Consider the following 56905-nt stretch of genomic DNA (forward strand, 5'->3'; position numbering starts at 1 on the left):
AGGTGCGGGGCGTTGGTCATGGACTCCTGGCCGCCGGCCACCACGATGTCGAACTCGCCGGCCCGGATCAGCTGGTCGGCCAGCGCGATGGCGTCCAGGCCGGAGAGGCAGACCTTGTTGACGGTCAGGGCCGGGACGTTCATCGGAATGCCGCCCTTGATGGCGGCCTGGCGGGCCGGGATCTGGCCGGCGCCGGCCTGCAGCACCTGGCCCATGATCACGTACTGCACCTGGTCGCCGGTGATGCCCGCCCGCTCCAGCGCGGACTTGATCGCGAAACCGCCGAGCTCCGCGCCGGAGAAGCCCTTGAGGGAGCCGAGGAGTCGGCCCATCGGGGTGCGGGCACCCGCGACGATCACTGAGGTAGTCATGGGACGAGCTCCTTCGCGCGTCATGGCCAGGAGAGGGTGTGGGGATGCGGCTCAATGTACTGACGTGTAACCCGGCCGTCACCGGCGCGAGGGTGTGATCAGCGGCACTGGCACTGTCCAGTCAACACCGTGTCAGGCCGTGCCGAGTGAATTGTGAGCAGGCTCGCACGTCACGCGGTGGCCAAGGCCTGCCGCGATGCGCTGCACTGGTGCCCCGCCCAGTTCGACCACGCCCCGGAGGCCGTCATGCTGACCCGTATCGACCACATCGGAATCGCCTGCTTCGACCTGGACCGGACGGTGGAGTTCTACCGGTCCACGTACGGGTTCGAGGTGTTCCACTCCGAGGTCAACGAGGAGCAGGGCGTCCGCGAGGCGATGCTGAAGATCAACGACACCGGGGACGGCGGCGCCTCCTACCTCCAGCTGCTGGAGCCCACCCGCGAGGACTCCACGGTCGCGAAGTGGCTCGCGAAGAACGGCGAGGGCGTGCACCACATCGCGTTCGGCACCGCGGACGTGGACGGCGACGCGGCGGAGATCCGCGGCAAGGGCGTCCGGGTGCTCTACGACGAGCCGCGGATCGGCTCGATGGGGTCGCGGATCACCTTCCTGCACCCCAAGGACTGCGGCGGCGTGCTGACCGAGCTGGTGACCTCGGCCGCCACCGGGGAGCACGGCGAGCACTGAGGTCGGCCCCGCCCGGGCCGGTCCGACCGGCCGGTAACTTGGGAAAAGACGGGTGCGCCCATTCCCCCGGGGGCTTCGCACACTACAATGCCCAGGTGCGCTAAGGCTCCGGGGAGGACCGGTCCGGTGGGCACGGCCGAGCGCGAGTGGGGCTGATCATCTGACGGCTCGTCTCGCTGCAGGGGAGCCCACTACGCGGGCACGGCTGAACGGTCGCAATTCGGATCTGTCACCATTCTCCAAAGGCAAGAATTCGCTCAGGAGTCCACCCGGACGGCGGAGCGCGGACCGACCGCGCACCACCGCGGGCGGCTCCGACCGTGGCACGACCACGGATGCAAGGACCAGCCGCTCCGGCCCGGATTTCCGGGACCAGCGGAACGGCCGGGTCGAGGACGCGACCAGGAGATGGATGGGACCGCGGAGTGCGGGGCTACGACCGCTACGAGGTTGAGGATCACCTCTCCCAGTTCGAGGCCGAGTTGGAGCGGGCTCGCAAGGAGCGGGACAAGACCATCGAGCATGCCGAGGACCTCGCCTACCAGGTGGAGGTGCTCAGGGCCAAGCTGCACGAGGCCCGCCGGCAGCTCGCTCAGCCGCGCGCCTTCGACTCCGTCACCGGCCAGGCCGAGCAGGTGCTGCGCAACGCGGAACTGCAGGCCGAGGCGCTGCGCGCGGACGCCGAGCGCCAGTTCCGCGAGTCGCAGGCCGCCACCCAGCGGCTGATGGCCGAGGCCGCCGAGCGCACCGCCCGGCTGGAGGCCGAGCTCTCCGCACGCCGCCGCCAGCTGGAGGACGAGCTCACCGAGCTCCGCCGCTCCGCCGAGCGGCACGTCAACGAGAACGTCAACTGGGCCGAGCAGGCCAGGGCCGGCACCGAGCAGGAGGCCCAGCGCCTCCTCCAGGAGGCCCGCGCCGAGTCCGACCGGATGGTCGCCGCCGCCCGGGCCGAAGCCGCCGCCCTCGCCGACCAGGCCCGCGCCCAGACCGCCGCCGACGTCGACGCCGCCCGCGGCGAGGCCCGCGCCGCCGCCGAGGCCGCCCTCCAGCGCGCCCAGACCGACGCCGAACGCCTGCTGCGGGCCGCCTCCGAACAGGCCCAGCAGGCCAGTGTCGCCGCCGAGGAACTGCGCGGCAGCGCCGCCAACGAGGCCCAACAGCAGCTGGCCGGTGCCCAGGCCGCCGCCGAACGGCAGCTCACCGCCGCCCAGGCCGAGATCACCGCCCTCAAGCAGCAGGTCCAGGCCGACCAGGAACGCGCCGCCGCCGCCATGGCCCAGGCGCAGGCAGAGATAGAGCGGCTGCGCGCCGAGGTCGAGGCGGAGGCCGAACGGGCCCGCCAGGAGGCCACCGAGCTGCGCATCCACGCCGAGGCCGCCGCCCAGCGTCTGCAGGCCGAGGCCGAGGCCGCCGCCGAGCAGAAGGTCGCCGCCGGCGACGCGGCCAGCGAGCAGCGCTCGCTCACCGCCCGGGCCGAGATCGCCCGCATGGTCGCCGCCGCCACCCGCGAGGCCGACCTGATCAAGTCCGCCGCCGCCACCGCCAAGGCCGAGGCGGAGGCCGCCAAGGCCGCCGCCGCCGAGGAGAGCGAACGCCTGCGGGGCTCCGCCGAGAGCGTCGCCACCCAGCTGCGCAACGAGGCCGAGACCGCCATCGCCGGCCTGCGGGCCGAGGCCGAACGGGAGATCGCGGCGCTGCGCGCCGAGGCCGAGGCCGCCGCCGAGACCCTGCGCCGCGAAGCCGAGGAGGCCGGCCGCGCCGAGGGCTCCAAGGACGCCGCCATCCACCTCGCCAAGGCCGCCAAGCAGGCCGAGGACGTCCGGCTGCGGACCGCCCGGGAGGCCGAGACCGCCCGCGAGAAGGCCGCCGCCGAGGCCGAACGGCTGCTCGCCGAGGCCGCCGCCGAGGCCCAGCAGCTGCGCGAGCAGGCCGCGGCCGCCGTCGAGCAGGCCCAGAACGCCGCCCTCGACGACGCCGCCTCCATCCGCGAGCAGATGGAGCGGATGCACGAGGAGGCCACCCGTCTGCGGGCCGAGGCCGAGGAGCTGCGCACCGAGGCCGTGGCCGAGGCGGAGCGGGTCCGCACCGAGTCCCGCCGCCAGGGCGTGGTGCAGATCGAGGAGTCGGCGAAGACCGCCGAGGAGCTGCTCACCACGGCCAAGAGCGACGCCGACGAGCTGCGGGCCGGCGCCCGCTCCGAGATCGAGCGCCGGCAGGAGCAGGCCGCCGAACAGGCCGCCGAGACCCAGGCCCGCGCGGAGCAGACCCTCACCCGGGCCCGCGCCGAGGCCGAGAAGCTCGCCGCCACCGCCGCCCAGCAGCACCAGGAGGCGCTGGCCGCTGCCAAGGCCGCCGCCGCCGAGAACCGTGCCGCCGCCGAGCGGGAGACGGCCGAACTGCGGCGCGACGCAGCCGAGTTCGACCAGCGGACCCGTACCGAGGCGCTGGCCGCCGCGGAGGCGCTGCACGCCCAGGCCCAGGCCTTCGACGCCGAACTGCGCGCCGAGGCCGCGACCGCCGCCGAGGACATCCGGGAAGAGGCCCGCAACTGGGCCGACAGCCACCGCATCGAGGCGGAGAACTGGGCCCGCCGCGAGCGCGGCGAGGCCGAGACCGCCGCCGCCGCCCTGCGCGAGGAGAGCCTGCGCGAACGCGAGGACGCCTCCGCCGCGCTGCTGCGCGAGCAGACCGAGACCACCGAGCTGCTGGCCGCCGCCAAGGTCACCCGGGAGAGCGCCGAGGCCGAGGCGGCCGAGCTGACCGAACGCACCGCCGCCGAGACCGCCGAACTGCGGGCCGCCGCCGAGCGCGAGAGCGCCGACCTGCGCGAGCAGGCCGCCCGGGCGGTGGAGACCGCCGCCGCCACCGCCGCCGAGCAGCTGGCCGAGGCCGAGACCGAGGCGCGCACCGTACGGGCCGAGGCCGCCACCGCCGCCGAGCAGCTGCGCACCGAGGGCGCCCAGGAGCTGGCCCGGGCCGAGGAGCACGCCGCCGAGCTGCGCCGGGAGGCCGAGGAGCAGCGCGCGCTGGCCGCCGCCGAGGCCGAGGAGCTGACCGGCACCGCCACCCGGCGCGCGCAGGACCTGGTCACCGAGGCCGAGGACGAGGCCGCCCGGATCCGCCAGTCGGTGGCCGGTCTGCACGAGTCCGCCTCCCAGCAGATCGCCGAGCTGCGGGCCACCGCCGAGCGCGAGAGCACGGAACTGCGCGAGCTGGCCGAGCGCGAGAGCGCCGAACTGCGCGCCACCGCCGAACGCGAGAGCACGGAGCTGCGCGCCGAGGCCGCCGCCGCCGTCGACCGGGATCGGGCCGAGGCCGAGGCGTACGACGCCGAGCTCCGCGCCCGCGCCGACGCCGAGCGGCAGTCCGCGCTGGACTTCGCGGAGCAGCAGCGCGCCGACGCCGAGGGCCGGGCCCGGGAGACCCTGGCCGAGGCCGAGCAGCGGGCGGCCGCCGCGATCGCCGAGGCGGAGGAGTTCGCCGCGGCGCTGCGTGCGGAGGCCGAGGAGTACGCGCTGGCCACCCGCACCCTCGCGGAGGACTTCGACGCCGCCACCCGCACCCGGGCCGACGAGTACGACACCACCACCCGGGAGGCCGCCGAGCAGTTCGACAAGGCCACCCGGGAGCAGGCCAAGACGGTGCTGGAGCGGGCCTTCGCCGACGCCGAACAGCTCGGCGAGGACGCCCAGACCACCGCGCTGGCGACCACCGCCGCGGCCGAGGAACAGGCCGACGCGATGGTGGCGGCCGCCCGCAAGGAGGCCGAGCGGCTGGTCGCGGCCGGCGAGGCGGCCGGTCAGGCCGAGGTGGAGAAGGCCCGGGCGGACGCCGACGCGCTGCTCTCCGAGGCCCGCCGGGACTCCACCGCGATCCGCGAGCGCGCCGAGGAGCTGCGCGAGCGCACCGACACCGAGATCGAGGCGCTGCACGAGCGGGCCCGCAAGGAGAACGCGCAGGCCATGAAGTCGGCCGGCGAGCGGGTGGACGCCCTGGTCACGGCGGCCCAGGAGCAGCTGACCGAGGCCGAGGAGCAGGCGGTGGCCGCCGTCGCCGAGGCCGAGGAGCGGGCGGCGGCGCTGGTCGAGGCCGCCGAGGAGCGGGCCGCGGAGCTGACCTCCGAGGCCTCGGCCGAGGCCGGCAAGGTCAGGATCGCGGCCGTGCGCAAGGCCGAGGGCCTGCTGAAGGAGGCCGAGCTCAAGCTCTCCGACTCCACCTCGCGGGCCGAAGCGCTGATCGTCAAGGCCGAGGCGAAGCTGAAGTCCGCCGAGGAGGACGCGGAGCAGCAGATCGAGGCGGCCGCCACCGAGGCCGAGAAGCGGCTGCGCCGGGTCGACGAGACCGCGGACGAGCAGTTGCGGCTCGCCCAGGAGGAGGCCGAGCGGGTCCTCACCGAGGCGAAGGCCGAGGCGGGGCGCGTGACCGACGAGGGCCAGCGGGAGTTGGACGAACTGGTCCGGCGGCGCAAGGACATCAACACCGAGATCTCTCGGGTCCAGGACGTGCTGTCGGCGCTGGAGGCGTTCGAGGCTCCGTCACCGGTCGCGCAGACCAACGGGGGAAGCGGGAAGGGCGGTGGCGGCGGTCGTGGGACCGGCCCCGGCGCCCGTGAGGGGGCGTCGAAGGCCGGCGCCGGAGTGGGCGCGCCCCGTTCGGGTGGCAATCGCTCCGGAGGGGCGCCACCCGATTGAGCGGACATTGTCCGCGAAGCATCGGCATTTCGCCGATGACACTCCGGTAACGTGTCAGGATTCCCTCAACCACCTCAGCGGTTCGACGACAGGAAGCCCAGAAATCCCATGAGCGACAGTCACTCCCCGCACGGCTTCGACCTGGTACGCCGTGGGTACGAGCGCGCCCAGGTCGACGAGCGGATCGCCAAGCTGGTAGCCGACCGCGACAGCGCGCTGGCCCGGATCGGTGCGCTGGAGAAGCGCATCGAGGAACTCCACCTGGAGACCCAGAGCGCGCAGGCCCAGGTGGCCGAGGCGGAGCCCTCGTACGCCGGGCTGGGTGCCCGGGTGGAGAAGATCCTCCGGCTCGCCGAGGAGGAGGCCAAGGACCTGCGCGAGGAGGCGCACCGCGCCGCCGAGCAGCACCGCGAGCTGGCCGAGGCGGCCGCCCAGCAGGTCCGTACCGAGGCGGAGAACTACGCCAAGGACCGCAAGGCCAAGGCCGAGGACGAGGGCCTGCGGATCGTCGACAAGGCCAAGAGCGACAGCGCCCAGCTGCGCGCCGAGGCCAACAAGGACGCCCAGAACAAGCGCGAGGAGGCGGACGCCCTCTTCGAGGAGACCCGCACCAAGGCCGCCCAGGCCGCGCTGGAGTTCGAGACCAACCTGGCCAAGCGCCGCGAGCAGTCCGAGCGCGACCTGGCCGCCCGCCAGGCCAAGGCCGAGAAGCGCCTGGCCGAGATCGAGCACCGCGCCGAGCAGCTCCGCCTGGAGGCGGAGAAGCTGCGCACCGACGCCGAGCGCCGGGCCCGCCAGACGGTGGAGACCGCGCAGCGCCAGGCCGAGGACATCGTCGCCGACGCCAACGCCAAGGCCGACCGGGTCCGCAGCGAGTCCGAGCGCGAGCTGGCGGCGCTCACCAACCGCCGCGACTCGATCAACGCCCAGCTGACCAACGTGCGCGAGATGCTCGCCACGCTGACCGGCGCGGCCGTGGCCGCCGCCTCCCTGCCGACCGACGACGCCCACGGCGTGCCGGCCCAGCAGTCCCGCTGAACACCGCCGGTGGGCCCGTACCGATCCCGGTACGGGCCCATCGTGCTGCCGGCCCGCGGGCCGGCGCCCGCCGGCTCAGCCGCGGATCCGCCGCAGCAGTGCGCGGACGGCGGCGGCGAAGGTCTCCGGGGCCTCCAGCGAGCTGAGGTGGCCGACGGCCGGGATGACGGTGAGCTCGGCGTCGGCCATCGCCTCGGCCAGCATCCGCGCCTCGGCGAGCGGGGTGACCGAGTCGGCCTCGCCGACGATCACGGCGGCCGGCACGCTCAGCCCGGCCAGCACCTCCAGCGAGTCGCCGCGGGCGGCCATCGCCCGCTGGGCCCACGCGACGGCCCGCGGCGAGGCCTCGGCGATCATCCCCCGGACGTCTTCGACCAGGTCGGGGCCGGCCGCGGGGCCGAGCAGGTTCTCGGCCATCCGCTCGTCCACCAGCAGCCGTACGCTGTCCCTGGCCAGCACGGCGGCGGCGATCCGCTCGCGGTTGGTGCGGGCGGGTTCGGCGTCGGGGCCGGCCTTGGTGTCGGCGAGCAGCAGCCCGCACAGCCGGTCGGGGTGGCGCCGGGCGAAGGCCATCGCCACGTACCCGCCCATCGACAGGCCGCCGACCACCGCCCGGTCGACCCCGGCCGTGTCCAGCAGGCGGGCCACGTCGTCGGCGACGGCGTCCAGCGAGGGTTCGTCGTCACCGAGCGGAGCCGAGCCGAAACCCCGCTGATCCGGCGCGAAGACCCTGGCCAGCTCCCCCGCCGGGCCGGCGAGCCGCTCCACCTGGGCGGACCACATCCGGGCCGAGAAGGGGAAGGCGTGCAGCAGGACGAGCGGGGTACCGGTGCCGGTGCCGGGCGGGTGACCGGTCGGCGTCGTGGGGATGGTCATGGTGCCACCGTATTGCGGGCCACCGGCCCACCGCAGCCAGCGCGCCTGATGAACGTCCCTGCCATAATCTGACGGAGAGTGAGGGAGCGACATGATCGAACTGCATCAGCTGACGAAACGTTACGGCGGCAAACTGGCCGTGGACGGGCTCAGCTTCCAGGTGCCCCGGGGCGTGGTGACCGGCTTCCTCGGCCCCAACGGCGCCGGCAAGTCCACCACCATGCGCATGATCCTCGACCTGGACCGCCCGACCAGCGGCCGGGTCACCATCGACGGCAAGCGGTACGGGCAGCTGGCCGACCCGCTGCGGAAGATCGGCGCACTGCTGGAGGCCAAGGCCGTCCACCCCGGGCGCACCGCCTACGACCACCTGCTCTGGCTCGCCCAGAGCAACCGGATCCCGCGCTCCCGGGTGGACGAGGTCCTGGCCCTGGTCGGCCTGACCTCGGTGGCCAGGAAGCGCGCGAAGGGCTTCTCGCTCGGCATGGGCCAGCGCCTGGGCATCGCGTCCGCGCTGCTCGGCGACCCCGAGATCCTGATGTTCGACGAGCCGGTCAACGGGCTCGACCCCGAGGGCATCCTGTGGATCCGCAACCTGATGAAGGGCCTGGCCTCCGAAGGCCGGACGATCTTCGTCTCCTCGCACCTGATGAGCGAGATGGCGCTGACCGCCGACCACCTGGTGGTGATCGGCAAGGGCCGGCTGCTGGCCGACCTGTCGATGGCCGAGTTCATCAAGCAGAACTCCCGCTCCGCGGCCCGGATCCGCACCCCGCACGCCGAGCAGCTGCTGGACGCCCTGCACGGCGCCGGGCTCCGGGCCGAGGCCAAGGAGGACGGCTCGTACGAGATCGAGGACGGCGACCTGGTCTTCCTCGGCGACCTGGCCGCCCGGCACGGCATCACCCTGCACGAGCTCAGCCCGCAGCAGGCCTCGCTGGAGGAGGCCTTCATGCAGATGACGGCGGACTCCGTGGAGTACCACGCGGGACCGGACGCCGCGCCGGCCTGGGGCGCCGGCTGGTACCAGGGCCCGCACCCCACTCCGCTCGCCGGAAAGGAGAACTGAGATGGCGTCCTTCCCCGCGATCCTGCAGTCCGAGTGGACCAAGATCCGCAGCGTCCGGTCCACGATCTGGACCCTGGCCCTGACCTTCGTGGTCACGCTGGGTCTGGGCGCGCTGCTGTCCCTGCTCACCAAGAACAACTTCCAGGAGTTCGCCGGCGACGGGCCGTTCGACGCCACCAGCACCTCGCTGTCCGGCATCGGGCTCGGCGAGCTGGCCATCATCGTCTTCGGCGTGCTGGCGATCGGCAACGAGTACAGCAGCGGGCTGATCCGGGTCTCGCTGGCGGCGGTCCCGCAGCGCGGCACCCTGCTGACCGGCAAGGCCGTGGTGCTCGGACTGCTGGCGCTGGCCGTCTCGCTGGTGACGGTCTTCGTCACCTTCTTCGTCGGCCAGGCGCTGCTCGGCGAGCACTCCACCGACCTGGGCGAGCCGCACGTACTGCGCGCCGTGTTCGGCGCGGCGGCCTACCTGACCATGCTCTGCCTGTTCTCGGCCGGCGTCACCGCGATGCTGCACAACCAGACCCTGGCCCTGGGCATCCTGGTCCCGTTCTTCTTCCTGCTCTCGCCCATCCTGTCGGCGGTGCCGAAGGTCAAGACCGTGGCGCACTACTTCCCCGACTACGCGGGCCGGCGGATGCTGCTGGTCTACGGCGAGAGCGGGCAGCCGTACGGGGCCGGCGCGGGCTTCCTGATCTGCCTGGCGTGGACGCTCGCGGCACTGGCCGGCGGCGCGCTGGTGCTCAAGAAGCGGGACGCCTAGGGCTTGTCCACGGACCGGGCCCGGCCGCCCCGGAACCGACAGCGGACCTCAGTACCTGGGAGCGCCGCGGCCCCGCTGGATGTTGGAGCCGCGGCGCTCCCGTGCGCCCCAGCAGGCCCGGTGCCAGTGCCGGCGGTCGTCCACGCCCGCGCCGTACTCGGGCCAGGCCACCACGTGCCCCACGCCCGGCGGGATCTCCTGGTCGCAGCCGGGGCAGCGGTAGAAGCGGCCCGCCGTGCCGGCCACGGTCTGCACCACCCACTCCTCGCCGCGGTAGCTCTCGGTACGGCGCAGCGAGCCGCCCGGCGGGGCCGCCGGCGCGGCCTCGCGGTCGGCGGAGCTGTTGGTCCGGTTACGGCGGGGTGACACGTCGACTACCTCTCGGCCGGGCGGGGTTGGGCTTCCCAGGGTAGAGGTCCGCGCGGGCCCGCCGCGGCCGGCGGCGGTGGACGGCGGCCGGCGGCGGTGGACGGCGGTCACGGGCGCCCGCGGGCGGCGGGCAGCGGTCGGCGACGGGCGGCGGGCAGCGGTCGGCAGCGGGTGGTCGGGACCAATATCACGCCAAGGACCGAGGTCCGGGCGTTTCCCCCGAGATCCATCCTTTCTTCGGCGAAATTGGTCGATCAGCGTGCCATTGGCACATGACATGGGTTACTCACGAGGGGACAAGGCGGGGCTCGCAGAGCTGCGCGCTCCCGAGGAGGCCTCCGATGACCAAGACCACCCCGCGGCCCGAGATCCACTCGCCGGCCACCGGACCGGTGCCCGCACCCGCGCTCGGACAGCCGTCCGGTACCGACGCCATCCGGGTCGGCGCCTTCCTGCTCTCGGCGCAGTTCCCCGGCCAGGGCCACGCGGAGGCGCTGGAGCGCACGCTGAGCGCCACCACCGCCGCCGAGCGCTCCGGCCTGGACAGCGTCTGGCTGGCCGAGCACCACTTCGTCCCGTACGGCGTCTGCCCCGACGCGGCCACGCTGGCCGCCCTGCTGCTCGGCCGGACCCGCCGGATCGGCGTCGGCACGGCCGTCAGCGTGCTCTCCACCAGCCACCCCGTCCGGCTCGGCGAGCAGGCCGCGCTGCTGCACCTCACCTCGGGCGGCCGGTTCACCCTCGGGGTGGGCCGCGGCGGGCCCTGGATCGACCTGACGGTCTTCGGCACCGGGCCGGACGCGTACGAGCAGGGCTTCCCGGAGCGGCTGGACCTCCTGCTGCGCTGGCTGCGCGAGGGCCGGGTGGGCGCCGCAGGCCCGCAGTTCTCCTTCCCGGAGGTCGCCGTGGTGCCCCGGGCCACCGAGCCGGTGCTGCCGACCGACGCCGGCGGCCGCGAGGGCCTGGCCGGGTGGCTGGGGCTGGACGGCGACCCGGAGGCCGCCCTGCGCGCCTTCCCCCGGCAGCGCCACGACCAGGGCCCGCACCGCAGGGCGGCGGCGTCCACCGACCCCCGGCCGGCGCCCGGGCCTGGCGGGCCGCCGGTGGTGGTGGCCTGCACCTCCCCCGGCGGGGTGCGCACGGCGGCCGAGCGCGGGCTGCCGATGCTGCTCGGCATGCACTCCGGGGACGAGGACAAGGCCCAGATGCTGGCCGCCTACCGGACGGCCTGGCGGGCCGCCGGGCGCGGTGAGGAGCAGTTGGCCCGGATCGAGCGCGAGCACGTCGCGGCCGGGGTCGTCCAGGTCGGCGACCGCACCGCCGGCGCCCGCGACGAACTGCTGCGCGCAATGCCCGGTTTCTTCGCCCACGGCCTCGGCGCCCACCGCACGGTGGACGACCGGGCGCGGACCATGCGCGACCCGCGCTCGTACACCGAACTGCTCTGCGACCTCCACCCGGTGGGCACGCCCCGGCAGTGCGCCGACCGGCTGCTGGCCACCGCCGAGCGGACGGGCATCCGCCGGTTCGCGCTGCTCACCGAGGGCTCCGGCGACCGGGCCGCGACCCTGCACAACATCGCCCGGCTGGGCGCGGAGGTCCTGCCCCAGCTCGGATGAGGCGCCGCCGCCGTGACGAGCCGCTCGGGCGGGGCGCCGCCGGGGTGAGGACGGACACACCTCGGTGGGCCGCCCCCGCGGGGCGGCCCACCGACGGAAGACGGTTCAGCAGTCGCGCAGCTCGGCGGACTGATTGAGCAGCTGGGCCCGGACGGAGGTGAAGCGCCGGTGGCGCTCCGCCGAGGCCTCGGAGGGCGCGAAGACCGCCACCCGGTGGCAGTTCTGGAACGCCAACTGAACGCCGAAGTGCCGCTGCAGGGCACCTCGGATCGCGTCGCTGGCCATGGCGCGCAGGAGCTGGCCGCGGGCCTGCTCACTCGGCGGCGGGACCTGGTTGTCGGCGAAGTCGGTGCCGTCGACCTTGAGCTGGGCGACCAGCGAGCTGATCAGCTCCCAGGCGTACGGCAGGGAGGCTCGGACGCAGTCGACGAACTCCCTCTCGTCGACCTCGCCTCTCTCGGCCTTCGCAAGCAGGGCCGGTGAGACGTCGAGCGACATGGGTTCTCCTCTCGCGGTCCACCCCGGCGCGGCTGCCCGGGTGGTCGTGCGGCTGTGCGGATGGTGCCGTGCCGTGCTCACACGGGTGGTACGGGTGGCGGATGCCGCCCGGCCCGACCTGGTCTCCGGTCGGGCTGACAGGGACTCAGTGGGCGTCAGCGGGACCGCTGGAGGTCCGTGGGACCGCACACCGAGGAAAGGGGACGACACCCGGGTCGGCCGGAGCCCGGGCACACGCCGACACCGTGGCGACACCGCCGGGTGGGGCGACGGCCACTCACTCCAGCCTGGCAGGCGACGCTCAGCCCGGCTGGAGAATCCGCCGATTCACCGCCCGAGCGGAGCCCTGTGGCGCAGATTGGCCGGATCCCGTCGGAGCGTTCATCCCAGTTCTCCATCCCCGTTGAACGCCCCCCGACGGCCGGACATCACGGTGCCGTACCCTTCGCGGTCCGGCCCGACCGGCCTTCGGAGTGCCGTCACTCCATGGTTCGCCGCCTCCGCCGATTCTTCACCCGGCTGTCGCGGAATCGCATCAACTGGCCCCGGTGGGCTAGCGTGGTCGACCGTGCGTCTCGTAATTGCCCGCTGCTCCGTCGACTATGCCGGACGGCTCTCAGCCCATCTCCCGTCCGCCACCCGCCTGATCCTGGTGAAGGCCGACGGGAGCGTCAGCATCCATGCCGACGACCGCGCCTACAAGCCGCTCAACTGGATGTCCCCACCGTGCACCCTGAAGGCGGCGGACGGCCTCTGGACGGTCACCAACAAGGCCGGTGAGAAGCTCATCATCACCCTGGAAGAGGTGATGCACGACTCCTCCCACGAGCTCGGTGTCGACCCCGGCCTGGTCAAGGACGGCGTCGAGGCCCACCTCCAGGAGCTGCTCGCCGACCGGATGGAGGTGCTCGGGGCGGGCTGGCAGCTGATCCGCCGCGAGTACCCGACCGCCATCGGGCCGGTCGACATCCTCTGCCGCGACTCCGACGGCGCCACCGTCGCCATCGAGATCAAGCGCCGCGGCGAGATCGACGGCGTCGAGCAGCTCACCCGCTACCTGGAGCTGCTCAACCGCGATCCGCTGCTCGCCCCGGTCAAGGGCGTGTTCGCCGCGCAGGAGATCAAGCCGCAGGCCCGGGTGCTGGCCACCGACCGCGGCATCGGCTGCGTGGTGCTGGACTACGACGAGCTGCGCGGCATCGACGACGACAAGCTCAAGCTGTTCTGAGCCCTACGGCGTCGGCGTGCCCGACGGGTCCGGACTCGGTGACGTCGAGGTCGGCGGCACGGACGAGGACGGCGGTGTCGTCGGCGGCGTCGGCGCCCCGTCCTGGGTCGGACTGGCCGGCGGCGGTGTCGTCGTCCCGGACTTGCCCGGGGTGGGCTTGCGGCTCGTCCGCGACGCGCTCGGCGTCGGTGCCGCGCTCGGGGTCTCGGCGGGGCTCTCCGAGGCGCTCCCGGTGGCTTCCGGCACGGGCGAGGGCGTCGGGCTCCCGCTGCTGCCGAAGTCGAGCCCGGACGGCAGCGGGTCGTCGTCGACCGACGTGCCGGGCCTGGTCCGGTTGCCGCCGCCCTGTGGGTCCTGGCCGGCCAGGCTGAGCCCGATCGCGGTGCCCAGCACCCCGACCGCGAGCACGGCCGCCGTGGCGGCCAGCACCGTCCGCCGGGTGTCGCGGCCCGTCCTGGGCGCGGTACGGAAGCGGAACGGCGCCTGGGCGATCGCCCGGATCACCGGGCGCCGCCCGACCGGCGCCAGCTCGTTCTCGTCGTCCTCCGCGGGCGTGTCCAGCGTGGCGCGCAGCAGTTCGACCATCCGCCGGGCGGCCACCCCGCCGCGCGGCTCGCCCAGCGCGGCCCGCAGCGCCACGGCGGCGTCGAGTTCGGCCGAGGCCCGCTGCGAGGTGCCCCGGCACAGCGCCAGCGCGCCGAGCTCCTGGTGGAACCAGGCCTCCTCGCCGCTGGCCCCCAGCGTCCTGGCGGCCTCCAGGCCGAGCTGGAGGGACCTCTCCCAGGCCCCCCACCGCAGGGACAGCGCCAGCGCCGGCGCGGCCGCCCTGGCCAGCCGCAGCACCGCCTCCGGGCGTGCGGCCGTCCGGTCGGCGAGCATCGCGCCGAGGATCACCTCCGCCTCGGCCGCGATCTGCTCGGTGCCGACCGACCCGTGCCCGACCCACCAGGAGAAGTGCTCGGCCGCGCCGAAGCCGATCTCGCCGGTCTCCCAGTGCGCGGACAGGCTCTCCAACACTCCGGCCGCCAGCCGGTGGTGACCACCGATCGACACCGCCAGCCCCGCGTCCACCAGTTCCTGCAGGGCGCCCTCGCCGTGGGCCACGTCGATCAGCGCCGGCAGGTGCGCGGCGGTCGGGCACTCGCCGCCGAGCGCCAGGGCGAGCCGGAGCACCTCGCGGGCCGAGTCCCCCAGCCCCTCCGCGAGCCGCAGTGCGGGCGCCGCGCTCTCCGCCACCGTCGGCAGCGGGACGGAGCGCCGCAACTCCCCCTCCAGGACGGCCGGGTCGTCCGGCTCGTCGACATCCTGGACCGTGCCGAAGACGCTCCTGCGGTCCTCCTGGGCGGCCACCAGCGCGTCCACCGCGACGTCCCGCTGGCGCAGCAGCGCCGCGGCCTGGACGAAGCGCAGCGGCAGCCCCTCGGACTCGAACCACAGGTCGACCGCCCAGGACCGCTCCGACTCGTCCAGCTGACGGCCCGCCAGGCGGCTCACCAGGTTGAGGCAGGCACCCCGGGAGAGGCCGGCCACCAGGTGGTCGCGCAGCCGGGAGCCGAGCTGGAGCGGCCGGCCGTCCGGCGGCACCGAGACCAGGAACGCGCAGTCCGGCGCGGCGCCGAGCAGCCGGTCGAGCTCGGACTCCTCCAGGTCGACGTCGTCGATCACCACGACGGCGCCGACCTCGCTCAGCCGCGCGGCCAGCTCCCGGCGGTCCGGGCGGACGCCCGGGGCGTGGTGGGTGGCGGCGAACAGGTCCTGGAGCAGGTCGTCGGCGGACCTGCGGTGGCCGCCGAGCCGGACCACCCCGTCGGGGGCGAGTCCCCCGGCGGCGTCCGCGACGGCGGCCAGCAGCGCGCTGCGGCCGGAGCCGGCCTGGCCGACCAGCCGGACCGAACGGCCCTCGGCCAGCTGGCCGAGCAGCTCGGCGATGTCCGCCTCGCGGTCCAGCAGCGGCAGGTCGGCGGGGCCGGTGCCGAGCGCCAGCGGGCCGACCGCGAGGCCGGGGCCGGGCGTGGGGCCGGTCCGCTCCCGCGGCCCGCGGCGGCGCGGTTCGGGCCGCCAGCCGTCCGGGCAGGCGGTGGCCTCGGAGCCGTCCGCGCCGCCCACCGTCAGCATCAGGTCGCCGGGGAACACCTCGCCGGTCCGGGCCCGCAGCCCGTCCTGCCGGAAATCGCCGGTTGGCTGTCCCACGTCGTTGCTCCACCCATACTCGACCGCGCGCCACCCGAACCCCCGGGCGCTGAGGACCGGCCGCGACCCGATCCGGGCGGCCGTGACCACTGAGCGCAGACTTTCCCACACCCGCTCCGCGCAGCACAGACCCGGTCCCGGTTTGGGCCGGAGGGCAGACGGGTCGGACACGACCGAAGCCGTCGCCACGGGCTTCACCGTGCGGGGCCGCGCGGGGCACCGGGCCGGCGCCGCGGGCACTACAGGGTGGGGACCACCAGCGGCGGATTGGGCACGGCGAGCGCGGGGAGGGAGGTGCCGTAGGCGTCCGGGACGGCGCCCTCGACGGCGAGGATGCGGTGCAGCCTGGTGGCGACCAGCAGCCGCTGGAGCTGGGCCGGGACGTCGCGCAGCACCAGGCGGCGGCCGAGCCGGCCGGCCCGGCGGTGGGTGCCCATGATGACGCCGAGGCCGGTGGCGTCCCAGAACTCCAGGCGGCCGAGGTCGAGCACCAGGTCGCCCTGCCCGCCGTCGACGGCGGAGTGCAGGCGGGCCCGGGCGTCGGCGGCACTGCGCACGTCGAGCCGGCCTTCGATGGCCAGGCCGCGTTGGTCGCCAGTGATGCGCACGTTCTCCTCCTCCGCTGTGCCGTTCCGGATCCGCAGGGGGCTCCGCCGGTCGGGGGCGGGCACCGGGCGCCCGCACACACGGGGCCGCGCCGGTCTCCCCCTCATCTGACGGCCGACCAACTCCGCAGGTTGCTCCCACCCGGCGGGATGGCGGACAACTTCACCCGTCCGAGGGAATATACGCAGGAAGTCCCCATACCCACGCTCGATTCCCGCCCAAATCACCCGTCTGCGGCGCTTGCGTGAGCAAACTCACCCGGGTGGTGGGCCCGGCCGACCGCCCACCACCCGGACGGGCGCTACTTGCCCTCGTAGCCGTAGAAGCCGCGGCCGCTCTTGCGGCCGAGGTCCCCGGCGGTGACCATCCGGGCCATGATCTCCGGGGCGGCGAACTTCTCGTCCTGGGTCTCGGCGTAGATGTTGTGCGCGGCGTGCAGCAGGATGTCGACACCGGTCAGGTCGGCGGTCTGCAGCGGGCCCATCGGGTGGCCGAAGCCGAGCCGGCAGGCGGTGTCGATGTCCTCGGCCGTCGCCACGCCCGACTCGTACAGCTTGGCCGCCTCCACCACCAGCGCGGTGATCAGGCGGGTGGTGACGAAGCCCGCCACGTCCCGGTTGACCACCACGACCTCCTTGCCCACGCCCTCGGCGTACGCCCGGACCCTCGCCAGGGTCTCGTCGCTGGTCTTGTAGCCGCGCACCAGCTCGACCAGCCGCATCAGCGGCACCGGCGAGAAGAAGTGCACGCCGACCACGGACTCCGGGCGCGAGGTGGCGGCCGCGATCCGGGTGATCGGGATGGCGGAGGTGTTGGAGGCCAGCACCGCACCGTCCTTGGCCAGCTTGTCGAGCTCGCGGAAGACCGCCTCCTTGACCTCCAGCTGCTCGAACACCGCCTCGACCACGATGTCCGCCTCGGCGACCGCGCCCAGGTCGGTGGTCACGGTGATCCGGCCGAGCGCCGCCTCCGCCTCCTGCGCGGTCAGCCGGCCCTTGGCCACGAACTTCTCGTACGAGGCCCGGATGCCCGCCAGACCGCGCTGCAGCGCCTCGTCGGTGACGTCCCGCAGGACCACCGGGTGACCGGCCTGCGCCGACACCTGGGCGATACCGGCGCCCATCAGGCCGGCACCGATCACGGCGATCTGCTGGGTGGCTGCGTTGCTCATGGCTGGGTCTCCCGAGTGACGATGTTCGCCCGTCGGGCCCGCCGGGAGCACGTGGTCCTAGGCCGGTGCTCCAGCGGGTCCGGGGCGGTGCCTGAAGGCGGCTCAGGGCAGGGGTCTCCCCCCGGAGCCGCGCCGCTCACGCGCCGGACTCTAATGCCCCGGCGGGCTCCATGGTGAGATTGAGGAGTGTGATCTGTGCCGGACCGAGGAGAGGTCGACGCGTTGAGCGCTGTGCACCCGCTGGTGGCGCTGCTGATCAGCCTGGGCGCGGTGGCCGTCCTGGTCCTGCTGATGCAGTGGACGTACCGCCGGGGAAGTTCCCTGGTCGCCCGGCGGCCGCACGCCGGGAACCCCGACGAGTACGGGCTGCTGGTCACCGTGGCCGCGCCCGCCGACGCCGCCGAGGCCGCCCGGCTGGGCGGGTTGCTCACCGCCGCCGGCGTGCGGCACAACCTGGTGGACACCACCGCCGGAGCCCGGCTGATGGTCTGGCCGGGCGACGTCGAACGGGCCCGGGCCGCACTGGACCGCAGGTGAACCGGGCCTGACGGCCGGTCGGGTGCCACGGCCTCCGGCCCTGGGCCCGGATCGCCGCCCGCGCCTAGCGGTTCTCCCCGGGCACCCACAGCACGTCGCCCTGCTCCTTGTTGGCCACCCGCGCCAGGATGAACAGCAGGTCGGAGAGCCGGTTCAGGTACTTCGCGGTGAGCGGGTTGACGGACTCCCCGTGCAGGTCGATCGCCGCCCAGGTGGACCGCTCGGCCCGTCGCACCACGGTGCAGGCCAGGTGCAGGTACGCCGCGCCGGGGGTACCGCCCGGGAGGATGAAGCTGCGCAGCTTCTCCAACTGCTCGAGGTAGTGGTCGCAGTCCGACTCCAGGCGGTCCACGTAGCTCTGCAGCACCCGCAGCGGCGGGTACTTCGGGTCCTCCACCACCGGGGTCGCCAGATCCGCGCCGACGTCGAACAGGTCGTTCTGAACCCGCGTCAGCACCGCCGAGACGTCCTCCGGCAGCGCCCCGACGGCGATCGCCACCCCGAGCGCGGCGTTGGCCTCGTTGGTGTCCGCGTACGCCACCAGCCGGGGGTCGGTCTTGGTGGTGCGGCTCATGTCGCCGAGGGCCGTCGTGCCGTCGTCACCGGTGCGGGTGTAGATCCGCGTCAGATTCACCATGGCCCGCAGCCTACTCAGGCACCACGGGCCCCACCCGTGATTGCGACGCCGATCACAGCGCCCTGGTGGGCGCCCCGGGCGTACGCACGCCGCTCACGGACCGGTTCCGGCCACGGGAGTCGTGATCGGGTCCGTACGGTGCGGCGGTCACGCAGAGCGCACGGAGAGCACACCTCCTCCGTACGGTACGAGCGGGCCGAGTGCCGTGGCACGACCACCAACGCTCCGACGGTGGGGCGCCGACCGGTCGCGCGGGAAGGAGGTCCCGCGAAGCCACCGGTTCGAGCGAGTGCCGGCTACGCGACGTTGACCCGCTGCCCGGGCGGGGCGGCTTCGAGCCAGGCGAGGAAGCCGGTGAGGGCGTCGTCACTCATGGCGAGCTCCAGGGGGGCGCCGTTGTGGAGGCAGCGCAGGACGACGGAGCCGGAGAGCAGGGCGAGCTCCTCCTGGCCCTCCGGGTAGCGGCGACCGAGCACCTCGATCTGGGTGCGGGGCAGCACCCGGCGGGGGCGGGGGGCGTACGAGAAGACCCGGAACCACTCGATGGAGTCGCCGCTGTACCGGCCGATACCAAAAACCCACCCCTTGCCATCGGTCACCGGGACCGGGGCGGAGGTGGGCTGGCCGTTCTCATCGAGGTCGGGCTGCGTGGAGGCGTCCGCGGGCATTTTCAGCCGGAAGCTGCAGTCGAACGTTCCGCCGACCCGCTGGATCACCCGGCGGCGCACCGCGAAGGCGACCAGGCCGGCCACTCCGAGGGCCACCACCGTCGCGCACACCACAAGGGCGAGGACCATGCTCACCGACCTCCTCGCTACCTGCGTCCCCGTTGCGGTCGTATCAACGACCGCCCTGTCCTACCAACTGATACGACAGTCCCGGGGTCACGCATTCGCGTCCCCGGGACCGTCGGTCTGACCTGCGCTCAGGCGGCCTTGAGGCCGCGGGCCGCCACGAGGCGGACCTCGGCCCGGCGCTCGGCGTGCTCGTCGAGCTCGCCCTGGGCGCTGTCCAGCGCGCGCTGCGCCCGCGCGACATCGATCTCGTCCGCCAGCTCGGCCACCTCGGCGAGGATGGAGAGCTTGTTCTCGGCGAAGGAGATGAAGCCGCCGTGCACAGCCGCGACGACGGTGCCGCCATCGGTGGTGCGGATGGTGACCGGACCGGTCTCCAGCACGCTCAGCACCGGAGTGTGACCGGGCATGATGCCGGTGTCACCGGAGGCCGTACGGGCGACAACGATGGTGGCCGCACCGGACCACACCTTGCGGTCGGCTGCGACCAGCTCGACGTGCAGCTCAGCCAACGTGGGCTCCTAGGCTCTTGCCGGGAAATCGGAGCAATCCCGATTACTCGGCAGTTTCGGTAAGAATAACGGGCCCGTGCCCCCGGCAGGAAACCAAGGGCCCGGAGATGACCGGGATCACAGCCGTCCTGTGCCGTGAGGGGTGGCCCCCGGGAGCCCGGGGACCACCCCTCACGTTCGGTCGGCCATCAGACCGGCCGGTTACAGCTGGTTACTTCTTCGCCAGGTCGGCGGCGTTCTTCTCGAGGTCCTCGATGCCACCACACATGAAGAAGGCCTGCTCCGGGACGGAGTCGTACTTGCCGTCCGCGATCGCGTTGAAGGCCTCGATGGTCTCCGACAGCGGCACGGTCGAGCCCTCGACGCCGGTGAACTGCTTCGCGACGTAGGTGTTCTGCGACAGGAAGCGCTCGATACGACGGGCACGGTGAACCGTGATCTTGTCGTCCTCGGACAGCTCGTCGATGCCGAGGATCGCGATGATGTCCTGGAGGTCCTTGTACTTCTGCAGGATCCCCTTGATACGGACCGCGGTCTCGTAGTGGTCCTGCGCGATGTAGCGCGGGTCCAGGATGCGGGACGTGGAGTCCAGCGGGTCGACGGCCGGGTAGATGCCCTTCTCGGAGATCGGACGGGAGAGAACCGTCGTCGCGTCGAGGTGGGCGAAGGTGGTCGCCGGGGCCGGGTCGGTCAGGTCGTCCGCGGGGACGTAGATCGCCTGCATCGAGGTGATCGAGTGACCGCGGGTCGAGGTGATGCGCTCCTGGAGGAGGCCCATCTCGTCGGCCAGGTTCGGCTGGTAGCCCACCGCGGAGGGCATGCGGCCGAGCAGGGTCGACACCTCGGAACCGGCCTGGGTGAACCGGAAGATGTTGTCGATGAAGAGCAGAACGTCCTGCTGCTCCACGTCACGGAAGTACTCCGCCATGGTCAGCGCGGAGAGCGCGACCCGCAGACGGGTGCCCGGCGGCTCGTCCATCTGGCCGAAGACCAGCGCGGTCTTGTCCAGAACGCCCGAGTCGACCATCTCGTGGATGAGGTCGTTGCCCTCACGGGTGCGCTCGCCGACACCGGCGAACACCGACACACCACCGAAGTTCTCGGCGACGCGGTAGATCATCTCCTGGATCAGAACGGTCTTGCCGACACCGGCACCACCGAACAGACCGATCTTGCCACCCTGGACGTACGGGGTGAGGAGGTCGATGACCTTGATGCCGGTCTCGAACATCTCGGTCTTGGACTCGAGGTCCTTGAAGGCCGGGGCCTTGCGGTGGATCGGCCAGCGGACCTCGACCTGGGACTCGAACTCGTCCTTGTCGACGTTCAGCACCTCACCGAGGGCGTTGAAGACCTTGCCCTTGGTGATCTGGCCGACCGGGACGGAGATCGCCGAACCGGTGTCGGAGACCTGCGCGCCACGGACCAGGCCGTCGGTCGGCTGCATCGAGATGCCGCGGACCAGGCCGTCGCCGAGGTGCTGGGCGACCTCGAGGGTCAGGATCTTCTTGCCCGAGCCGTCGGGGTTGTCCACCTCGACGTGCAGGGCGTTGAACATGTCCGGAATCGCGTCGACGGGGAACTCCACGTCGACGACCGGGCCGATGACCCGCGCGACGCGGCCCGTCGCCGTGGTCGGCTCAACAGTGGTGGTCATTCTCATTCGCTCCCGCGGCTAGCGTCAGCGAGCGCGTTGGCACCGCCGACGATCTCGCTGATTTCCTGGGTGATCTCGGCCTGACGGGCCGAGTTGGCAAGCCGCGTGAGCGACTTGATGAGCTCTCCCGCATTGTCGGTCGCGCTCTTCATCGCGCGCCGGCGAGCGGCGTGCTCCGAGGCGGCCGACTGCAGCAGCGCGTTGTAGATCCGGCTCTCGACGTACCGCGGCAGCAGCGCGTCCAGGACGCCCTCCGCCGACGGCTCGAAGTCGTACAGCGGGAAGATCTCCGACTTGGCCGGCTTGTCGTCGCTGAGCTTGACCTCGTCGAGCTTCAGCGGCAGCAGCCGGGCGTCCACCGGGGTCTGAGTCAGCATGGACTCGAACTTGGTGGAGACCAGGTGGAGCTCGTCCACGCCGCCCGTCGCGGCCGTGAAGGCCTCGATCAGGTCGACCGCCACGGCCTTCGCGTCGCCGTAGGTCGGCTTGTCGGAGAAGCCCGTCCACGACCCCGCGACCACGAGGTCACGGAAGTTGTAGTACGAGACGCCCTTGCGGCCGACGATGTACGTCACCACGTCCTTGCCCTCGGCACGCAGTCGCGCGGTGAGCGCGAGCGCCTGCTTGATGGCGTTGGTCGAGTAGCCGCCGGCCAGGCCGCGGTCCGCCGTGATCAGCAGGACTGCGGCCGTCTTGGCCTGCGGGTTCTCGGTGGTGAGCGGGTGCTTGGCGTTGGACCGGGTGGCCACCGCCGTCACCGCCCGGGTGAGCTCATCGGCGTACGGAGTGGAGGCGGCCACCGCGCGCTGCGCCTTGACGATGCGCGACGCGGAGATCATCTCCATCGCCTTGGTGATCTTCTTCGTCGCGGTGACAGAGCGGATCCGGCGCTTGTAGACCCGAAGCTGTGCTCCCATGGGTCGTTACGTCCTTTCCCTCGTTACCGGACTCAGGCCTGCTCGGACAGGAGCTTGCCGTCAGCCGTGGTGAAGCCCTGCTTGAAGGCGTTGATCGCCTCGGTCAGCGCGTCGATCGTGCCGTCCTCCAGCTTGGAGGTCTCCACGATGGCGGCCAGCAGGTCCTTCTTCTCGATCCGCAGGTGGTCCAGGAACTCGCGCTCGAAGCGGCGGATGTCCGCGACCGGGACGTCGTCCAGCTTGCCGGTGGTACCGGCCCAGATGGAGACGACCTGCTCCTCGACGGGGAACGGCTGGTACTGGCCCTGCTTGAGCAGCTCGACCATGCGCGCACCGCGCTCCAGCTGGGCCTTGGAGGCCGGGTCCAGGTCGGAACCGAAGGCGGCGAACGCCTCCAGCTCACGGTACTGGGCCAGGTCCAGGCGCAGGCGGCCGGCGACCGACTTCATGGCCTTGATCTGGGCCGAGCCACCGACGCGGGAGACCGAGATACCGACGTTCACGGCCGGGCGGATGCCGGCGTTGAACAGGTCGGACTCCAGGAAGCACTGGCCGTCGGTGATGGAGATGACGTTGGTCGGGATGTACGCCGACACGTCGTTCGCCTTGGTCTCGATGATCGGCAGACCGGTCATCGAACCCGCGCCCAGCTCGTCGGAGAGCTTCGCGCAGCGCTCCAGCAGGCGGGAGTGCAGGTAGAAGACGTCACCCGGGTACGCCTCGCGGCCCGGCGGGCGGCGCAGCAGCAGGGAGACGGAGCGGTAGGCCTCGGCCTGCTTCGACAGGTCGTCGAAGATGATGAGGACGTGCTTGCCGTCGTACATCCACTCCTGGCCGATGGCCGAACCGGTGTACGGGGCGAGGTACTTGAAACCGGCCGGGTCGGAGGCGGGAGCAGCCACGATGGTGGTGTACTCCAGCGCACCCGCGTCCTCCAGCGCGCCGCGGACGGACGCGATGGTGGAGCCCTTCTGGCCGACGGCGACGTAGATGCAGCGGACCTGCTTCTTCGGGTCGCCCGAGCGCCAGTTGTCGCGCTGGTTGATGATCGTGTCGATCGCCACCGCGGTCTTGCCGGTCTGGCGGTCGCCGATGATCAGCTGGCGCTGGCCGCGGCCGATCGGGGTCATCGCGTCGATGGCCTTGATGCCGGTCTGCATCGGCTCGTGGACCGACTTGCGGACCATGACGCCGGGAGCCTGCAGCTCAAGGGCGCGGCGACCGGAGGAGGCGATGTCGCCCAGACCGTCGATCGGGTTGCCCAGCGGGTCCACGACACGGCCGAGGTAGCCCTCGCCGACCGGCACGGAGAGGACCTCGCCGGTGCGGTGCACCGTCTGGCCCTCCTCGATGCCGGAGAACTCACCGAGGACGACGACACCGATCTCGCGGGTGTCGAGGTTCAGCGCGAGGCCGAGGGTGCCGTCCTCGAACTTCAGCAGCTCGTTGGCCATGACCGAGGGCAGGCCCTCGACCTTGGCAATACCGTCCATGGCCTCGGTGACCGTGCCGACCTCTTCACGCGAGGCCGCGTCCGGCTGGTACGACTGGACAAAGTCGGCCAGCGCGTCCCGGATCTCCTCCGGACGGATCGTAAGCTCCGCCATCAGGCTTCCCTGCTCTCCTAGTTTGCGATCCTCGGCCCGCCATTGAGGGCCGCAAGTACTCGACTCTCGGCCGGGTCAGGTGAACCGGCCGTACGTTTTGCCGGCCCACCCTGAGTGGGACCGACGCCCGACCGAGGGTCGGATGATGCTTGGTGTGATCAGCCTTCGAGGACCTGGCGAGCGCCCTCAAGGCGGCTCGACACGGTGCCGTCGATGATCTCGTCACCGATCTGCACCCGGACACCGCCACGGACCTCGGGGTCGATGTCGATGTTCAGGTGCACCTGGCGGCCGTACAGCCCGGCCAGAGCAGCGGCGAGCCGCTCCTTCTGGACGTCCGACAGCGGGACGGCGGTGGTGACCAGGGCCACCACCCGTCCGCGACGGGCCGCAGCGAGCTTGGAGTAGGACTCCAGGCCCTGCTCAAGGCTACGTCCACGGGGGTTGGTGACCAGGGCGGTGACCAGGCGGACGGTGCCCGCGTTGGCCTTGCCGCCGAGCAGCTTCTTGATCAGCTCCGCCTTGGCGGCGGTGCCGGCCTTCGGCTCGGTCAGGGCGGAGCGCAGCTCGTGCGAGCCGCTCACCACCCGGCCGAACCGGAACAGCTCGTCCTCGACGTCGTCGAGCGTGCCGGCCCGGTCGGCGGCGATGATCTCGGCCAGGGCCGAGAGCTCCTCCACCGAGTCGACCAGGTCACGGGCGCCCGACCAGCGGGAGCGGACCAGGCCGGAGACCAGGTCGACGGTCTCGCCGGAGACCTGACCGGACAGCAGCGAGGCGACCAGCTGGGCCTTGTCCTGACCGGACCGCGAGGGGTCGGTCAGCACGCGGCGCAGCGACACCTCGCGGTCCAGCAGGACCGTGACGGCGGTGAGCTCCTCGGCGAGCTTGGCCGCGTCCACCGAGGTGTTGTCGGTCAGGCTCTGCAGGTTCTCCCGGCCGGCGGCCAGGGCCTCACGGCTGGCGCCGATCACTTGGAACCCGCCGAGGCCGCGGCCTTGCTCTCCAGGTCGTCCAGGAAGCGGTCGATGACGCCGCTCTGGCGGGCGCTGTCCTCCAGGGACTCACCGACGATGCGGGAGGCCAGCTGGGAGGCCAGCGAGCCGACGTCCTGCCGCAGTGCGGCGGTCGCCTGCTTCTTGTCCGCCTCGATCTGGGCGTGGCCCGCCGCGACGATGGCCTCGCGCTGACGCTGGCCCTCCTCGCGCATCTCGGCGATCAGGGCCGCACCCTGCTCACGGGCGTGCTCGGTGATGCGAGCGGCCTCGTGACGCGCCTCGGCGAGCTCGGCACGGTACTGCTCCAGCAGGGCCTGGGCCTCGGCCTGCGCGGCCTCGGCACGCTCCATGCCGCCCTCGATGGCGTCACGGCGCTCCGTCAGCACCTTCTCGATGCTGGGGAGGAGCTTCTTGCCGAGGATGCCGAAGACGACGAAGAAGCAGATCAGGCCGATAATGACCTCGGGCCACGCCGGGAGAAGAGGGTTCATCTTCTCCTCCGCCGCGAGGGCGAAACCGGGGTTCATATCAGAACCTTTCGTCGAAACGGGCTACGAGGGAATTACTTGTTGCCGAACACGAACGGCATGACGATGCCGATGAGCGCGAGCGCCTCGGTCAGCGCGAAGCCGATGAACATGTTCGAGCGGATGAGACCGGCGGCCTCGGGCTGGCGGGCCATGGCCTGCACACCGTTGCCGAAGATCAGACCAACACCGATGCCGGGGCCGATCGCCGCGAGGCCGTAGCCGATGGAAGCGACGGAACCGTAGACAGTGCCCTCAGCGAGGATGCTCATGGAAGTGTCCTTATGCGGGGTGGTGAACCGGTGGTGGTTGGCCACCGGGCGTTCGTGGGGTGGAGCGGTTCGCTACAGCGGACTCAGTGGGCTTCTTCGAGCGCACCGGCGATGTAGCTGCTGGCCAGCATCACGAAGATGTAGGCCTGCAGGAACTGGACCAGCAGCTCGAAGGCGGTGAGGCCGAGGGCCACCACGAAGGAGGCGCTGCCGTAGAGCGCGCCGAGGCTCGGGCTGAGCAGGTACCAGGAGGCGATGGAGAACATCACGATCAGCAGGTGGCCGGCGAACATGTTCGCGAAGGCTCGGACCGCGAGCGTGAAGGGGCGCACGAAGATGTTCGAGAAGAACTCGATCGGCACCAGGATGAACATGACCCAGCCGGGGATGCCCGACGGCCAGCAGAGGTTCTTCATGCCGCCGACGAAGCCGTGCTTCTTGAAGGTCAGGCTCATGTAGGTGAGCCAGACGATGCCCGCGAGGCCGGCCGGGAACGCGATCGCCGCCGTCACCGGGAACTGGGCGAAGGGGATGATCGACATGATGTTCATCAGCCAGATGACGAAGAACATCGAGACCAGCATCGGGACGTACTTCTCGCCCTTCTTGCCGATCGTCTCCATCACGATGCTGCGCTTGACGAAGTCGTAGCCGATCTCACCGACCAGCTGCAGCTTGCCGGGCACGAGCCGGGGCTTGGCGAAGGCGGACCAGAAGAAGAGGACCACGAGCACCGCGACGACCATCGACAGCAGCATCGGCTTGTTGAACTCGATGCTGCCGATCGTGAAGATCGGCTCGAACTGGAACTCGTTCAGGCCGGGAGCGGGGAAGCCGCAGCCAGGGTCACTGAAGTGGCAGCTCCCAGAGGCGAGCAACGTGAGTTCAGTACCCACCACGGACTCCTTCGTCATGACGCATGGTTACGGCAACCTCGGTGTGTCGGCGTGGCCTGCGGCCACGGAGCGGCACTGGAACTTGTTGGGAATCTCGCTGACCCCAGGCGGCCTCGTTCACGGCCGCGGAATCTTCGAAGACTGGGCGGAATCGGGGGGCGATGCGTCCGAGCGGTATGCCTTCGCCGCTTGGAGGGACCAGGCCGCATCCCGTACTCCGGTGTCGCGTCGGACGATAGCAGCCCATCAGGAGGGCATAAACACCGCCCCCCTCGCGCGGGGGACAGCCGGCACTCGTCACTGTTGACGCTCCGACTTGGAGTCCTTGCGTTCGGACTCGTCGGACTGCACGTAGTAGATCTTGGCCTTCACGGCGCCGCGCACCTGGAAACCCGTCCAGATCAGAGCGCAGCCGAGCAACGTGAAGCCGAAGACCTTGGTGTCGAACAGGGTGGTGTTCTTGAACACCGCGAGAACGATCCCGACCAGCAGGATCTGCGTGGTGTACACCAGCAGCGCCGCGGCCATCAGAATGTGCGGATTGTTCCTGGTCAGCCGGTCGAGCGCGACCTGGCCGAAACTGAAGAACGCCATCACCAGCAGCGTTGCGAACAGTGCGCCGAGCAAGCCCTTGGCCCCCACGAGGGCGGTGGAGATCGCGATGGCGACCACTCCGGCGACCGCAGTGGGGATTGCGGCGCCACGGAGGATCCGGGCGTCGTGGGACGGCATGTCGGCAGCTCCGGCGGCATGTCGGTGTGACGGGGGACGGGCACGGGGTGCGCGGCGGTGACGCCGCTCCCGAGAACCTCAGCCGTGGGACGACCGCTCGGCGGCCGACCCGTCGAGGGAGACCGACCGGGGACGGAAGTCCTCCACCTGTCAGGTCTTTCGGCGTGTTCTCGGTACTCGTGAACGGTATCACAAACTATTTGATGAGAGCTTTACCATGAACGTGTGGTACCTGTCACACCAGCGGTCCAACCGTGCCGCCTTGCGGGCGTGTCGACTTGACGACGCGTCAGCCGCGCGGCTCGGAGTGCGAGCCGACCGCGGTGGCCCCGGTCCCGAGGCGCCCGAGCAGCTCCTTGTCGTCCGCGGACAGCTCCGACAGGGCCGGCTCCGGCTGCGCGGCGTCCGGGGCGCCCTGCGCGGCCGCCGCCGGCCGGGCCGCGGCCCCGTGCGGCTCCTTGCGGTAGCGCGGCGGGACGAAGGCCTGCACGGCCCGCGGCGCGTGCGGACGGAACCGCGGCATCAGCAGCACCACCAGGCCGACCAGGCAGAGCCCGGCGAGCGCCAGCACGACCGTGCGGCCGGTGTTGGTGACCGAGAAGGCGACCGTGCCGAACGCGATCAGGGCGGCCCAGAAGTACATGATCAGGACGGCCCGGCTGTGCGAGTGGCCGACCTCCAGCAGGCGGTGGTGCAGGTGCTGCTTGTCGGCCGCGAACGGCGACTTCCCGGCCCAGGTCCGGCGGACCACCGCCAGCAGCAGGTCGGCCAGCGGCAGCGCGATCACCGTCAGCGGCAGCAGCAGCGGGATGTAGGTCGGCACCAGGGCGTGCACGGTGGCGGTCTGCGAACCGGTCTGCGCGGTGACCAGGTCGGGGTCGACCCGGCCGGTGATGGAGATCGCGGCGACCGCGAGCATCAGGCCGAGCATCATCGAGCCGGAGTCGCCCATGAAGATCCGCGCCGGGTGCAGGTTGTGCGGCAGGAAGCCCAGGCACATCCCGATCAGGATGGCGCTGAACAGCACGGCGGGAGCGGCGTCGTTGATCCCGTAGCCGTACCAGAGGCGGTACGAGTACAGGAAGAAGGCGCCGGCGGCGATGCAGACCATGCCGGCGGCCAGGCCGTCCAGGCCGTCGATGAAGTTCACCGCGTTGACCATGACGACCACCAGGGTGACCGAGATGATCATGCCCTGGGTGGGGGTGACCGCGACCGAGCCGACCCCGGGCACCGGGATGGAGATCACCGTGATGCCCTGCCAGACCATGACGCCGGCGGCGATCATCTGGCCGCCGAGCTTCACCAGGGCGTCGACGCCCCACTTGTCGTCCAGCACGCCCAGGATCCACATGATCCCGGCACCGGAGAGCAGCGCCTTCACGTCGGCGCTCTGGATGAACAGACGGCCGAGGTGGGTCAGTTGGGAGGCCACCAGCAGGCCGGCGCACAGGCCGCCGAACATCGCGATGCCGCCCAGCCGGGGTGTCGGCTCCCGGTGCACGTCCCGGGCCCGTACCGGCGGCATGGCGCCCGCCAGGATGGCGAACTTCCGGACCGGGCCGGTCAGCAGGTAGGTCACGGCCGCCGAGACGAACAGGACCAGCAGATACTCACGCACCACTGGCCTCCTGGTTCACGGTCCGGTTGAGTACGGAGCGTACTCCGCCGCCCTGCCGGGGCGTGCTGGTTCGGGGTTCGGGGTGCGTCGCCACGGTGCACACCTTATTGAGTCGGACGCGCCGGGTGTGCATCGCGGTTCTCCTTGGCCGGCGACCGGCTCCCCCCGCGGGGCTACCGGCGGCCCGCGAAGGAGCGCGCGAGCTCCTGGACGCGCCCGCGGATCCGGGCGTCCGCGCCGCCCTCCAGCACCTGCCCGATCAGCGCGCCGACCTCGGCCATCTCGGCCGGGCCCATGCCCTGTGCGGCCGACGCCCCGGTACCGAGCCGGACCCCGGAGGCCTCGGAGGGGGGCGCGGGGTCGAACGGGAGGGCGCACTTGCCGAGCATCAGTCCGGCCCCGGCGCAGCGCCGCTCCGCCTCCGCACCGGACAGTCCGAAGGCGCTGATGTCGGCGGTGACCAGGTGGGTGTCGGTGCCACCGGTCAGCGGACGCGCGCCGGACTCCGCCAGTGACCGCGCCAGCGAGCGCGCGCCCTCCACCGCGCGCCCGATGTAGGTCGCGAACTCCGGCGTGCCCGCCTCCAGCAGGGCGACCGCCTTGCCCGCCACCTCGTTCATCGCCGCGCCGCCCTGGGTGAAGGGGAACACCGCCCGGTCGACCCGGTCGGCCAGCTCGGAGGTGCACAGCAGCAGGCCGCCGCGCGGCCCCCGGAGCAGCTTGTGGGTGGCGGCCACGGTCACGTCGGCGTACGGCACCGGGGAGGGCGCGGCGCCCGCCGCGACCAGGCCGATGGTCTGCGCGGCCGAGGCGATCAGGTAGGCGCCCACCTCGTCGGCGATCTCCCGGAAGGCGGCCCAGTCCAGGTGGCGCGGGTGCGAGATGCCGCCGGCGATGATCGCCTTCGGCCGGTGCGTCCGGGCCAGTGCCCGCACCTGGTCGAGGTCGATCAGCCCGTCCCGCTCACGGACGCCGTAGCCGACGAACTCGAACCAGCGGCCGGAGAAGTTCGCCCGGGAGCCCGCGCTCAGGTGTCCGCCGTGCTGCAGCGACATCGACAGCACCACGTCGCCGGGCCGCAGCAGGGCCGCATAGGCCGCGAGCATCGCCGAAGTGGCCGACCGGGGCTGGACGTTGGCGTGCGGGGCGGTGAACAGCGCTCGTGCCCGGTCGACCGCCAGCAGCTCGACGGTGTCGGCCGGCGCGCAGCCGGTGTGGTGGCGACGGCCCGGGTAGCCCTCGGCGTACTTGTCGATCAGTGGGCCGCCGAGGGCCGCCAGCACGGCCGGGCTGGTGAGGTTCTCGCCGGCCAGCAGTTGCAGGCTGTCGGCCCGCCGCTCGTCCTCGGCCGAGAGAAGGTCGGCGACCAGCGGGTCCGCCTGCCGCAGCGCCTGCGCGGCCTCCCAGTGACGTCCTGTGTCGGTGAAGCCGTGCACGGCATCGGTGACGGTCATGGCGGGCTCCTGGGCAGCGGAGGGCTGGGTGAGTCCAGCGTAGGACCGCACCCCGCTCCGGGCCCGTCCGCGCGCGCCCGGGTACGCCCGTCAGGGCGCCGCCACCACCCGAGCACCCGATGGGCACACTTCGATCACAGCACCTCCGGGCATTCTCCCCAACCGGGGGCCCGCGGCGGACGCCGGCCGCGGACGCACCGGCTCACTGACCGCCGGGCACGCCCGTCAGCGCGGTCACCACCGGGTCCAGCGCGTCGAATATCTCCTCACCGCAGTTGCGGAACATGCCGATCGGAGCCCCGTACGGATCGTTCACCTCGTCGAACTCCGGCGAGGCCGCCAGCAGCCAGCCGCGCAGCGCGGCCGCCGAACGCACCAGGGCCCTGGCCCGGTCGGTCAGCCGCGCGTCGACGCCCGCGTGCGGCAGGGTGCCGGGGTCCACCCGGCGGACCAGCCGGGTGAACTCCTTGAGCGTGAAGGTCCGCAGCCCGGCCGAGTGCCCCATCGAGATGACCTGCGCCCGGTGGTCCAGGGTCGCGGTCAGCACCAGGTCGGCGTCGATGACGTGCTCGTCCAGCAACTCGCGCCCGGCGAAGCCGGCGCTGTCCGCACCGTACTCACCGAGCACCGTGGCCGCGTGCGCCTCCATCGGCGCACCCTCGTGGCCCCAGGTGCCGGCGCTCTCCACGACGATCCGCCCGGCGGCCACCGGGCCGAGCCGGGTGTCCAGCTCCAGCCGGGTCAGCCGCTCGGCGATCGGCGAGCGGCAGATGTTGCCGGTGCAGACGAAGAGGATCCGGAACGTGTCGAGCGGACGGGGCACCACGGCCAGCGAGGAAGGTATGCCGGGGTCCGCACCGTGCACAGAGGCGGCGGCTGTCAACTGCCGGCCTCCAGGTCCGGAACGACCTCCCTCAGCTGCTCGACGCTGATCGCGCCCGCCCGCAGCACCACCGGCACCTTGCCGGTGACGTCCACGATGGTGGAGGCCATCGCGTGGTCGGCCTGGCCGCCGTCGAGGTAGACCGCGATCGACTCGCCCAGCTGCCCCTCCGCCTCGTCACAGGTGGACGGCGAGGGGCCGCCGGTCCGGTTGGCGCTGGACACCGCCAGCGGACCGGTGGCGTTCAGCAGCTCGATGGCGACCGGGTGCAGCGGCATCCGGACGGCGACGGTCCCCCGGGTGTCCCCCAGGTCCCAGCGCAGCGACGGCTGGTGCTTGGCGACGAGCGTGAGGCCGCCCGGCCAGAACGCGTCGACCAGTTCCCAGGCCTGCTCGGAGAAGTCGGTGACCAGCCCGTGCAGCGTGGTCGGCGAGCCGACCAGCACCGGCGACGGCATGTTCCGGCCGCGGCCCTTCGCGGCGAGCAGCGCACCCACCGCGTCCGGGGAGAACGCGTCGGCGCCGACCCCGTACAGGGTGTCGGTCGGCAGCACCACGAGCTCGCCGCGGCGGATCGCCGAGGCGGCCTCACGCAGACCGGTCGCCCGGTCCCCGGCATCGGCGCAGTCATAACGGCGGCTCATCGGTGCGGTCCCCTTCCGAGATGGCTCAAGCTGGTCGGTGCTGCCCGGCGGCCCGCGACGGCGCCGGTCGGTGCTGCCCGGCGGCCCGCGACGGCGCCGGTCGTGCTGTCGTGCGGTGGGCGGTGGCGCCTCACAACGACGCCCTCCGGGCGGTCGTGCCGTACCCGATGCTTCACAACGACGCCCTCCGGGCGGTCGTGAAGCGCGGCCGGTGGTTCAGGTCGCGGTGGTCGGCGGCGTCCGTCCAGCCGCTCTCCTCCTTGAAGATCCACGGGACCTGGCCGCCCTGGGTGTCGGCGTGCTCGATGACCACCGCGCCGCCGGGCCGCAGCAGCCGGGCCGCGACGCGTTCGATGCCGCGGATGGTGTCCAGGCCGTCCTCACCGGAGAACAGGGACATCTGCGGGTCGTGGTCGCGGGCCTCGGGCGCGACGTACTCCCACTCGGTGAGCGGGATGTACGGCGGGTTGCTGATCACCAGGTCGAAGCGGCCGTCCCAGGAGCGGTCGTCCGCGAAGGCCCGGGTGGCGTCCCCCGCGTGCAGGGTGATCCGGCCGCGGTCGGGGCTGGCGGCGATGTTGCGCCGGGTGTACTCCAGGGCACCCTCGTCGAGTTCGAAGGCGTGCACGGTGGAGCGCGGCAGTTCCTGGGCCAGCGCCAGCGCGATCGCGCCGGAGCCGCTGCACAGGTCGACCACCAGCGGCTCGGCGACGTCCATGTCGCGCACCGCGTCTATGGCCCACTCGACCACGGTCTCGGTCTCCGGGCGGGGCACGAAGACGCCGGGGCCGACCTCCAGCTCCAGGTAGCGGAAGAAGGCCCGCCCGGTGATGTGCTGGAGCGGTTCACGCGCCTCGCGGCGGGACACCGCCTCCCAGTAGCGCGCGTCGAAGTCGCCGTCCGGCACGGTGTGCAGCTGGCTGCGCTTGACGTTGTGGATGTACGCAGCCAGCTCCTCCGCGTCGAAGCGCGGCGACGGCACGCCGGCCGCAGCCAACCGCTGGGTGGCCTGGGCCACCTCGGCGAGCAGCAGGTTCATCCGTACACACCCCTGATTTGTGGGCTCGGGCTCGGTGCTCAGTGCTCCTGCGCGGCGGCCAGCTTGGCGGCGGCATCGGCGTCCACGCAGGACTGGATGACCGCGTTCAGGTCGCCGTCGAGGACCTGGTCCAGGTTGTAGGACTTGAAGCCGGTCCGGTGGTCCGAGAGGCGGTTCTCCGGGTAGTTGTACGTCCGGATCCGCTCCGAGCGGTCCACCGTGCGGACCTGGCTGCGACGCGCGTCCGAGGCCTCCTGCTCGGCGGCCTCCTGCGCGGCGGCCAGCAACCGCGAGCGCAGGATGCGCATCGCCTGCTCCTTGTTCTGCAGCTGGCTCTTCTCGTTCTGGCAGGACGCCACGATACCGGTCGGCAGGTGGGTGATCCGGACCGCCGAGTCGGTGGTGTTGACCGACTGGCCGCCGGGGCCGGACGAGCGGTAGACGTCGATCCGCAGGTCGTTGGCGACGATCTCGACCTCGACCTCCTCGGCCTCGGGGGTGACCAGCACACCCGCCGCCGAGGTGTGGATCCGGCCCTGGGACTCGGTGGCCGGCACCCGCTGCACGCGGTGCACGCCGCCCTCGTACTTCAGCCGGGCCCAGACGCCCTGGCCGGGCTCGGTGGTGCCGCGGGTCTTCACGGCGACCGAGACGTCCTTGTAGCCGCCGAGGTCGGACTCGTTGGCGTCGATCAGCTCGGTCTTCCAGCCCACCCGCTCGGCGAAGCGCAGGTACATCCGCAGCAGGTCGCCGGCGAACAGCGCGGACTCCTCGCCGCCCTCGCCGGCCTTGACCTCCAGGATGACGTCCTTGTCGTCGTTGGGGTCGCGGGGCACCAGCAGCAGCCGCAACTCCTCGGTCAGCTCGTCCCGGTGGGCCTCGGAGGCCTTCACCTCGGCGATGAAGTCCGGGTCCTCGGCGGCCAGCTCACGGGCGGCCTCGATGTCCTCGCCGGCCGCGCGCCAGGCGCGGTAGGTGGCGGTGATCGGGGTCAGCTCGGCGTAGCGCTTGGCGAGCTTGCGGGCGTTGGCCTGGTCGGCGTGGACCGACGGATCGGCCAGCCGCTTCTCGAGGTCGGCGTGCTCGGTGAGGAGCTCTTCGACTGCCTCGAACATGGGGTGGGCCTACTTCCCGTGAGAGCTGGTGGTGCGGGGGGCGAAGGGCGCAGGGACGCGAACGGCGCCGGCCCCAGCGCCCCCACCGTACGACGGGGACGCTGGAGACCGGCGCCGAGGAAGCGCTAGGCCTGGGTGGTGCTGTGCTTCTTGCCGAAGCGGGCCTCGAAGCGGGCCACGCGGCCACCGGTGTCGAGGATCTTCTGCTTGCCCGTGTAGAACGGGTGGCACTGCGAGCAAACCTCGGCGCGGATCTCGCCACTGGTCTCGGTCGAGCGGGTCGTGAACTCGGCGCCGCAGGTGCAGGTCACCTTGGTGAGCACGTACTCGGGGTGAACGTTGGGCTTCAAGGGATTCTCCTAGGTTTCGGGAGGGCACCGGGTCGACAGCGGGAGCTGCACGTGAACCGGGACCGACGGACCAGTGTGCCAGCACTGACCGCTTCTTCCCAAACCGGGGAGGTTCCACGGATATTCCGGGCTACCCGGCGGCCCGGCCTGCGGTCGCCGCCGTGGGGCCGTACGGCGCCGTGCCCGGGGCGGCGGGGCTGCGCACGGCCGGGGCGCTGGTGGAGGCGCCCGTGGAGGCGCCGGTGGGCGTGCGGGTCGGCGTACGCGCCGTGGAGGCGCTGGGGCTGCTGGTGACGCTCGCGGGCACCGGCTGGTCGGCCCGCAGGGCGGCCCAGAGCTGGTCCGACTCCGGGTGCCGGGGCACGACCCGGTTGGCGTCGCTGAGGGCGGTGCCGACCGGGAGGGTGACCATCGTCATCTGGTCCGGGCCGATCGGTCTCAGCGTGTCCACCAGACCGACCAGGGAGTTCACCGAGGCCAGGTCGGAGTCGGTGGTGACGCTCCTGGTGAGCTTGTCGGCGGTGGCCCACAGCTTGGCCGGGTTGGTGGTCAGCCCGGCGCCCCCCACCTGCGTCATGATCGACTTCACCATCTGCTTCTGCAGCTCTATCCGGCCGAGGTCGCTGCCGTCGCCCACGCCGTGCCGGGTCCGGACGAAGGCGAGGGCCTGGTCGCCGTCCAGGTGGTGGGTGCCGGCCGGCAGTCTCAGGCCGCTGTCCTGGTCGCTGATGGGGACGGCGGTGGTCACGGTGACCCCGCCGATGGTGTCGATCAGGTCGGCGAAGCCGGCGAAGTCGATCTCCACGAAGTGGTCCATCCGCAGGCCGGTCAGCTGCTCGGTGGTCTTCACGGCGCAGGCGGGCCCGCCGACCTCGTAGGCCGAGTTGTACATCGCACTGCGGGCGGCCGGGACGCTCTTGCCGTCCGGCGCGGTGCAGACCGGCCGGGCGACCAGGGTGTCGCGCGGGATGCTCACCACACTCGCGCGGGAGTGGTCCTGGTTGACGTGGACCACCATCGCGGTGTCCGAGCGGGCCGTACCGTCGGTGGCGCCGCCGGCCAGGGCCCCGTTCGCCCCGCCCCGCGAGTCGGAGCCGAGCACCAGCAGGTTGAACGAGCCGTCGGTGGCGGCCGGCGGACGGGCTCCGCCCAGCTCGCCGTCGATGTCGACGCTCCTGATGTTCCCGTTGAGCTTCAGGTACGCGTACCCGGCCGCGCCGGCGGCCAGCAGCACCAGGGCGGTCGCCCCGACGACGAGGTTGCGGGTGAGCCTCCGGCGGCGGCGGGTCCCCGGTGCGGGCCCGGCCTGCGGCCCGGCCGCACCGGACTTCACCAGGTCCACGGGCGCGCCCGGCTTCCCGGCCCCGCCGGGCCCTGCGGGCCCGTCCGCGGGGCGCCCGGGGCGGGGCCGTCCCGCCTCGTCCTTCGGTGCGGCCATCTCGCCTCCTCGTCGCCGGGAGCGACCTCGGTGAGCGACCTCGGTCGCACGGCGCCGGATCCGGTCGAAATGACCGTCATTCCGAGGATAAGCGAATCTGTTACCCCTTTGCCCCGTTCTCAGATACTTCTCAGAGAGCACGGGAGCCCCGGACCGCAGCGCGGTCCGGGGCTCCCGTGGGCCGATACGTCGTCAGTCGCCCGAACCGGGGGTGGTCTTGGCGATCTGCATCAGGAACTCGGCGTTGCTCTTGGTCTGCTTCATCTTGTCCAGCAGCAGCTCGATGGCCTGCTGCGAGTCGAGCGCGTGCAGCACCCGGCGGAGCTTCCAGGTGATCGCCAGCTCGTCGTTGCCGAGCAGGATCTCCTCCTTGCGGGTGCTGGACGCGTCGACGTCCACCGCGGGGAAGATCCGCTTGTCGGAGAGCTTGCGGTCGAGCTTGAGCTCCATGTTGCCGGTGCCCTTGAACTCCTCGAAGACGACCTCGTCGGCCCGGGAGCCGGTCTCCACGAGCGCCGTGGCGAGGATGGTCAGCGAGCCGCCGTTCTCGATGTTGCGCGCGGCACCGAAGAACTTCTTCGGCGGGTAGAGCGCGGTCGAGTCGACACCACCGGACAGGATGCGGCCGGAGGCCGGCGCCGCCAGGTTGTAGGCACGGCCCAGGCGGGTGATCGAGTCGAGCAGGATCACCACGTCGTGGCCCAGCTCCACCAGGCGCTTGGCGCGCTCGATGGCCAGCTCCGCGACCACGGTGTGGTCCTCAGCCGGGCGGTCGAAGGTCGAGGAGATGACCTCGCCCTTCACCGACCGCTGCATGTCGGTGACCTCTTCCGGACGCTCGTCGACCAGGACGACCATCAGGTGGCACTCGGGGTTGTTGTGGGTGATCGCGTTGGCGATCGCCTGCATGATCATCGTCTTGCCGGTCTTCGGCGGGGCGACGATCAGACCGCGCTGGCCCTTACCGATCGGCGACACGAGGTCGATGATGCGGGTGGTCAGCACGCCCGGGTCGGTCTCCAGGCGCAGGCGCTCCTGCGGGTACAGCGGGGTGAGCTTGCCGAACTCGGGACGGCCGCGGCCGCTGTCCGGGTCCATGCCGTTGACGGAGTCCAGCCGCACCAGGGCGTTGAACTTCTCGCGGCGCTCGCCGTCGCGGGGCTGGCGCACCGCACCGGTGATGGCGTCACCCTTGCGCAGGCCGTGCTTGCGGACCTGGGCGAGCGAGACGTAGACGTCGTTCGAGCCCGGCAGGTAGCCGGAGGTCCGGACGAACGCGTAGTTGTCGAGGATGTCCAGGATGCCCGCGACCGGGATCAGGACGTCGTCGTCGCCAACCACCGGCTCCGGGGCACCGGTGCCCTCGAAGCCCTCGCGGCGACGGCCGCGGCGGTCGCGGTAACGGCCCCGACGGCCACGACGGCCGTCACCGAACTCGTCGTCGTCGTACCCGCCGCCCTGCTGCTGGCCGGCCTGCTGCTGCTGGCCGCCCTGACGCGCGGCCTGGCCGCCGTCCTGGGCGCCGCTCTGCTGCTGGCCGCCCTGGCGCTCGGTGCGCTCGGTGCGCTCGGGCCGCTCGGTGCGGTCGCGCTCGCGGCGGTTGCGACGGTCCCGACGGGACTCGCGGGAGTCGCCGTCCTGGGCGTCGGCGGCCTCCGGGCGCTCGGTGCCGCCCTCACGGCGGTCGCGGCGGTCCCGGCGGTCCCGGCGCTCGGTACGGGCCTCGCCGTCGAACGCGCGCGGCTCGGCCTTGGTGTCGGCCTTCGCCTCGGCGACCACGGCACCGGCCTGCTCGGCGGCGGCCTCGGCGGTCGGCGCCCCGGCGGCCGAGGTGGCCCGGCGACGGGTCCGCTCGGTGCGCGCGGGGGCGGTGCTGGTCTCGGCGGCGGCCTGGACCGGGATCTCGATCTGCGGCTGGGCCTCGGCGGCCGGAGCCGCGGCGGCGGCGGCGCGGGTGCGGCGAGCGGGCTTCTCCTCGGCCGCGGGGGCCTCGGCCGGGGCCTCGTCGGCGGCCGGCGCGGCCTTGGCAGCACGCTTGGCAGCCGGCGCGGGCGCGGCGGCGGCAGCGCCGGCGAGCAGCGGGTCACCGCCGCTCTTGTCCTTGATGGCCTCGATCAGCTGGCTCTTGCGCATGCGTCCGGTACCGCTGATTCCAAGAGTCGAGGCGAGCTTCTGAAGCTCGGCCAGGACCAGGCCGTCCAGGCCCGCGGCGGCGCTGCGACGGCGCCGTGCCGGGGCCGCGGGGGCGGCGGCTGCGTCCGACGGCTCTGCGTCCGGGCGCGCGCCCATCAGATCGGTGGTGTCGCTCACTAAGGGTCCTTCCCTGGAGCGGACGTCGGCCTGTCTGGCTCGGCGACCGGTTGTGCTGTCCTGACCAACGTCTGTTCGCGCTGGTCCGAGGCGGGATTCCCCCGAAAGGCTGATCCGATCGGGAGAACTGCGAAGTGCGGTGCACTGTGGTGCGAGATGGCGCGGGCGGGCTCTGTCTGCCGACCCTGCTGCCTGGTGATACCCGGGCCCCCGTCGCGTGCAGGTACCCAGGGCTCCGCCCGTCCGGGCCTCAGTCGGGAGGCTGCGGGTGGGAGTCAGGTGCCTTCACGGCTTCGGGATGCGCCACGGTCGCGCAGGCAGGCTGCGTACGCGCTGTGGTGGACTCCCGGAGAATCGTGGTCCCGCGCTTCCGCAGCTCACCCGGCACGGCTGTCGGGCCGCGCAGGCAGGATGTCGGGATCGGGACGCGTCGCACCGCGCCCCGGAGGGCACCTGGTGCAGCAATGAGGTTAACACTACCGACCCCCTGACACATTCCCCAGCCCTGTCCTTGTCAATCGTGTCCGTCCCGCGAATCCGCGCGGACACGTTCTCGCTGCTCAGCCCGGCGTGCGCCCCGCGCACCCTCACATGTCGAGGGGCAGGACGCGGGCTCCGGCGCGGTCGAGCTCCAGCCGGTGCGCGGCGAAGCCCGGCCCGGCGAAGTTCGCGACCTTGTCGGCACCCGCCTCGTCGGTGAGCGCGAGCACGGTGGGGCCGGCGCCGGAGATGACGGCCGGCACGCCCTCGTTGCGCAGCCCGGCCACCAGCGCGGCGCTGTCCGGCATCGCGGAGGCCCGGTAGTCCTGGTGCAGGCGGTCCTCGGTGGCGGTCAGCAGCAGCTCGGGCCGGCGGGTGAGCGCCTCGACCAGCAGGGCGGCGCGGCCGGCGTTGACGGCGGCGTCGGCCAGCGGGACGGTCTTCGGCAGCAGGCCGCGGGCGGTCTCGGTGAGCACCTCGGTGGAGGGCACGAAGACCACCGGCACGACCTCGGCGGAGGGCTCCAGCACGATGGTCCGCGCGCCGTCGTCCTCGGTCCAGGCCACGGTGAAGTTGCCGCGCAGACAGGCGGCGACGTTGTCGGGGTGGCCCTCCAGCTCGGAGGCGAGGGCGAGCAGGGCGTCGTCGTCCAGCAGGGCCTGGCCGCCGATGGTGACGGCGCGGGCGGCCACCAGGCCGGCGCAGATGGCGGCCGAGGAGGACCCCAGGCCGCGGCCGTGCGGTATCCGGTTGGCACAGACCACTTCGAGCCCGCGCGGCTGGCCGCCGAGGCGGTCGAAGGCGGCGCGCAGGGAGCGGACCACCAGGTGGCGCTCGTCCCGGGCCAGGTTGTCGGAGCCCTCACCGGCGATGTCGACGGTGAGGCCCGAGTCGGCGACCCGGACCACGACGTCGTCGTAGAGACCCAGGGCGAGTCCGAAGGCGTCGAAGCCCGGGCCGAGGTTGGCGCTGGTCGCGGGAACCCGGACCCTGACGGCGGCAGCGCGGAACGCGGGACCGGCCATGTGGTTGGTGTCTCCTGGGGAGTGGGACGGCCCGGTGGCGTACGGGCCAGTGGAACGGCGGCGGGGCCTGCCCGGCAGACTCCGGCGGAGCGGGCAACCGCAGGCCGAAGGCGCGGCCCGCCTGGAGCCAGACTATCGAAGAGAGGTTCCAGAGCGGTACACCCCGCTCCCGTTCGATCTGCCGTGTTGCCGGTTGTGGCCGGAAACCGTGCGGAAAACGGAAGGGAAAAAGACAGCGAATCGACACCGAAAGTGTCATCCGGACAGCAATGGTGGGCCGACCCCCGAACGGGGGCGGCCCACCGTTGACGCGCTGTCAGGTACGCTTCAGCCGAGCAGCCCGAGGCGCACCGCGGCGGCCTCCGCGTCGATCGGGACGATCTGCGGCTGCGGCGCCCCGGCGACCGCCCAGTCCGGGTCCTTCAGGCCGTTGCCGGTGACGGTGCAGACGATCCGCTGACCCGGATCGACCAGGCCGGCCTCCGCCTTGGCCAGCAGACCGGCCACGCTGGAGGCCGAGGCGGGCTCCACGAAGACGCCCTCCTGCGCGGCCAACAGCCGGTACGCTGACAGGATCTGACGGTCGGTCACCTTGTCGATGAGCCCACCGGACTCGTCCCGCGCGGCCAGCGCGAAGTCCCAGGAGGCGGGGTTGCCGATCCGGATCGCGGTCGCGATGGTCTGCGGCTTGAGCACCGGGGCGCCGTCCACGATCGGGGCGGAGCCGGAGGCCTGGAAACCCCACATCCGGGGGGTGCGGGTGGACAGGCCGTCCGCGGCGTACTCCCGGTACCCCTTCCAGTACGCGGTGATGTTGCCCGCGTTGCCCACCGGCAGCACGTGGATGTCGGGGGCGTCACCGAGCATGTCGACGATCTCGAACGCGGCGGTCTTCTGACCCTCGATCCGCACCGGGTTCACCGAATTGACCAGTGCGACCGGGTACTTCTCGGACAGTTCACGCGCCAGGGTGAGGCAGTCGTCGAAGTTCCCGTCCACCTGGAGGATCTTCGCGCCGTGCACCAGCGCCTGGCCCATCTTGCCGAGCGCGATCTTGCCCTGCGGCACCAGCACGGCGCAGACCATGCCGGCCCGCACCGCGTACGCCGCGGCCGAGGCCGAGGTGTTGCCGGTGGAGGCGCAGATGACGGCCTGGGCGCCCTCCTCCTTGGCCTTGGAGATCGCCATGGTCATCCCGCGGTCCTTGAAGGACCCGGTCGGGTTGGCGCCCTCGACCTTGAGGTAGACCTCGCAGCCGGTGCGCTCGGAGAGCACCTGGGCGGGGACCAGCGGCGTGCCGCCCTCCAGCAGGGTGACCACGGGAGTCTCGGCGGTGACCGGAAGGCGGTCGCGGTACTCCTCGATGAGGCCGCGCCACTGGTGGGTGTGACCACTGGCTCTGTCGATGACGGCGTTCATGGCTGTTCCTACTCCCCTTCAACCCGCATGATGCTGGCCACGTCGCGCACGCTGTCCAGCGCGCGGAGCTTGTCGACCGTCGCCGACAGCGCGGCGTCGGTGGCGCGGTGGGTGACCACCACGAGCGAGGCGTCGCCGTCCCGGCCCTGCTGGCGGACGGTGTCGATGGACACCCCGTGCTCGGCGAAGGTGGACGCCACCTGGGCGAGCACACCGGCGCGGTCGTCCACGTCGAGGCTGACGTGGTACCGGGTGACGACCTCGTCCATCGGCTTGGCCGGCAGCCGGGTGTACAGCGAGTCGCCGGGGCCGGTGGCGTCGTTCAGCCGGTTGCGGCAGACCGCGACCAGGTCGCCGAGCACGGCGGACGCGGTCGGCGCGCCGCCGGCGCCCGGGCCGTAGAACATCAGCCGGCCGGCCGCCTCGGCCTCCACGAACACCGCGTTGTAGGCCTCGCGGACCGAGGCCAGCGGGTGGCTGAGCGGGATCATCGCGGGGTGCACCCGGGCGGTCACGGACTCGCCGTCGGCGGCCCGCTCGCAGATCGCCAGCAGTTTCACCACGCAGCCCATCTGCTTCGCCGAGGCGATGTCGGCGGCGGTCACCTCGGTCAGGCCCTCGCGGTAGACGTCCGCGGCGGTGACCTTGGTGTGGAAGGCGATGCCGGCCAGGATCGCCGCCTTCGCCGCGGCGTCGAAGCCCTCGACGTCGGCCGTCGGGTCCGCCTCGGCGTAGCCCAGCGCGGTGGCCTCCTCCAGCGCCTCGGAGTACCCGGCGCCGGTGGTGTCCATCTTGTCCAGGATGAAGTTGGTGGTGCCGTTGACGATGCCCAGCACCCGGTTGACCTTGTCGCCGGCGAGCGACTCGCGCAGCGGGCGGATCAGCGGGATGGCACCGGCCACGGCGGCCTCGTAGTAGAGGTCCACCCCGGCCCTGGCCGCGGCCTCGTGCAGCTCGGCGCCGTCCTGGGCGAGCAGCGCCTTGTTGGCGGACACCACCGAGGCGCCCTTGCCGATGGCCGAGAGGATGAGGTGCTTGGACGGCTCGATGCCGCCCACCACCTCGATCACCACGTCGATGTCGCCCCGGGTGACCAGGGCCTCGGCATCGGTGGTGAGCAGGTGCTCCGGCACGCCCGGGCGGGCCCGGCCGGTCCGGCGGACGGCGATGCCCACGAGCTCCACGGGCGCGCCGATCCGCGCGGCGAGGTCGTCGGCCGTCGTCGTCATGATGCGCGCCACCTCGGAGCCCACCACACCACAGCCCAGCAACGCCACCTTCAGCGGGCGCGTACGCATCATCCGACTCCGCTCTGCATTCTCGGTCTCCGACGGGGCACGGTCGGCACCCATCGGTATTCGGTCTCTACCAGTCTCGGGGACATTCCGCACAGAACTACGGTCGTTCCATGATTTGAGACGAGGATTTCGTCATCCGATATCGAGGCGCAGGAGATCCTCCTCCGTCTCGCGCCGGACGATCACCCGGGCCCGTCTGTCCAGGACGGCCACCACGGGAGGCTTGAGGGCGTGGTTGTAGTTGCTCGCCATCGAGCGGCAGTACGCGCCGGTGGCGGGCACCGCGACCAGGTCACCGGGGGCCAGGTCGGCCGGCAGGAAGGCGTCCCGGACCACGATGTCGCCGGACTCGCAGTGCTTGCCCACCACGCGGGACAGCATCGGGCCGGCCTCGCTGGCGCGGGAGACCAGCGACACGGAGTACTCGGCGTCGTACAGCGCGGTACGGATGTTGTCCGACATCCCGCCGTCCACGCTGACGTACGTGCGCAGGCCCTCCAGCGGCTTCACCGTGCCCACCTCGTACAACGTGAACGCGGTCGGGCCGACGATCGCCCGGCCCGGCTCCACCGACAGCCGCGGCACGGCCAGCCCCGCCCCGAGGCACTCGCGCCCGACGATCGCGGCCAGTGCGGCGGCGATCGCGGCCGGCTCGCTCGGGTCGTCCTCGCTGGTGTACGCGATGCCCAGGCCGCCGCCCAGGTCGATCTCCGGAAGCTCCACGCCGTGCTCGTCGCGGATCTCGGCGAGCAGGCCGACCACCCGGTGGGCGGCCACCTCGAAGCCCGCGGTGTCGAAGATCTGCGAGCCGATGTGGGAGTGGATGCCGCGCAGCTCCAGGCTGCCGTGCGCCAGCACCCGCCGGACCGCCTCCCGGGCGGCGCCACCGGTGAGCGACAGGCCGAACTTCTGGTCCTCGTGCGCGGTCGCGATGAACTCGTGGGTGTGCGCCTCGACCCCGACCGTCACCCGGATCAGCACCGGCTGCCGGACGCCCTGCCGCTCGGCGACCGCGGCCAGCAGCTCGATCTCCTGGTACGAGTCCAGCACGACGTGCCCGACCCCCGCCTTGACCGCCTGCTCCAGCTCGGCCGCCGACTTGTTGTTGCCGTGCAGCGCGATCCGCTCCCCCGGCATCCCCGCGGCCAGCGCCACGGCCAGCTCACCGGCGCTGCACACGTCCAGGTTGAGGCCCTCCTCGTGCAGCCAGCGGACCACCGCCTTGGAGAGGAAGGCCTTGCCCGCGTAGTACACGTCCGCGCCGGGGCCGAAGGCGTCCCGCCAGGCGCGGGCCCGGGCCCGGAAGTCCGCCTCGTCCAGGATGTACGCCGGGGTACCGAACTCGGCCGCCAGCGCCCGCACGTCGAGGCCGCCGACGCTGACCGACCCCGACGGCTCGCGGGCCACCGTGGCGGACCAGACCTTCGGGTCGAGCGCGTTGAGGTCGCTCGGCGGGGCCTGGTAGTGGCCCTCGGTCAGCACGTCGCCGTGGCGGGGGCCTGCGGGGTGGGCGGAGCGGCTCATCTCTGGCTTCCTCCTGCTGGGTTCACTGCGCCGGTGTGCGCCGAGGGGCGGCGACCGTCCTGACGGACCGTCACCGCCCCCGTTGGCGCGAGGGGTTGCTGCCCGCTACATCCGCTCGGGGGCGGATACACCGAGCAGCGTGAGGCCGTTGGCGATGACCGTGCGCGTCGCGTCGGCCAGCCAGAGCCGGGCGTGCGTGAGGTCGGTGACCTCCTCGTCGCCCTTCGGCAGGATCTGGCAGTGGTCGTAGAACCGGTGGTAGTCGCGGGCGACCTCCTCCAGGTACCGGGCGACCCGGTGCGGCTCGCGCAGCTCGCCGGCCGAGGCCAGCACCCGCGGGAACTCGCCGAGCTGGCCGAGCAGCGTCGACTCCCACTCGGTGGAGAGCAGCTCCGGCTTGAAGTCCTCGGACTTGGTGATGCCGAGGTCGGCCGCCTTGCGCTGGACACCGCACATCCGGGTGTGCGCGTACTGGACGTAGAAGACCGGGTTCTCGTTGGTCTGGCTGGTCAGCACGTTGATGTCGAGCGTGATGGTGGAGTCCGTGGGCGACCGCACGAGGGTGTACCGGGCCGCGTCGACGCCGATCCACTCCACCACGTCGTCGATCGTGATGATGTTGCCGGCCCGCTTGGACATCCGGACCTCTTCGCCGTCGCGAATCATCTTCACGAACTGGCCGATCTTCACCTCGATGTTGCGGTCCATGTCGTCACCCGCGCAGGCCGCGATGGCCTTGAGCCGGTTGACGTAGCCGTGGTGGTCCGCACCGAGCATGTAGACCGAGACCTCGCTGCCCCGGTCCCGCTTGCTCAGGTAGTAGGCGGCGTCGGCGGCGAAGTAGGTGGTCTCGCCGTCGGCCTTGATCAGGACGCGGTCCTTGTCGTCGCCGAAGTCGGTGGTGCGCAGCCAGATCGCACCGTCCCGGTCGAAGACGTGGCCCTGCTCGCGCAGCCGGTCGATGGCCTTCTCGACGGCGCCCGAGTCGTGCAGCGACTTCTCCGAGAACCAGGTGTCGAAGTGGGTACCGAACTCCTCCATCGAGCGCTGGATCTCGGCGACCATGAGCTCCAGACCCCTGGAGCGGAACACCCGGAGCTGCTCGTCCTCGGACAGCTCCAGGACCCCCGGGACGCCGTCCACGATCGCCTTCGCGATGTCGGCGATGTACTCGCCGACGTAGCCGTCGTCCGCGGCCGGCCGGCCGTTGGCGGCGGCCTGGAGCGAGGCGGCGAACTTGCCGATCTGCACGCCGGCGTCGTTCAGGTAGTACTCGGTGGTGACGTCGGCGCCGGTCGCCTTGAGCACCCGGGCCAGCGAGTCGCCGACGGCCGCCCAGCGGACGCCGCCGATGTGGATCGGGCCGGTCGGGTTGGCCGACACGAACTCCAGGTTGATCTTCAGGCCCTTGAGCGCCTCGTTGCGGCCGTAGGCCTCGCCGGCCTCGACGATCCTGCGGGCCAGCTCGCCCTGGGTCGCGGCGTCCAGGGTGATGTTCATGAAGCCGGGCCCGGCGATGTCGACCTGGGAGACCCCGGGCAGCTCGCGCAGGCGGGCGGCCACCAGCTCGGCCACGGCTCGCGGCGGCCGACCGGCCGGCTTCGCGAGCTGGAGGGCCACATTGGTGGCGTAGTCGCCGTGGTCCCTGTTCTTGGGTCGCTCGACCGTCACGTGCTCGGGCACGGCGACGGTCAGGTCGCCTGCCTCTACGACGGCGCTCACAGCGGCCAGGACTGCCTGGGAAAGCTCTGCGGGTGTCACGACGCCAAGGGTAGGCGAGACAGGGGAGGGGCCCGCCACCCGGTTTGCCGGTTGAGACGTCGGGTATCAGGGGTAACTCTCGCCCAGCGCGCCATGTTCGCCGAGAGCGGAATCCTCCCGGGTGGGCGCGGCGGCACCGAATCCGTACGCGAAGCCGCCCGACCGGCCGGCCTCCCCCGCCGCCCCGAGCGCCCTCAGCCGGCAGACCAGCGCCAGCAGGTCCGCCGGATCGAAGGGCTTGGCCAGGTAGCCGTCCACCCCGACGGCCTCCCCGCGACGCAGGTCGGCGGGCGTACAGGCGCTGATGATCGCGATCGGCAGGCGCCGCGTCTCCGGAGTGGCCCGTAACCGGGCCGCCGTCCGCAGGCCGTCCAGCCGGGGCATCATCACGTCCAGCGTGACCACGTCCGGCGCGACCCGGCGTACCACCTCCAGGCACTCCTCGCCGTCGGCAGCCGTCGCCACCTCGAAGCCCTCCAGCTCCAGGTTGACTCTGATCAGCTGGCGGATCACCTCGCTGTCGTCCACCACGAGGACCCGCCCGGACGCTCCCGGCACATCACCGAGGGTAGCCGCGCACCCACCTCCCCGTCCGGGCTTTTCCCACTTCCCCGCCCTCCCCCGCTCCCCCACCCCGAACCGCCCGCCCGCGATCGCCTCCCGGACGGTTTCGCGACCCTCCGTCGAAACCCGTGCACAGAGCACACTGGGAGCCTGGTAATGTTCTCCACGTCGCAAGAACAACGCGGCGAACAGCAGGCCCCCGTAGCTCAGGGGATAGAGCACCGCCCTCCGGAGGCGGGTGCGCAGGTTCGAATCCTGCCGGGGGCACTTCGCAAGAAGTGCAACAAAGGCCCAGGTCAGCGGAGTCACTCCGTGAACCTGGGCCTTCGTCATGTGCGGCGCCGGGAACGGCCCGTGCCAGTTACGCGCCCCGCGCACGTGCTGGTGCGGGACGGCGGTGTGCCGCCGGGGTGCTGCCGGCTGCCGGGGATCGCGAAACGGGTGCTGACGGACCCGGCCTTCCGGCGGTCTGCGTCGAGCCCGCGAAATGTTCTGGCGTGCCGTTCCGGGCATGGTGCGGCGAGGGTGGTGGGGGTCGGACTCAGGATGCCGACACCAAGGTGGCGCCGAGGTCCACGAGCGTGCGGTCCCGGAGGACTCTGACCATCTGCGCCGCCAGGACCAGGCGGGCTCGGTGGTCGCGGGACGCCACGACCACCGCGGCGGAGGGGCGGGGGCGGGGAGGACCCGGGTGGTAGAGCGTTCCGTACACACCGCGTTCGTGATGGTCCTTCACCCGCAGGAGGGCTGCACCGCCACGCAGCGCGGTCGTCCTTGAGCAGCCAGAGGACCCCGTCCTCGTCGCGGTCGGCCGGGCCGCCGCAGATCTGGCACAACAGCTTGCGCATCGCCCGCCGTTGGCGGCCCGGGTGGATCCGTCCGAGTTCGGGACGTCCCGTCCTGCGGCCGGCTGTCACGCGCGCCCACAGCACGCCCTCCGGGTCGCGGTCGTACGGGCTCTCGTCCCGATGGGCGATCCCGACTCCGGGGAGGAGGACGACATCGGGACGGACGAAGCGCTCCGCGCTCCATGCGGCGATGTACGGAGTGACGGGCGGGCATCCCAGCGGCTCGGCCATGGGCCCTCCGATGCAGGCGGAGCGGAGCCCCGCGAGAGGTTGTGACATCTCTAGAGAACTAACTGTCTCTAGAGATGTCAACCCGTGTCGTCCCGATGGGCGGATACCCGGTCGCACCTAGGATGCTGAGGACGAAGGAGGCAGGTCATGCCCAGCGGCAGCGGCGAGAAGCAGCCCAAGTACCGGCGGATCGCCGATGCGCTCAAGGCCGCGATCGACTCGGGGCAGTACCGGGCGGGTGACCGGTTGCCCGGGGAGAACGAGCTGATGGCGACCTACGAGGTCGCCCGCATGACCGCGCGTCAGGCGTTGGGGGTGTTGCAGAGCGAGGGCATCGCCGAGGCTCGCAAGGGGGCCGGGGTGTTCGTCCGGGAATTCCGGCCGTTGCGGCGGCACGGTGTTCAGCGGTTGGCGCGGGAGCGGTGGGGGTCGGGGCGGTCGGTCTGGTCGGCGGATCTCGGGGACCGGTCGCTGGAGGTCGACCAGGTGGCGGTTGCCGAGGAGGGCGTACCTGTGGAGATCGCCGGGGTGCTGGGGGTCGAGCCGGGTGATGCGGTGTGCGTACGGCGCCGGCGGTTCGTGCTGGACGGGAAGCCGGTGCTGCTGTCCACCTCGTACCTGCCGGCGGCTCTGGTCGCGGGGACCGCCGTCGTCCGGGCGGATGCCGGGCCGGGTGGCAGTTATGCGCGGCTCGCCGAGATCGGGGCGGCGCCCGTGCGGTTCCGTGAGGAGGTCCGGTCGCGGATGCCCCTCGGGGACGAGGCGGGCCGGCTGGGGCTGGCGGCCGGGACGCCCGTGATGCTCGTCCACCGGACGGCGTTCGCCGGGGACGGGCGGGTTGTCGAGGTCAACGCGATGGTGCTGGACGCGGCGGCGTACGTGCTGGAGTACGAGTTCGAGGCCTGAGGGAACCGCGCGGCGGGCGTTCGTCCACATGCTGTGGATATTCGGCGGCGGGCCGGTCGGCGATCTGCCAGGGTGCGTCCATGCGTGATGAGACGGTGCCGGGCGGAGGGGTGGATCGGTTCTGGTCGGAGGTGGACCCGCTGATCCTCGGAGGCCGCAGGGTCCCCGCCCTGATCCGGATCCGGGAGACCTTCGGGGTCGGCATCCGGGACGGGATCGACCTTCTCGGGGAGCGGTACGAGACCCTGCAAAGGGAGCGTCCGGGGGACTTCACCGTGGGGCGCGACGGCTACTGGGACGGTTTCCACTCCTGAACCCGCCGTTCAGGGGCGTGTGGTGGCGGTTCAGGGGTGTGTGGTGGCGATCGCCCAGCCGGTGGGCGGCAGGTGGACCCGGCCGTCCGTGGTGACGGTGCCGGGGCCGGCCGCGTGGTGCCAGGGTGCCGCCGGGACGGCCGGGTCCGCCGGGTGGGGGGCCAGGTTGAGGGCGACCGCCAGGCGGGCCGGGCCGGCCGGGTCGGCGAGGGTGTAGGTGAGGGCGGTGTTGGTCAGGGTGTGGACCTCCGCCCGGGCGCGGACCAGCCAGGGGTGGCGGCGGCGCAGGCCGATCAGGAGCTGGTGGAGCCGCTGGTGGGACAGGCCGTCCGGCGGGAAGTGCGCGGGGTCGGCGGGGAACGCCGGGCGGATCGCGTCGTCGCCGCCGATCCGCTCCTCCTTGACGCCCAGGAAGGCCCGCTCGTCCCCCGCGTAGACGGACGGGACTCCGCCGACCGTGAGCAGGACGACCAGCGCGTGGGCGAGGTGGCCGGGCTCCTGGAGCCGGCTGGCCAGGCGGGTGACGTCGTGGTTGCCCAGGAAGGTCTGCGGGGCGAAGGTGTCGAGCATGGCGTTGTGGCGCTTGAGGGCCCAGGCCAGCTCGTACAGGTTGCGGTCGTTGAGCGCGCTCCACACCGCCTTCCAGAGCTCGTACTGGGTGACGGTGTCCAGACCGCCCTCGGTCACGTACGAGGTGTAGTCGCCGTGGATCACCTCCCCGCTGAACCAGGCGTCGGGGTGCCTCCGGCGGACCCGGTCGGTGACGGTGCGCCAGAACGCCCGGGGCACGGCGTAGGCCGCGTCCAGCCGCCAGCCCGCCACCCCGCGGTCGAGCCAGTGGCCCATGACGTCGGCCACGTGGTCGGCGACCTCGGGATCGTCGTGGTTGAGCGTGACCAGGTGCCGGTGCCCCTCGAAGCACCGGTGGCCGTCGCCCTCCGGGTGGAACCAGCCCGCGTACCGGGAGGCCGCGCCGTGCCGGGAGACGTCGGCGAAGGCGGGGAAGGAGCGCCCGACGTGGTTGAAGACGCCGTCCAGCAGGACCCGCACGCCGCGGGCGGACGCCTGCTCGACCAGGCGCACCAGGGAGTCCTCGGTGCCGAGCCGGGGGTCCACCCGGAAGTGGTCGACGGTGTCGTAGCCGTGGGTCTCGGAGGCGAACACCGGACCGAGTGCCAGCCCGTTGCAGCCCAGCGCGACCAGGTGGTCCAGCCAGGGGGTCAGCGCGGAGAGGCGGTCGCGGGGCGGCTCGCCGGGCGGGAGCGCGGCGGGCTCGGCGCCGAGGAAGCCGAGCGGGTAGACGTGCCACCAGATGGCGTGGTCGGACCAGGACACGGGAGCTCCGATCAGCGGGTGAACGGGGTGGCGGGTGAACGGGATCAACGGGATCAACGGGTGCACGGGATCAGCGCGGGAGGGAAGGCCGGAGGACCGGTGTCCGGGCCGGACAGGGCCTAACCGGCGGCGCAGGGCGGGTCGGAGTCGGCCAGCCGGTCCATCAGCCGGGCGGCCAGGACCAGCACCTGCCGTTCGGTGTCGCTGAGTTCGGCGAGGGCGACGGCGAGCCAGGTGTCGCGTTCGGCCATGTCGCGGGTGAGCACGTCCCGGCCCGCGACGGTGAGTTCGAGGACGGACGCCCGGCGGTCCCGCAGGTCGCGGACCCGGGTCACCAGGCCGTCTCGTTCGAGCTCGGCGAAGACCCGGGTGAGCGACTGCGGCTGCTGGTGGTCGGCTGCGGCGAGCGCGCCGGCGGACATCGAACCGTGCCGGCGCAGGTGCCCGAGCACGCTCAGCTTGTTGAGGCTCAGCCCCTCGGGCGAGCGCTCGGCCCGCAGTCTGCGGGCCAGCCGGGTGGCGCCCTGCCGCACTTCGGCGGCGGCCCCGGTCAGGTCGCCGGGCGGCGGATCGGACAGTGGCGTCGGCTGCTCGTTCGTCACATTGCTACGCTATCACTTACTATCCTGGCGGTGGGAAACCACGAAATCTCGGCCGAAGTCGGTAGCTATCGCGCTCATGGCGCCCCGCGACAGGCATGGACGGTCAGCGATGCGAATCTTTTTCGATCAACGGCTCCACCACCTTCGGGCCACCGCAGTGGCGATGGCCGCGGTCCTGGCCACCTACGGATCGGCGCTGCTGCTGGAGCACCTCGCCCACCTGCGGGTCGACATCGTGATCCAGGCGGTGGTGTTGGCGGCCACCTCGGCGCGGGTCCAGCGCGCCGCCGACCGGGTGGACCGGCTGCTGGGACTCGCCGTGCTGCCCGCCGCCGCGATGGCCGCCGCCGAGCTTTCCCGGCTGATGGCCTCCCACCCGGATCCCGCCGACGCCCTGTTCGTGGCGGGCGTCGGCGGATCCATCTGGGTCCGCAGGTTCGGCCCGCGGGCGACCCGGGCGGGGACGCTGGCGGTGCTCCCGCTGATCTCGATCCTGGTCGTCCGGGCGCCCGCCGGGCACCTGCCCGGACACGACCGCACCCTGTGGGTCGGGCTGGTCGCACTGATCGCCGGCGGGTGGGGCGCGGCGCTCGCCGCGGCGGCCGTCCGCGCCGGGATCCTCGAACGGCCGCGGGCCCGCCCCGCCACGCCCGCACCCGCGCCCGTACCCGCACCTACGCCCAAACCTACGCCCGCCGCGGCCCCGGGAGCCCGCAGCGGCGGCGGGCGCCACCGGCCGGCGGCCGGTACCAGGATGGCGCTGCAGATGGCGGTCGCCCTCGCCGCGGCCTTCGCGGTCGGCCGCAACGTCTGGCCGGACCACTGGAGTTGGGTGGTGCTCACCGCGTTCATCGTGTGCAGCGGCGCCCGGGGACGCGGCGACGTCCTGCTCAAGGGCGCGCAGCGGACGGGCGGCGCCGCCCTCGGCACCGTGGTCGCCACGGCCGTCGCCGGTTCCTTCGGCCCGCACGCGAACGCCTCCGTCGTGCTGATCTTCACCGTGCTCGCCGTCGCCACCTGGCTGCGGGAGTGGAGCTACGCCTACTGGGCCGGTTGCGTGACCGCCGTGCTCTCGCTGCTCTACGGCTGGTTCGGGGAGAGCGCCGACGACCTGCTGCGCACCCGGCTGGCGGGGATCGGGGCAGGGGCGGCGCTGGGCATCGCCGCGTCCTGGCTGATCCTCCCGGTGCGCACCCGGGACGTGCTGCGGCGGCGCACCGCGGAGGCACTGGCTGCCCTCGGCGACCTGCTCGCGACCGACCGGCAGGACCAGCGGGCGCTGCGCAGGGGCCTCGCCCGGTTCGAGTACCGGTTGGAGCAACTGCTGCTGATCGCGGGCCCGTTACGGGTGCAGCGGCGGGTGGCCGCCCGGCTGGGACCGGGCCGGCCACAGCCGGCGGACGCCGTGGACGCGGTGCGGCGCTGCGCCGAACCGGCCCGGACGCTGGTCCGGTGCTGGGCGCGGCCGGCGGCCCCGGCGGGCCGGGGAGTCGTCGAGGATCCGGGAGTGGCGGCGGATCCGGACGTGGCGGCCGCGGTCGGCGCGGTACGGGCCAACCTGGCCGCGGTCCGCAGGGCGATCGGCGGGCAGCCGGGAGCGCCGTACCGGGCTGCGGCCCTCGCGCCCGCCGGCGCGCCGGGGGCGGGGCCGCGCCCGGAGTCCGCAGCCCCTGCGTCGGCCGGATGGGCCGCATGGGCCGCGCTGACGGCGATCGACGGTGAACTCGCGCTCCTGGCAGAGATGTTCGGCGGACCGGCCGGCCCGGACGCACCCGGCCCAGGCCGTCCGGCCCCGGCCACCGCCCCGGCGCCGTGACCGAGGGGCGGCCCGAGCTCCGCGCTCAGGGCAGCCGGGCGGCCGTCAGCGCGTGCAGCTGCTCGGGCGTCGCCGCCGAGCGGGCCGGCTGGTCGGGCACCGTCCGCGTCCACAGTCCGGCCAGCACCCGGCCGGGGCCGAGTTCGACCGGGTGGGCCCGGCCGCGCAGCAGCCTGGCCAGGGTGCGCTGCGAGCCCTCCCACCGGACCGGGGAGGTGAGTTGGCGCAGGGCCCGGGCCCGCCAGCGCTCGGGGTGGTGCAGGTGGGCGCGGCCGTCGACGTTGGCCACCACGGGGCAGTGCGCGGGGCGCGTCGGCACCCGGGCGAGCGCGGCCGCCAGCCGGGGGCGGGCCGGGGCCATCAGCGGGGTGTGGAAGGCGCCCGCGACGGCGAGCTCGGCCGTCCGCAGGCCCGCCTCGGCAGCTCGCTCCGCGAGCGCCGCGACGGCGGCCGGGGTGCCCGAGACCACGACCTGGCCGGGCGCGTTGTAGTTGGCCACCCAGACCTGCGCCGCCGCGGTGGCGCGCAGGTCGGCGGTGAGCCGCTCGGCGGTGGCCGCGGCGCCCGGGCCGATCAGGGCGGCCATGGCGCCGGGGACGCGGTCGGCGGCCTCGGCCATCGCCGCTCCGCGTTCGGCGACCACCCGGACGGCGTCCTCGGGCGTCAGGACCCCGGCCGCGACCAGGGCCGCGTACTCGCCGAGGCTGTGACCCGCGCAGGCGGCGAAGCGCCGGCCGGGGGCGCTCTCGCGCAGGGCGCGGAGCATGACCATCTCCAGGGTTAAGGTGGCCAGTTGGGCGTTGTCCGGGCGCCGCAGCCGGTCGGCGTCGGCGTCCAGCAGCAGGTCGGCGAGGTCCTGGCCGCAGCTCTCGGAGAGCCGTTGGACGGTCTGCCAGGCTGCCGTGTCGCGCCACGGTGCGCCCATCCCGGGCCGTTGGGCGCCCTGGCCGGGGAAGACCAGCGCGAGTGCGGGCCGTCCCGGTGGCGGGTCGGCGGCCGGGTCGCGGCGCGGTGCGGCGGGCGACGTCCCGGGGAGGGCCAGGATCCGGGTCAGCAGGGCCACCGGCGACAGCGTCTCGGACGGTGCGCCGAGGCCGGACGGTACCGGGGGCTCGGACGGGGTCCAGGCCACCGCGTCGGCGCGGCCGGATCGGTGCGGGGTCTCGGACGGCAAGGGTCCGCCCCTTTCTCGGGGGAGGTGGTCGGCGGTGGGGGACGCGGTGGTCGGCGGTGGGGGACGCGGACGGGCGGCCGGGATCACCGGCCGCCCGGCGGCGGACCCGGCCGCCGCCGCACCGGGACCGATTGGAGCCGCTCGATGCCGAGGGTCCGGCCGAGGAAACGCGGCAGCGAGGCCGTCACCCCGGCGAACGGCCGGTGGCCGGCCCGGTAGCGCTGCCAGCTGACCGGATGGCCCCAGCCGGTGAGGGTGTCGCGCAGCCGCTCGCCGGTGGTGACCGGCACCACCCAGTCCTCGACGCCGTGGCCGAGCCAGACCGGCAGCCGGGCGGCGGCGGGCGATCGGGTCGCGGCCAGCACCGGTTCGAGGACCTCGGGCAGGAATCCCGCGTAGAGGGCGAGGCCGGCCAGCCGGCCGGGGTGGCGCAGGGCCACCGCGAGTGCGGTGGTGGCGCCCTGCGAGAAGCCGGCCAGGACGGTGCGGCCGGGGCCGATCCGGTCGGTCTCGGCCCGCAGCAGGGCGGTCAGCCGCTGTTCCGCGGCGAACAGCCCGTCGAGGTCGAGCCGGTCGAGGGTGAAGACGCGCTGGTCGTACCAGGCACGGGCCGGGCCGCCGGTGACCTGGCCGGCGGCGAGCGCGGGCGCGCGCGGGAAGACCCCGCGCACGCCCGCCCCGGGCAGGCCGAGCCGGCGGGCCACCGGCACCAGGGTGTCGGCGTCCTGGCCCAGGCCGTGCAGCCAGACCACGGTCGCCAGGTGCGGGCCGACGGGGTCGAGCTCCACGGTGTACAGGTCGTCCACCTGCTCGGTGCCCCTTCCTCAGGCCGGGTCGGCCGCGGGGGCCGGCCTCGGCCGCTCGGGGCGCAGGAACACCATCGAGGCGTACTGGCCGCCGAATCCGAAGGAGTTCTTCAGCACCGTGCGGACCGGCTGCCGCAGCGGGGTCGGCGAGGTCCTGACGTCGCAGGCCGGGTCGGGTTCGGTGCAGGTCACCACCGGCGGGACGACACCCCGGCAGAGGGTGAGCGCCGCGGCCACCGACTCGACCACGCCGGAGGCGGCGGAGCCGTGCCCGGTGAGCGACTTGACCGCGCTGACCGGGAGTTCGGCCATCCGTTCGCCGAAGACCCGGTGCAGGGCGCGGGCCTCGGTGACGTCGTTGAGCCGGGTGGAGGTGCCGTGGGCGTTGACGGTGTCGATGCCGTCGGGGGTGGTGCCGGACTCCTCGATGGCGGTGCGCATGACCCGTTCGATCATCTCCACCCGGGGTGCGGTGATGTGGGCGGTGTCCACCGCGAGTCCCCAGCCGCCGACGACCGCGTGCACCCGGTCGACCCCGCGCCGGGCGGCGTGCTCGGCGGTCTCCAGGACCAGCGCGCCCGCCGACTCGTTGATGACCATGCCGGAGCGGCGCCGGTCGAACGGCATCGACGACTGCCCGGGGTCGCCCTTCCAGCGCGACAGTGCCATCAACTGGCCGTACTGGGAGAGCACGTAGGGGGTGTTCCGGGAGACCGCCGCGGAGACCACCGCGAACTCCACCCGGCCCGAGCGGAGCATCCGGACGGCTTCGGCGATCGCCCGCAGCCCGCCCGAGCAGGTGGCCTCCAGCCGGGCCGGCACCACGGGGGTGCCGAGCCGTTCGGAGATCTCCCGGGGGAACGCGGAGAGGTCGCCGACCTCCAGCGGGAGGCTGCGCCCGCGCAGGTGGCGCAGGACGGCGGCCGGTTCGTTGCCGACCTCCCGCTGGCGGACCGCGAGATCGGTCATGTGCCGGGCGTAGTCCTGCGGGAAGGAGCCGCTGGGGCCGGGCCAGACCCGGGCCCAGACCAGTCCGGCGGGGCCGTCGGGGCGGCCGGAGAACCGGGCGTCGGTGAGCGCCTGGTCGACGGCGTCGTGCATCAGGGTGTCGCCCCACGAGCGGTCGGGCGCGCCGTGGCGGGCCTTGATGTCCTCCTTGACCTCCTCCGGGATGATGCCCGCCACCCAGCCGCAGGGCAGCCCGGTGACGTCCATCCGGTCCTCCGGCACCACGCCGGAGCGGCCGGCCAGGTTGGCCTCCCAGAAGGACTCGACGGTGGCGCCGATCGGGGTGACCACGCCCATGCCGGTGATCACGATCTGACCGTTCATCGGCTCTCTCCCCTGGTGAGCACGAGCGCGCCGGCGGCGGCCGCGCCCCGGCCGTGGTTGAGTGCGGTGACCAGCGCGGTGGTCGCGTCGGGCACCGTCCTGGGCCGGTCGAGGACGGCGTCCAGCGGGCCGAGCGCCGGGTCGGTGCGGCGCAGCAGTCCGACCTGGGGCAGCCGGCCCCGGCCGAGGGTCTCCACCGTCAGGGCGGCGTCGATCAGGGCGGAGCACTCGAAGGCGTTGCCGACGGTGCCCTTGCTGGAGGTGGCCGGGACGCCGCCGACCGCCGGCAGGACGGCCTCGCACTCCTCCCGGTCGAGCGGCCCGGAACCGGCGCCGTGCGCCCACCACAGGTCGGGGGCGCGCCCGGCCCGGTCGAGGGCGGAGCCCAGGGCGGCGGCGGTCGCGGTGCGGCGGTCGGCCGCGGCGATCGTCTCGCAGGCGAGCAGGCCGGCGAGCGGGCGGACGCCGCGGGCCCGGGCGGTGTCGGCGCGTTCCAGCATCAGGGCCGCCGCGCCCTGGCCGATCAGGGTGCCGGCCCGGTCGGCGTCGAAGGGACCGCGGCCGGCCTCGGCGGCGGTGCCGAACGGCTCGTCCTGGTCGAAGGCGGCCATCGCGGTGACGGACATCGGCGGTGCCACGCCCACCACCAGGACGCGGTCCAGTTCGCCGCTCTCCAGCAGCCGGACGGCGAGCGAGAGGGCGCCGAGTCCGCCCGCGCCGGTCTCGCCGTACGCGGCGACGTTGGAGCCGCGGAAGCCGCTGGCCATCGAGACGAACTGGCCCATCTGGGAGGGGATGCCGCGGATGTAGGAGTAGTCCGGGACCTCGTCGTAGAGCAGCTTGGCGAGCGGTCGGGGGTCGTGTTCGGCGAGGGCCGCGAGCCGGGGGATCACCTCGGCCAGTTCGTCGCCGCCGCTGCCCACCGCGATGACGGTGCCGCCGCGCGGCGCGTCCTCGGCGGTGGCCCGGCCGGACCGTTCCAGGGCCTGCAGGGCGACCGCGACCGCCCAGTGCGCGGCCAGGTTGGCGTACTTGCGGTTGTCGACCCACGGTTCGCCCGCGGGCCAGTCGATCTCGGACCGGTCCACGGCCGCGATCGGCCAGGGCAGGGCGGGGGTGCGGCCGCCGCGGCCGTCCCCGGTGCCGAAGAAGGCCTTGCCCGCGGCCATCGCCTCCCACAGCCGGGCCGGGCCGAGGCCGGCCGGGGAGATCGTCCCGGTGCCGGTGACGACCAGCGGGGCGGCCGCCCGGGTGCGGTCACTCGGCACGCTTGCCACCGCCGCTGACGCCGCCCCACAGGCGGTAGCCGCCGTCGACGGTGATGGTCTGGCCGGCGATCCACTCGGCCTCG

At 72.9% G+C, this 56905-nt stretch carries 51 protein-coding genes and 1 tRNA gene (2 of these 52 only partly in view); 12 read left to right on the forward strand and 40 right to left on the reverse strand.

Annotation, left to right across the window (positions count from 1 at the left end; all coding sequences use genetic code 11):
- Positions 1-371 carry the start of an acetyl-CoA C-acetyltransferase gene (locus tag ACIOFR_RS12365; RefSeq protein ID WP_400995447.1) on the reverse strand. Its footprint begins 817 nt before the window's first position, so 371 of the gene's 1188 nt are visible here — the first part of the coding sequence; it begins with the start codon at positions 369-371; its stop codon lies beyond the left edge, outside the window.
- Between the two features lie 246 nt (positions 372-617).
- Here ACIOFR_RS12365 and mce point away from each other — a divergent pair, with 246 nt between their 5' ends.
- The 3 genes from mce (at position 618) to ACIOFR_RS12380 (ending at position 6790) form a co-directional block, all read left to right on the forward strand.
- On the forward strand, positions 618-1061 hold the full coding sequence (gene mce, locus ACIOFR_RS12370; RefSeq protein ID WP_400995841.1) for a methylmalonyl-CoA epimerase: 444 nt from the start codon (positions 618-620) through the stop codon (positions 1059-1061).
- Positions 1062-1486: 425 nt separating this feature from the next.
- A complete protein-coding gene (locus tag ACIOFR_RS12375; RefSeq protein WP_400995450.1) occupies positions 1487-5752 on the forward strand; it encodes a hypothetical protein in 4266 nt (1421 codons plus the stop codon).
- Positions 5753-5860: 108 nt separating this feature from the next.
- Complete coding sequence (locus tag ACIOFR_RS12380; protein ID WP_400995453.1) at positions 5861-6790, forward strand: cellulose-binding protein; 930 nt, start codon at positions 5861-5863, stop codon at positions 6788-6790.
- Positions 6791-6865: 75 nt separating this feature from the next.
- On the opposite strand, the gene ACIOFR_RS12385 is transcribed toward ACIOFR_RS12380, so the two are convergent.
- Positions 6866-7666: an alpha/beta fold hydrolase gene (locus ACIOFR_RS12385; protein ID WP_400995455.1), complete on the reverse strand. Its 801-nt coding sequence runs from the start codon at positions 7664-7666 to the stop codon at positions 6866-6868.
- Between the two features lie 91 nt (positions 7667-7757).
- On the opposite strand from ACIOFR_RS12385, the gene ACIOFR_RS12390 reads away from it, so the two are divergent.
- Together ACIOFR_RS12390 and ACIOFR_RS12395 are read left to right on the forward strand one after the other, a co-directional pair.
- A complete protein-coding gene (locus ACIOFR_RS12390; RefSeq protein WP_400995458.1) occupies positions 7758-8735 on the forward strand; it encodes an ABC transporter ATP-binding protein in 978 nt (325 codons plus the stop codon).
- Between the two features lies 1 nt (position 8736).
- Complete coding sequence (locus tag ACIOFR_RS12395; RefSeq protein WP_400995461.1) at positions 8737-9498, forward strand: ABC transporter permease subunit; 762 nt, start codon at positions 8737-8739, stop codon at positions 9496-9498.
- Between the two features lie 48 nt (positions 9499-9546).
- On the opposite strand, the gene ACIOFR_RS12400 is transcribed toward ACIOFR_RS12395, so the two are convergent.
- Positions 9547-9867, reverse strand: coding sequence for an ATP/GTP-binding protein (locus tag ACIOFR_RS12400; RefSeq protein ID WP_400995464.1), 321 nt, complete (start codon positions 9865-9867; stop codon positions 9547-9549).
- Between the two features lie 434 nt (positions 9868-10301).
- On the opposite strand from ACIOFR_RS12400, the gene ACIOFR_RS12405 reads away from it, so the two are divergent.
- Positions 10302-11486, forward strand: a complete 1185-nt coding sequence (locus ACIOFR_RS12405; RefSeq protein WP_400995843.1) for an LLM class flavin-dependent oxidoreductase — start codon at positions 10302-10304, stop codon at positions 11484-11486.
- Between the two features lie 105 nt (positions 11487-11591).
- Here ACIOFR_RS12405 and ACIOFR_RS12410 read toward each other — a convergent pair whose 3' ends face one another.
- Positions 11592-11984, reverse strand: a complete 393-nt coding sequence (locus tag ACIOFR_RS12410; RefSeq protein ID WP_400995466.1) for an SCO5389 family protein — start codon at positions 11982-11984, stop codon at positions 11592-11594.
- A gap of 568 nt (positions 11985-12552) precedes the next feature.
- Between ACIOFR_RS12410 and nucS the strand changes: the two genes are divergently transcribed.
- Positions 12553-13212 carry an endonuclease NucS gene (nucS, locus tag ACIOFR_RS12415; RefSeq protein ID WP_400995468.1) on the forward strand — a complete coding sequence of 220 codons (660 nt, stop codon included), beginning with the start codon at positions 12553-12555 and terminating at the stop codon, positions 13210-13212.
- 3 nt (positions 13213-13215) lie between these two features.
- On the opposite strand, the gene ACIOFR_RS12420 is transcribed toward nucS, so the two are convergent.
- The 3 genes from ACIOFR_RS12420 to ACIOFR_RS12430 all read right to left on the reverse strand — a co-directional run bounded on the left by ACIOFR_RS12420 (position 13216) and on the right by ACIOFR_RS12430 (position 17179).
- Positions 13216-15402: an ATP-binding protein gene (locus tag ACIOFR_RS12420; RefSeq protein ID WP_400995470.1), complete on the reverse strand. Its 2187-nt coding sequence runs from the start codon at positions 15400-15402 to the stop codon at positions 13216-13218.
- Between the two features lie 239 nt (positions 15403-15641).
- Positions 15642-16010 (reverse strand): STAS domain-containing protein, encoded by a 369-nt coding sequence (locus ACIOFR_RS12425; RefSeq protein WP_400995472.1) that lies wholly within the window; start codon positions 16008-16010, stop codon positions 15642-15644.
- Between the two features lie 299 nt (positions 16011-16309).
- Entirely contained in the window at positions 16310-17179 is an 870-nt protein-coding gene (locus ACIOFR_RS12430) for a 3-hydroxyacyl-CoA dehydrogenase family protein (RefSeq protein WP_400995474.1), read from the reverse strand.
- A gap of 222 nt (positions 17180-17401) precedes the next feature.
- Here ACIOFR_RS12430 and ACIOFR_RS12435 point away from each other — a divergent pair, with 222 nt between their 5' ends.
- A complete protein-coding gene (locus tag ACIOFR_RS12435; RefSeq protein WP_400995477.1) occupies positions 17402-17716 on the forward strand; it encodes a hypothetical protein in 315 nt (104 codons plus the stop codon).
- Between the two features lie 64 nt (positions 17717-17780).
- On the opposite strand, the gene ACIOFR_RS12440 is transcribed toward ACIOFR_RS12435, so the two are convergent.
- The 26 genes from ACIOFR_RS12440 to ACIOFR_RS12565 form a co-directional block, all read right to left on the reverse strand.
- Positions 17781-18353 (reverse strand): cob(I)yrinic acid a,c-diamide adenosyltransferase, encoded by a 573-nt coding sequence (locus ACIOFR_RS12440; protein ID WP_400995479.1) that lies wholly within the window; start codon positions 18351-18353, stop codon positions 17781-17783.
- 296 nt (positions 18354-18649) lie between these two features.
- Entirely contained in the window at positions 18650-19150 is a 501-nt protein-coding gene (locus ACIOFR_RS12445) for a DUF2550 domain-containing protein (protein WP_350637995.1), read from the reverse strand.
- 128 nt (positions 19151-19278) lie between these two features.
- A complete protein-coding gene (locus ACIOFR_RS12450; RefSeq protein ID WP_400995481.1) occupies positions 19279-19659 on the reverse strand; it encodes a F0F1 ATP synthase subunit epsilon in 381 nt (126 codons plus the stop codon).
- Between the two features lie 211 nt (positions 19660-19870).
- Complete coding sequence (gene atpD, locus ACIOFR_RS12455) at positions 19871-21316, reverse strand: F0F1 ATP synthase subunit beta (protein ID WP_400995483.1); 1446 nt, start codon at positions 21314-21316, stop codon at positions 19871-19873.
- Between the two features lie 2 nt (positions 21317-21318).
- Entirely contained in the window at positions 21319-22233 is a 915-nt protein-coding gene (locus ACIOFR_RS12460) for a F0F1 ATP synthase subunit gamma (RefSeq protein WP_400995485.1), read from the reverse strand.
- 32 nt (positions 22234-22265) lie between these two features.
- Positions 22266-23840: a F0F1 ATP synthase subunit alpha gene (gene atpA, locus ACIOFR_RS12465; protein WP_400995488.1), complete on the reverse strand. Its 1575-nt coding sequence runs from the start codon at positions 23838-23840 to the stop codon at positions 22266-22268.
- 158 nt (positions 23841-23998) lie between these two features.
- A complete protein-coding gene (locus ACIOFR_RS12470) occupies positions 23999-24814 on the reverse strand; it encodes a F0F1 ATP synthase subunit delta (RefSeq protein ID WP_400995490.1) in 816 nt (271 codons plus the stop codon).
- The gene (locus tag ACIOFR_RS12475; RefSeq protein ID WP_400995493.1) at positions 24811-25365 is read right to left on the reverse strand and encodes a F0F1 ATP synthase subunit B; all 555 of its coding nucleotides are present in this window, start codon (positions 25363-25365) and stop codon (positions 24811-24813) included. The genes ACIOFR_RS12470 and ACIOFR_RS12475 overlap by 4 nt, the downstream gene beginning before the upstream one ends.
- Before the next feature lie 35 nt (positions 25366-25400).
- On the reverse strand, positions 25401-25637 hold the full coding sequence (atpE, locus tag ACIOFR_RS12480; RefSeq protein ID WP_030282059.1) for an ATP synthase F0 subunit C: 237 nt from the start codon (positions 25635-25637) through the stop codon (positions 25401-25403).
- Between the two features lie 83 nt (positions 25638-25720).
- Entirely contained in the window at positions 25721-26551 is an 831-nt protein-coding gene (atpB, locus tag ACIOFR_RS12485) for a F0F1 ATP synthase subunit A (protein ID WP_400995495.1), read from the reverse strand.
- 279 nt (positions 26552-26830) lie between these two features.
- Positions 26831-27265 carry a hypothetical protein gene (locus ACIOFR_RS12490; protein WP_400995498.1) on the reverse strand — a complete coding sequence of 145 codons (435 nt, stop codon included), beginning with the start codon at positions 27263-27265 and terminating at the stop codon, positions 26831-26833.
- Positions 27266-27554: 289 nt separating this feature from the next.
- On the reverse strand, positions 27555-28886 hold the full coding sequence (locus ACIOFR_RS12495; protein WP_400995500.1) for an MraY family glycosyltransferase: 1332 nt from the start codon (positions 28884-28886) through the stop codon (positions 27555-27557).
- Positions 28887-29059: 173 nt separating this feature from the next.
- Positions 29060-30340 carry a serine hydroxymethyltransferase gene (gene glyA, locus ACIOFR_RS12500; RefSeq protein ID WP_400995503.1) on the reverse strand — a complete coding sequence of 427 codons (1281 nt, stop codon included), beginning with the start codon at positions 30338-30340 and terminating at the stop codon, positions 29060-29062.
- 202 nt (positions 30341-30542) lie between these two features.
- On the reverse strand, positions 30543-31184 hold the full coding sequence (locus tag ACIOFR_RS12505; protein WP_400995846.1) for a protein-tyrosine-phosphatase: 642 nt from the start codon (positions 31182-31184) through the stop codon (positions 30543-30545).
- Positions 31185-31219: 35 nt separating this feature from the next.
- A complete protein-coding gene (locus tag ACIOFR_RS12510) occupies positions 31220-31867 on the reverse strand; it encodes an L-threonylcarbamoyladenylate synthase (RefSeq protein WP_400995506.1) in 648 nt (215 codons plus the stop codon).
- A gap of 172 nt (positions 31868-32039) precedes the next feature.
- Positions 32040-32906, reverse strand: coding sequence for a peptide chain release factor N(5)-glutamine methyltransferase (prmC, locus tag ACIOFR_RS12515; RefSeq protein WP_400995509.1), 867 nt, complete (start codon positions 32904-32906; stop codon positions 32040-32042).
- A 38-nt stretch (positions 32907-32944) separates the two neighbouring features.
- Positions 32945-34021, reverse strand: a complete 1077-nt coding sequence (prfA, locus tag ACIOFR_RS12520; protein WP_400995511.1) for a peptide chain release factor 1 — start codon at positions 34019-34021, stop codon at positions 32945-32947.
- Positions 34022-34146: 125 nt separating this feature from the next.
- The gene (gene rpmE / locus ACIOFR_RS12525) at positions 34147-34371 is read right to left on the reverse strand and encodes a 50S ribosomal protein L31 (protein ID WP_363638586.1); all 225 of its coding nucleotides are present in this window, start codon (positions 34369-34371) and stop codon (positions 34147-34149) included.
- Between the two features lie 130 nt (positions 34372-34501).
- Complete coding sequence (locus ACIOFR_RS12530) at positions 34502-35809, reverse strand: LCP family protein (RefSeq protein ID WP_400995515.1); 1308 nt, start codon at positions 35807-35809, stop codon at positions 34502-34504.
- A 192-nt stretch (positions 35810-36001) separates the two neighbouring features.
- Positions 36002-38119 (reverse strand): transcription termination factor Rho, encoded by a 2118-nt coding sequence (gene rho / locus ACIOFR_RS12535; RefSeq protein ID WP_400995518.1) that lies wholly within the window; start codon positions 38117-38119, stop codon positions 36002-36004.
- Between the two features lie 587 nt (positions 38120-38706).
- The gene (gene thrB, locus ACIOFR_RS12540) at positions 38707-39624 is read right to left on the reverse strand and encodes a homoserine kinase (protein ID WP_400995521.1); all 918 of its coding nucleotides are present in this window, start codon (positions 39622-39624) and stop codon (positions 38707-38709) included.
- A gap of 327 nt (positions 39625-39951) precedes the next feature.
- On the reverse strand, positions 39952-41043 hold the full coding sequence (thrC, locus tag ACIOFR_RS12545) for a threonine synthase (protein ID WP_400995523.1): 1092 nt from the start codon (positions 41041-41043) through the stop codon (positions 39952-39954).
- An 8-nt stretch (positions 41044-41051) separates the two neighbouring features.
- Positions 41052-42344 (reverse strand): homoserine dehydrogenase, encoded by a 1293-nt coding sequence (locus ACIOFR_RS12550; protein ID WP_400995525.1) that lies wholly within the window; start codon positions 42342-42344, stop codon positions 41052-41054.
- 129 nt (positions 42345-42473) lie between these two features.
- Positions 42474-43865: a diaminopimelate decarboxylase gene (gene lysA, locus ACIOFR_RS12555; protein WP_400995527.1), complete on the reverse strand. Its 1392-nt coding sequence runs from the start codon at positions 43863-43865 to the stop codon at positions 42474-42476.
- A gap of 105 nt (positions 43866-43970) precedes the next feature.
- A complete protein-coding gene (gene argS, locus ACIOFR_RS12560; protein ID WP_400995529.1) occupies positions 43971-45626 on the reverse strand; it encodes an arginine--tRNA ligase in 1656 nt (551 codons plus the stop codon).
- 66 nt (positions 45627-45692) lie between these two features.
- On the reverse strand, positions 45693-46184 hold the full coding sequence (locus ACIOFR_RS12565) for a PleD family two-component system response regulator (RefSeq protein ID WP_400995530.1): 492 nt from the start codon (positions 46182-46184) through the stop codon (positions 45693-45695).
- Positions 46185-46385: 201 nt separating this feature from the next.
- Between ACIOFR_RS12565 and ACIOFR_RS12570 the strand changes: the two genes are divergently transcribed.
- The 3 genes from ACIOFR_RS12570 (at position 46386) to ACIOFR_RS12580 (ending at position 48489) form a co-directional block, all read left to right on the forward strand.
- Positions 46386-46457: transfer RNA gene (locus ACIOFR_RS12570), tRNA-Arg, on the forward strand.
- A 959-nt stretch (positions 46458-47416) separates the two neighbouring features.
- Positions 47417-48175: a GntR family transcriptional regulator gene (locus tag ACIOFR_RS12575; RefSeq protein ID WP_400995533.1), complete on the forward strand. Its 759-nt coding sequence runs from the start codon at positions 47417-47419 to the stop codon at positions 48173-48175.
- Positions 48176-48255: 80 nt separating this feature from the next.
- Positions 48256-48489, forward strand: coding sequence for a hypothetical protein (locus ACIOFR_RS12580; RefSeq protein ID WP_400995535.1), 234 nt, complete (start codon positions 48256-48258; stop codon positions 48487-48489).
- A gap of 30 nt (positions 48490-48519) precedes the next feature.
- On the opposite strand, the gene ACIOFR_RS12585 is transcribed toward ACIOFR_RS12580, so the two are convergent.
- On the reverse strand, positions 48520-49824 hold the full coding sequence (locus ACIOFR_RS12585) for an alpha-amylase family glycosyl hydrolase (RefSeq protein ID WP_400995538.1): 1305 nt from the start codon (positions 49822-49824) through the stop codon (positions 48520-48522).
- Between the two features lie 119 nt (positions 49825-49943).
- The gene (locus ACIOFR_RS12590) at positions 49944-50426 is read right to left on the reverse strand and encodes a MarR family winged helix-turn-helix transcriptional regulator (protein WP_400995540.1); all 483 of its coding nucleotides are present in this window, start codon (positions 50424-50426) and stop codon (positions 49944-49946) included.
- A 109-nt stretch (positions 50427-50535) separates the two neighbouring features.
- Here ACIOFR_RS12590 and ACIOFR_RS12595 point away from each other — a divergent pair, with 109 nt between their 5' ends.
- On the forward strand, positions 50536-52242 hold the full coding sequence (locus ACIOFR_RS12595) for an FUSC family protein (RefSeq protein ID WP_400995543.1): 1707 nt from the start codon (positions 50536-50538) through the stop codon (positions 52240-52242).
- Positions 52243-52267: 25 nt separating this feature from the next.
- Here ACIOFR_RS12595 and ACIOFR_RS12600 read toward each other — a convergent pair whose 3' ends face one another.
- The 5 genes from ACIOFR_RS12600 to ACIOFR_RS12620 form a co-directional block, all read right to left on the reverse strand.
- Entirely contained in the window at positions 52268-53416 is a 1149-nt protein-coding gene (locus tag ACIOFR_RS12600; protein ID WP_400995546.1) for an ACP S-malonyltransferase, read from the reverse strand.
- 83 nt (positions 53417-53499) lie between these two features.
- The gene (locus ACIOFR_RS12605) at positions 53500-54222 is read right to left on the reverse strand and encodes an alpha/beta hydrolase (RefSeq protein ID WP_400995548.1); all 723 of its coding nucleotides are present in this window, start codon (positions 54220-54222) and stop codon (positions 53500-53502) included.
- An 18-nt stretch (positions 54223-54240) separates the two neighbouring features.
- Entirely contained in the window at positions 54241-55554 is a 1314-nt protein-coding gene (locus ACIOFR_RS12610; RefSeq protein WP_400995551.1) for a beta-ketoacyl-[acyl-carrier-protein] synthase family protein, read from the reverse strand.
- The gene (locus ACIOFR_RS12615) at positions 55551-56822 is read right to left on the reverse strand and encodes a beta-ketoacyl synthase N-terminal-like domain-containing protein (protein WP_400995554.1); all 1272 of its coding nucleotides are present in this window, start codon (positions 56820-56822) and stop codon (positions 55551-55553) included. The genes ACIOFR_RS12610 and ACIOFR_RS12615 overlap by 4 nt, the downstream gene beginning before the upstream one ends.
- Positions 56812-56905 carry the end of an SDR family NAD(P)-dependent oxidoreductase gene (locus ACIOFR_RS12620; RefSeq protein ID WP_400995557.1) on the reverse strand. Its footprint extends 713 nt past the window's final position, so only the last 94 of its 807 coding nucleotides appear in the window; its start codon lies beyond the right edge, outside the window; it ends in the stop codon at positions 56812-56814. The genes ACIOFR_RS12615 and ACIOFR_RS12620 overlap by 11 nt, the downstream gene beginning before the upstream one ends.

The organism is Kitasatospora sp. NPDC088346, from assembly GCF_044740765.1.
In the GTDB taxonomy this organism is placed as follows: domain Bacteria; phylum Actinomycetota; class Actinomycetes; order Streptomycetales; family Streptomycetaceae; genus Kitasatospora.

Coding starts and splice junctions, on each gene's coding strand:
- ACIOFR_RS12575 (WP_400995533.1), top strand. CDS start 47,417: ATGCCCAGCGGCAGCGGCGAGAAGCAGCCCAAGTACCGGCGGATCGCC.
- ACIOFR_RS12510 (WP_400995506.1), bottom strand. CDS start 31,867: ATGAGCCGCCGTTATGACTGCGCCGATGCCGGGGACCGGGCGACCGGT.
- prfA (WP_400995511.1), bottom strand. CDS start 34,021: ATGTTCGAGGCAGTCGAAGAGCTCCTCACCGAGCACGCCGACCTCGAG.
- ACIOFR_RS12445 (WP_350637995.1), bottom strand. CDS start 19,150: ATGGTCCTCGCCCTTGTGGTGTGCGCGACGGTGGTGGCCCTCGGAGTG.
- ACIOFR_RS12410 (WP_400995466.1), bottom strand. CDS start 11,984: ATGTCGCTCGACGTCTCACCGGCCCTGCTTGCGAAGGCCGAGAGAGGC.
- mce (WP_400995841.1), top strand. CDS start 618: ATGCTGACCCGTATCGACCACATCGGAATCGCCTGCTTCGACCTGGAC.
- ACIOFR_RS12490 (WP_400995498.1), bottom strand. CDS start 27,265: ATGCCGTCCCACGACGCCCGGATCCTCCGTGGCGCCGCAATCCCCACT.
- atpD (WP_400995483.1), bottom strand. CDS start 21,316: ATGACCACCACTGTTGAGCCGACCACGGCGACGGGCCGCGTCGCGCGG.
- ACIOFR_RS12595 (WP_400995543.1), top strand. CDS start 50,536: ATGCGAATCTTTTTCGATCAACGGCTCCACCACCTTCGGGCCACCGCA.
- ACIOFR_RS12430 (WP_400995474.1), bottom strand. CDS start 17,179: ATGAGCAACGCAGCCACCCAGCAGATCGCCGTGATCGGTGCCGGCCTG.
- prmC (WP_400995509.1), bottom strand. CDS start 32,906: ATGAACCTGCTGCTCGCCGAGGTGGCCCAGGCCACCCAGCGGTTGGCT.
- glyA (WP_400995503.1), bottom strand. CDS start 30,340: ATGACCGTCACCGATGCCGTGCACGGCTTCACCGACACAGGACGTCAC.
- ACIOFR_RS12395 (WP_400995461.1), top strand. CDS start 8,737: ATGGCGTCCTTCCCCGCGATCCTGCAGTCCGAGTGGACCAAGATCCGC.
- atpB (WP_400995495.1), bottom strand. CDS start 26,551: ATGACGAAGGAGTCCGTGGTGGGTACTGAACTCACGTTGCTCGCCTCT.
- thrC (WP_400995523.1), bottom strand. CDS start 41,043: ATGAACGCCGTCATCGACAGAGCCAGTGGTCACACCCACCAGTGGCGC.
- ACIOFR_RS12390 (WP_400995458.1), top strand. CDS start 7,758: ATGATCGAACTGCATCAGCTGACGAAACGTTACGGCGGCAAACTGGCC.
- lysA (WP_400995527.1), bottom strand. CDS start 43,865: ATGAGCCGCTCCGCCCACCCCGCAGGCCCCCGCCACGGCGACGTGCTG.
- thrB (WP_400995521.1), bottom strand. CDS start 39,624: ATGGCCGGTCCCGCGTTCCGCGCTGCCGCCGTCAGGGTCCGGGTTCCC.
- ACIOFR_RS12550 (WP_400995525.1), bottom strand. CDS start 42,344: ATGATGCGTACGCGCCCGCTGAAGGTGGCGTTGCTGGGCTGTGGTGTG.
- ACIOFR_RS12610 (WP_400995551.1), bottom strand. CDS start 55,554: ATGAACGGTCAGATCGTGATCACCGGCATGGGCGTGGTCACCCCGATC.
- ACIOFR_RS12440 (WP_400995479.1), bottom strand. CDS start 18,353: ATGGTGAATCTGACGCGGATCTACACCCGCACCGGTGACGACGGCACG.
- ACIOFR_RS12385 (WP_400995455.1), bottom strand. CDS start 7,666: ATGACCATCCCCACGACGCCGACCGGTCACCCGCCCGGCACCGGCACC.
- atpA (WP_400995488.1), bottom strand. CDS start 23,840: ATGGCGGAGCTTACGATCCGTCCGGAGGAGATCCGGGACGCGCTGGCC.
- ACIOFR_RS12580 (WP_400995535.1), top strand. CDS start 48,256: ATGCGTGATGAGACGGTGCCGGGCGGAGGGGTGGATCGGTTCTGGTCG.
- atpE (WP_030282059.1), bottom strand. CDS start 25,637: ATGAGCATCCTCGCTGAGGGCACTGTCTACGGTTCCGTCGCTTCCATC.
- ACIOFR_RS12380 (WP_400995453.1), top strand. CDS start 5,861: ATGAGCGACAGTCACTCCCCGCACGGCTTCGACCTGGTACGCCGTGGG.
- ACIOFR_RS12475 (WP_400995493.1), bottom strand. CDS start 25,365: ATGAACCCCGGTTTCGCCCTCGCGGCGGAGGAGAAGATGAACCCTCTT.
- ACIOFR_RS12460 (WP_400995485.1), bottom strand. CDS start 22,233: ATGGGAGCACAGCTTCGGGTCTACAAGCGCCGGATCCGCTCTGTCACC.
- ACIOFR_RS12530 (WP_400995515.1), bottom strand. CDS start 35,809: ATGGCCGCACCGAAGGACGAGGCGGGACGGCCCCGCCCCGGGCGCCCC.